General features: G+C 70.6%; 40 protein-coding genes, 1 pseudogene and 1 riboswitch. Of the genes and pseudogenes, 16 read left to right on the forward strand and 25 right to left on the reverse strand.

Annotation, left to right across the window (positions count from 1 at the left end):
- Positions 1-252 precede the first annotated feature (252 nt).
- The 4 genes and pseudogenes from LWF15_RS33670 to LWF15_RS33680 all read left to right on the forward strand — a co-directional run bounded on the left by LWF15_RS33670 (position 253) and on the right by LWF15_RS33680 (position 2,925).
- Complete coding sequence (locus LWF15_RS33670) at positions 253-615, forward strand: hypothetical protein (RefSeq protein WP_232815050.1); 363 nt, start codon at positions 253-255, stop codon at positions 613-615.
- Positions 566-1,786 (forward strand): GGDEF domain-containing protein, encoded by a 1,221-nt coding sequence (locus LWF15_RS33675; protein ID WP_232815051.1) that lies wholly within the window; start codon positions 566-568, stop codon positions 1,784-1,786. Before LWF15_RS33670 ends, LWF15_RS33675 begins: the two co-directional genes overlap by 50 nt.
- An 11-nt stretch (positions 1,787-1,797) precedes the next feature.
- Positions 1,798-2,181: pseudogene (locus tag LWF15_RS38325) on the forward strand (GNAT family N-acetyltransferase); the annotation flags it as partial.
- Between the two features lie 162 nt (positions 2,182-2,343).
- Positions 2,344-2,925, forward strand: a complete 582-nt coding sequence (locus LWF15_RS33680; RefSeq protein WP_232815052.1) for a histidine phosphatase family protein — start codon at positions 2,344-2,346, stop codon at positions 2,923-2,925.
- A gap of 12 nt (positions 2,926-2,937) precedes the next feature.
- Here LWF15_RS33680 and LWF15_RS33685 read toward each other — a convergent pair whose 3' ends face one another.
- Positions 2,938-3,192 carry a hypothetical protein gene (locus LWF15_RS33685; protein ID WP_232815053.1) on the reverse strand — a complete coding sequence of 85 codons (255 nt, stop codon included), beginning with the start codon at positions 3,190-3,192 and terminating at the stop codon, positions 2,938-2,940.
- 57 nt (positions 3,193-3,249) lie between these two features.
- Between LWF15_RS33685 and LWF15_RS33690 the strand changes: the two genes are divergently transcribed.
- Both LWF15_RS33690 and LWF15_RS33695 read left to right on the forward strand, forming a co-directional pair.
- Positions 3,250-4,701 (forward strand): DUF309 domain-containing protein, encoded by a 1,452-nt coding sequence (locus tag LWF15_RS33690; RefSeq protein WP_232815054.1) that lies wholly within the window; start codon positions 3,250-3,252, stop codon positions 4,699-4,701.
- 29 nt (positions 4,702-4,730) lie between these two features.
- Positions 4,731-5,690 carry a threonine ammonia-lyase gene (locus LWF15_RS33695; RefSeq protein WP_232815055.1) on the forward strand — a complete coding sequence of 320 codons (960 nt, stop codon included), beginning with the start codon at positions 4,731-4,733 and terminating at the stop codon, positions 5,688-5,690.
- Between the two features lie 34 nt (positions 5,691-5,724).
- On the opposite strand, the gene LWF15_RS33700 is transcribed toward LWF15_RS33695, so the two are convergent.
- Positions 5,725-6,696, reverse strand: a complete 972-nt coding sequence (locus LWF15_RS33700) for an NADPH:quinone oxidoreductase family protein (RefSeq protein WP_232815056.1) — start codon at positions 6,694-6,696, stop codon at positions 5,725-5,727.
- A 138-nt stretch (positions 6,697-6,834) separates the two neighbouring features.
- On the opposite strand from LWF15_RS33700, the gene LWF15_RS37990 reads away from it, so the two are divergent.
- Both LWF15_RS37990 and LWF15_RS33710 read left to right on the forward strand, forming a co-directional pair.
- Positions 6,835-8,076, forward strand: coding sequence for a cytochrome P450 (locus LWF15_RS37990; protein ID WP_232815057.1), 1,242 nt, complete (start codon positions 6,835-6,837; stop codon positions 8,074-8,076).
- Positions 8,073-8,501, forward strand: coding sequence for a transglycosylase SLT domain-containing protein (locus LWF15_RS33710; RefSeq protein WP_232815058.1), 429 nt, complete (start codon positions 8,073-8,075; stop codon positions 8,499-8,501). The genes LWF15_RS37990 and LWF15_RS33710 overlap by 4 nt, the downstream gene beginning before the upstream one ends.
- A 1-nt stretch (position 8,502) precedes the next feature.
- On the opposite strand, the gene LWF15_RS33715 is transcribed toward LWF15_RS33710, so the two are convergent.
- From LWF15_RS33715 to LWF15_RS33790, 16 genes are all read right to left on the reverse strand, one after another.
- Positions 8,503-9,648 (reverse strand): FAD-dependent oxidoreductase, encoded by a 1,146-nt coding sequence (locus LWF15_RS33715; RefSeq protein WP_232815059.1) that lies wholly within the window; start codon positions 9,646-9,648, stop codon positions 8,503-8,505.
- Positions 9,649-9,687: 39 nt separating this feature from the next.
- Positions 9,688-10,392, reverse strand: a complete 705-nt coding sequence (locus LWF15_RS33720; RefSeq protein WP_232815089.1) for a type II CAAX endopeptidase family protein — start codon at positions 10,390-10,392, stop codon at positions 9,688-9,690.
- A gap of 118 nt (positions 10,393-10,510) precedes the next feature.
- Complete coding sequence (locus tag LWF15_RS33725) at positions 10,511-10,774, reverse strand: hypothetical protein (RefSeq protein WP_232815060.1); 264 nt, start codon at positions 10,772-10,774, stop codon at positions 10,511-10,513.
- Between the two features lie 242 nt (positions 10,775-11,016).
- Positions 11,017-11,772 (reverse strand): META domain-containing protein, encoded by a 756-nt coding sequence (locus LWF15_RS33730; RefSeq protein ID WP_232815061.1) that lies wholly within the window; start codon positions 11,770-11,772, stop codon positions 11,017-11,019.
- A 92-nt stretch (positions 11,773-11,864) separates the two neighbouring features.
- Positions 11,865-12,695: an energy-coupling factor ABC transporter ATP-binding protein gene (locus tag LWF15_RS33735; protein WP_232815062.1), complete on the reverse strand. Its 831-nt coding sequence runs from the start codon at positions 12,693-12,695 to the stop codon at positions 11,865-11,867.
- The gene (gene cbiQ, locus LWF15_RS33740) at positions 12,692-13,438 is read right to left on the reverse strand and encodes a cobalt ECF transporter T component CbiQ (RefSeq protein WP_232815063.1); all 747 of its coding nucleotides are present in this window, start codon (positions 13,436-13,438) and stop codon (positions 12,692-12,694) included. Before cbiQ ends, LWF15_RS33735 begins: the two co-directional genes overlap by 4 nt.
- Positions 13,435-13,770, reverse strand: coding sequence for an energy-coupling factor ABC transporter substrate-binding protein (locus LWF15_RS33745; protein WP_232815064.1), 336 nt, complete (start codon positions 13,768-13,770; stop codon positions 13,435-13,437). Before LWF15_RS33745 ends, cbiQ begins: the two co-directional genes overlap by 4 nt.
- The gene (locus LWF15_RS33750; RefSeq protein WP_232815065.1) at positions 13,770-14,468 is read right to left on the reverse strand and encodes an energy-coupling factor ABC transporter permease; all 699 of its coding nucleotides are present in this window, start codon (positions 14,466-14,468) and stop codon (positions 13,770-13,772) included. Before LWF15_RS33750 ends, LWF15_RS33745 begins: the two co-directional genes overlap by 1 nt.
- Before the next feature lie 74 nt (positions 14,469-14,542).
- A riboswitch (cobalamin riboswitch) is annotated at positions 14,543-14,670 on the reverse strand.
- A 153-nt stretch (positions 14,671-14,823) separates the two neighbouring features.
- Positions 14,824-15,519, reverse strand: a complete 696-nt coding sequence (urtE, locus tag LWF15_RS33755; RefSeq protein WP_232815066.1) for an urea ABC transporter ATP-binding subunit UrtE — start codon at positions 15,517-15,519, stop codon at positions 14,824-14,826.
- A complete protein-coding gene (urtD, locus tag LWF15_RS33760) occupies positions 15,519-16,382 on the reverse strand; it encodes an urea ABC transporter ATP-binding protein UrtD (RefSeq protein ID WP_232815067.1) in 864 nt (287 codons plus the stop codon). The genes urtE and urtD overlap by 1 nt, the downstream gene beginning before the upstream one ends.
- Entirely contained in the window at positions 16,379-17,464 is a 1,086-nt protein-coding gene (gene urtC, locus LWF15_RS33765; protein ID WP_232815068.1) for an urea ABC transporter permease subunit UrtC, read from the reverse strand. The genes urtD and urtC overlap by 4 nt, the downstream gene beginning before the upstream one ends.
- Positions 17,461-18,345 (reverse strand): urea ABC transporter permease subunit UrtB, encoded by an 885-nt coding sequence (gene urtB, locus LWF15_RS33770; RefSeq protein WP_232815069.1) that lies wholly within the window; start codon positions 18,343-18,345, stop codon positions 17,461-17,463. The genes urtC and urtB overlap by 4 nt, the downstream gene beginning before the upstream one ends.
- 54 nt (positions 18,346-18,399) lie before the next feature.
- Complete coding sequence (gene urtA, locus LWF15_RS33775) at positions 18,400-19,650, reverse strand: urea ABC transporter substrate-binding protein (protein ID WP_408624576.1); 1,251 nt, start codon at positions 19,648-19,650, stop codon at positions 18,400-18,402.
- 281 nt (positions 19,651-19,931) lie between these two features.
- Positions 19,932-20,765, reverse strand: coding sequence for a cytochrome c oxidase assembly protein (locus LWF15_RS33780; RefSeq protein WP_232815071.1), 834 nt, complete (start codon positions 20,763-20,765; stop codon positions 19,932-19,934).
- A gap of 2 nt (positions 20,766-20,767) precedes the next feature.
- Complete coding sequence (locus tag LWF15_RS33785; protein ID WP_232815072.1) at positions 20,768-21,217, reverse strand: DUF2243 domain-containing protein; 450 nt, start codon at positions 21,215-21,217, stop codon at positions 20,768-20,770.
- A gap of 37 nt (positions 21,218-21,254) precedes the next feature.
- The gene (locus LWF15_RS33790) at positions 21,255-21,818 is read right to left on the reverse strand and encodes an AAA family ATPase (protein WP_232815073.1); all 564 of its coding nucleotides are present in this window, start codon (positions 21,816-21,818) and stop codon (positions 21,255-21,257) included.
- Positions 21,819-21,954: 136 nt separating this feature from the next.
- On the opposite strand from LWF15_RS33790, the gene LWF15_RS33795 reads away from it, so the two are divergent.
- Positions 21,955-23,940 carry a sensor domain-containing diguanylate cyclase gene (locus LWF15_RS33795; protein WP_232815074.1) on the forward strand — a complete coding sequence of 662 codons (1,986 nt, stop codon included), beginning with the start codon at positions 21,955-21,957 and terminating at the stop codon, positions 23,938-23,940.
- Positions 23,941-23,951: 11 nt separating this feature from the next.
- Here LWF15_RS33795 and LWF15_RS33800 read toward each other — a convergent pair whose 3' ends face one another.
- On the reverse strand, positions 23,952-25,715 hold the full coding sequence (locus tag LWF15_RS33800) for a hypothetical protein (protein ID WP_232815075.1): 1,764 nt from the start codon (positions 25,713-25,715) through the stop codon (positions 23,952-23,954).
- Between the two features lie 227 nt (positions 25,716-25,942).
- Here LWF15_RS33800 and LWF15_RS33805 point away from each other — a divergent pair, with 227 nt between their 5' ends.
- On the forward strand, positions 25,943-27,355 hold the full coding sequence (locus LWF15_RS33805; RefSeq protein WP_232815076.1) for an alpha/beta hydrolase: 1,413 nt from the start codon (positions 25,943-25,945) through the stop codon (positions 27,353-27,355).
- Positions 27,356-27,360: 5 nt separating this feature from the next.
- On the opposite strand, the gene LWF15_RS33810 is transcribed toward LWF15_RS33805, so the two are convergent.
- Complete coding sequence (locus LWF15_RS33810) at positions 27,361-27,657, reverse strand: CBU_0592 family membrane protein (RefSeq protein WP_232815077.1); 297 nt, start codon at positions 27,655-27,657, stop codon at positions 27,361-27,363.
- Positions 27,658-27,778: 121 nt separating this feature from the next.
- Here LWF15_RS33810 and LWF15_RS33815 point away from each other — a divergent pair, with 121 nt between their 5' ends.
- Together LWF15_RS33815 and LWF15_RS33820 are read left to right on the forward strand one after the other, a co-directional pair.
- Complete coding sequence (locus LWF15_RS33815) at positions 27,779-28,699, forward strand: LysR family transcriptional regulator (protein WP_232815078.1); 921 nt, start codon at positions 27,779-27,781, stop codon at positions 28,697-28,699.
- A gap of 85 nt (positions 28,700-28,784) precedes the next feature.
- Positions 28,785-30,908, forward strand: coding sequence for a HelD family protein (locus LWF15_RS33820; protein ID WP_232815079.1), 2,124 nt, complete (start codon positions 28,785-28,787; stop codon positions 30,906-30,908).
- Here LWF15_RS33820 and LWF15_RS33825 read toward each other — a convergent pair.
- On the reverse strand, positions 30,901-31,791 hold the full coding sequence (locus tag LWF15_RS33825; protein ID WP_232815080.1) for a 1-aminocyclopropane-1-carboxylate deaminase/D-cysteine desulfhydrase: 891 nt from the start codon (positions 31,789-31,791) through the stop codon (positions 30,901-30,903). The genes LWF15_RS33820 and LWF15_RS33825 overlap by 8 nt on opposite strands.
- Positions 31,792-31,950: 159 nt before the next feature.
- Between LWF15_RS33825 and hisC the strand changes: the two genes are divergently transcribed.
- Entirely contained in the window at positions 31,951-33,030 is a 1,080-nt protein-coding gene (hisC, locus tag LWF15_RS33830; RefSeq protein ID WP_232815081.1) for a histidinol-phosphate transaminase, read from the forward strand.
- A gap of 55 nt (positions 33,031-33,085) precedes the next feature.
- Here the strand turns inward: hisC and LWF15_RS33835 are convergent, their stop codons facing one another.
- Positions 33,086-34,744: a methyl-accepting chemotaxis protein gene (locus tag LWF15_RS33835; RefSeq protein ID WP_232815082.1), complete on the reverse strand. Its 1,659-nt coding sequence runs from the start codon at positions 34,742-34,744 to the stop codon at positions 33,086-33,088.
- 99 nt (positions 34,745-34,843) lie between these two features.
- The gene (locus LWF15_RS33840; RefSeq protein ID WP_232815083.1) at positions 34,844-35,407 is read right to left on the reverse strand and encodes a manganese efflux pump MntP; all 564 of its coding nucleotides are present in this window, start codon (positions 35,405-35,407) and stop codon (positions 34,844-34,846) included.
- Between the two features lie 297 nt (positions 35,408-35,704).
- On the opposite strand from LWF15_RS33840, the gene LWF15_RS37995 reads away from it, so the two are divergent.
- On the forward strand, positions 35,705-36,958 hold the full coding sequence (locus LWF15_RS37995) for a GGDEF domain-containing protein (protein ID WP_232815084.1): 1,254 nt from the start codon (positions 35,705-35,707) through the stop codon (positions 36,956-36,958).
- A gap of 23 nt (positions 36,959-36,981) precedes the next feature.
- Here the strand turns inward: LWF15_RS37995 and LWF15_RS38000 are convergent, their stop codons facing one another.
- Positions 36,982-38,529, reverse strand: coding sequence for a GGDEF domain-containing protein (locus tag LWF15_RS38000; RefSeq protein ID WP_232815085.1), 1,548 nt, complete (start codon positions 38,527-38,529; stop codon positions 36,982-36,984).
- A 37-nt stretch (positions 38,530-38,566) separates the two neighbouring features.
- Positions 38,567-39,427: an alpha/beta fold hydrolase gene (locus LWF15_RS33855; protein ID WP_232815086.1), complete on the reverse strand. Its 861-nt coding sequence runs from the start codon at positions 39,425-39,427 to the stop codon at positions 38,567-38,569.
- 142 nt (positions 39,428-39,569) lie between these two features.
- Here LWF15_RS33855 and LWF15_RS33860 point away from each other — a divergent pair, with 142 nt between their 5' ends.
- The gene (locus LWF15_RS33860) at positions 39,570-40,049 is read left to right on the forward strand and encodes a hypothetical protein (RefSeq protein WP_232815087.1); all 480 of its coding nucleotides are present in this window, start codon (positions 39,570-39,572) and stop codon (positions 40,047-40,049) included.
- A gap of 116 nt (positions 40,050-40,165) precedes the next feature.
- The gene (locus tag LWF15_RS33865; RefSeq protein ID WP_232815088.1) at positions 40,166-40,657 is read left to right on the forward strand and encodes a pyridoxamine 5'-phosphate oxidase family protein; all 492 of its coding nucleotides are present in this window, start codon (positions 40,166-40,168) and stop codon (positions 40,655-40,657) included.
- Positions 40,658-40,781: the final 124 nt, after the last annotated feature.

The raw sequence follows: 40,781 nt of genomic DNA on the forward strand, positions 1-40,781 counted from the left end.
TCGCGCTCGACGTCTTCGTCATCGGGCGCAACGTGCACGAACCCTCGATGAAGGAGTGGACGATCTGGGCCACCTGATCCTGGAACGTTGCCTGGTGGTGCGGGGTTGCGATCAGCAACCGGGGCAGTCCCGGGACGACTACCGGCGACGGTTGCGGTTCCTGCTCGACGGTCTGCGCGCCCCGGCCGCCTCCGCCCGCCGAACGGGTGGCGAGAGTTCAGTCGGGGCAGCCCCCGAGTCGAAACAACCTGGGTGAGCCGTGCCCGCGTCGATGCGCTGATCCGACTGCACCTGGCTGTCGGCGTCTCGTTGTCCGTCGTGTGCACCCTGATGCCCGCCGGGCTCTGGCACGACGTGCTCTACACGTTCATCAGTTTCGGGTGCGTGGCGATGATGGTGGTCGGCATCCGCCGGCACCGTCCGCCCGCCTCGCTCGGCTGGTGGGTGGTCACCGCCGGGATCGTGGTCTGGGCGGCGGCCGACGTGCTCTGGGCGGTCTACAACTGGATCCTGCACATCTCGCCGTTCCCCTCTCCCCGCCGATGCGCTGTACCTGATCAGCTACATGGTCATCGCCGCCGGTTTCTGGTGCTTCGTGCGGGCCCGGCGCGGTGAGGGCGACCGCGAGGGTTTCACCGACGCGGCCATCTTCACCGTCGGCTCGGTGCTGGTCAGCTGGGTGCTGCTGATGCGGCCCGGTCTGGAGTCGGCCGGCGAGTCGGCCACCGAACGGGTGCTGGCCGCCGCCTACCCGCTCGGCGACCTGCTGATGCTGGCCCTGCTGGTGCGCCTGCTCACCACCACGGGCTCACGCACCCCCGCGTTCCGCTGGCTGGTAGCGGGCAACGCGCTGCTGCTCGTCGCCGACTGCGCCTACCAGTACACGTCGATGACCGAGACCTACACCGGCGGCCTGATCACGCTGCCCTGGCTACTGAGCTACGTGTGCTTTTCCACCGCGGCCCTGCACCCCTCCATGCGTCGCCTCACCGATATCGGCAGCGGCGAGACGGACCCTCAGTTCACCCGCGGCCGCCTGCTCGCCCTGACTCTGGCAAGTCTGGTGGCCCCCGGCACCCTGCTGCTGCAACTGGCTCTGGGGTTACGGGTGGAGGCCTGGGCCGTCGGCCTGTCCTCGGTCGTCCTGTTCCTGCTGGTGGTCTGGCGCATGTCCGGCCTCCTGCGGCGCTTGGACGAGCAGGCGTCCAGGCTGGCCGACCTGGCCCGCACCGACGCCCTGACCAACCTGCCGAACCGCCGCACCAGCGACGCCGAACTGGAGCGCCTGCAGACCCGCGCCCGCGCCGAGGGCTCACCGCTGTGCGTGGCCGTGCTCGACCTCGACCGCTTCAAGTCCTTCAACGACACCTTCGGCCACCAGGCCGGGGACAGCCTGCTCGTGGCCGCCGCCGCAGCCTGGAAGGCCCACCTGGACGCCGTCGGGGCCGGCGCCGGGCCCGAGCGCTCGGTGATGCTCGGCCGCTGGGGAGGGGAGGAGTTCGTGGTGCTCCTGCTGGGCCACGACCTGCCTGCAGCGGCCGCGCTGATCGACTCCCTGCGCCCCACCACCCCCGCAGGGCAGACCTTTTCGGCCGGAGTGTCGGGCTGGGACGGCCTGGAGTCGGCCGCAGAGGTGTTCGCCCGGGCCGACGCCGCGCTGTACGCCGCCAAGGCCGGTGGACGTGACCAGGTGCGCGTGGCCGATCCACCCGGCCCCCGCTCAGGCGAGGCGCCTGCGCCGAAGGTTCAGCCGGGCGCCGCGGCGGCCACCGAACCGGTGACGTAGCGCTGGAGCTAATGCAAGGCGTCGCGAACTCGTCCTTGGTGGACTGTCGCAGTGACAGTCGAGCTGCGCGAGATCACTCCTGGCAACCGTCCCGCGGTGGAGGCGCTGCGCCTCGCGCCTGGGCAGGAGCAGTTCGTCGATGGAGTCAGGAACTCTCTGACCGAGGCTGCGGCGGAAGCCCTCGGCCAGGCCCTGGTTCCGCGCCGTCTGTGCGCAGGCCGAGCCCGTGGGGTTCGTGCTGCTCAAGGACGGCGTACCGGAAGACTCCAGGTTCCGCCCCCCGGTACAGCCCGTACTACCTGTGGCGGTTCCTGATCGATGAGCGTCACCAGCGGCGCGGGTACGGCACCGCAGCTCTCGACCTGGTCGTGGCCTACCTGCGCACCCGCCCCGGGGCCGAGATCCTTCTGACCTCGGTGGGTCCCGGGCCGGGGCTCTCCACGGGGTTTCTGTCTGCGGTACGGGTTCACGTCGATGAACGAGGTGAACGACGACGACGAGGAGTTGTTCTTCCTGCCCCTCGGCGGCGGGGGATCCGGCTCTGGGATGCTGCCCGGATGATCGTGTACGTGGTCTCCCATCCCGAGGTCCGGGTCGATCCGCTCGTTCCGGTGCCGCAGTGGCAGTTGTCGGCGGCCGGGCAGGAGCGGGTGCAGCGCCTGGTGGCCATGCCGTGGGCGCGATCGGCCGGCTTCGTGGCCTCCAGCGCGGAACGGAAGGCGCTGCAGACCGCGCAGGCGATGGCCGAGGCCAGTGGGTGTCGCGTGCACGTCGATGCCGAGCTGGGTGAGAACGACCGCAGTGCAACCGGGTTCGTGCCGCCGCAGGAGTTCGAGGCGCTGGCCGATGCTTTCTTCGCCGAACCTGAGCGTAGCGTGCTGGGGTGGGAGACAGCGCTCGACGCGCAGCAGCGCATCGTGCGGGCCGTGGACCGGGTGCTGGAGCTGGCCCGGCCGGCGGTTGGGACGCGCGACGGCGGAAGCGTGGTGCTGGCCACGCATGGCGGGGTGGGCACGCTGCTGCAGTGCGCTCTGCGCGGCGTGGCCATCTCGCGGCGCTTCGACCAGCCCGGGCAGGGCAGCTGGTACAGCTTCGACAGCGTGACCCGGCAGGTTGCGCAGGGCTGGCAGCGGTTGTGACGGGCGGTTCCTTCAGCTGACCAGCGGTCCCTCCTCGCTTCCGGTGCGCCCCGCCAGCGCCTGCACCGCCTGCGGGTCGTGAGAACTGAGGCGGTCGACTTCTTCGCCGCCGTCGCAGCGCAGCAGGGCCACGGTGACCGACCCGCTGGTGCGGGCGGCCACCTGCCACGTGCCGCCAGCCTCTTCCCAGCGGCGCAGTGCCTGCATCAGATCGGGCTGGTCGGGCTGGACGGGCTGGACGGGACTGGAAGGATCGGTTGCGGGCATGAGGCCAGCCTCAGGCCCGGGCGGTGCGGGGGCAAGCACTCAGAGGAGGACGAGCGGATGCAGACCTGGTTGACGCAGCGGTTCGGAGTCAGGGTGCCGGTGGTGTGCGCGCCCATGGCCGGGGTCGCGAGCGGGCGGCTGGCCGCGGCAGTGTCAGCGGCCGGGGCCCTGGGCATGGTCGGGGTGGGGGCCCGGCACTCGCCGGAGTGGGTCACCCGCCAGGCCGCGCAGGCGGCGACCGGGGTCTTCGGGGTTGGTCTGCAGGCTTGGGTGCTGGAGAGCCGTACGCAGCAGATGGATGCCGCGCTGGAGGCCGGGCCCGCGCTGGTGTCGGTGAGTTACGGCGACTATGCGCGCTGGGTCGAGCGGGTGCACGCGGCCGGGCTTCCGCTGGCGACCACGGTGGCCACGGCCGAAGAGGCGCGGGCGGCCCTGGCGGCCGGGGTAGACGTTCTCGTCGCCCGGGGGCGCGAAGGCGGCGGTCACGGGCGGGACGCGATGGGCACGCTGCCGCTGCTGCAAGACGTGCTGGACGTCGCCGGTGACGTGCCGGTGCTGGCGGCGGGCGCGATTGCCGGTGCGCGAGGGCTGGCCGCCGTTCTGGCGGCCGGGGCGGCCGGAGCCTGGGCGGGGACGGCGTTCCTGACCTGCGAGGAGTCCGACACCCCGGCGGCCGCCCGGGCGCGGCTGGGACAGACAGGCGGGGCCGACACCGTGTACACGCGGGTCTTCGACGTGGCGGCGCGCTCCGGCTGGCCGGCCGAGTTCGGGGAGCGCGCGCTGCGTAACGGTTTCCACGACGAGTGGGTGGGCCGGGAGGACGAACTCGCCATCAACGACGGGGTGGCCGAGCGGTACCGGCGGGCCAGTGCGGCGCTCGACTACGACGTGGCCTGTCTGGACGCCGGGCAGGGGGTAGGACTGCTGAAGGCGGAAGCATCGGCAGTCTCGGTGGTTGCCGAGTTCGCCCGTTGGGAAACGCTCCAGGAAGGCAGTGTCCGCAGGCGCGACCGTACCCCTGAGGGCCGTCCTCAGCAGAGCCGGCCGCGCGACGCTCTGGGGCGGCCGCTGCCGTACGGGCACCCCGACGGTGTGGAGCCGGTCTCGGAAGAGCCGCTGCCGCCGCCGGAAGCCCTGGCCTTTGCCCAGACCCTGCTGGGGCAGGGGCGGGCGTTCTCGGCTCACGAGGTGCTGGAGGCAGCCTGGAAGGCCGCGCCGGCGCAAGAGCGGGACCTGTGGAAGGGGCTGGCGCAGTTGTGTGTGGCGATCACGCACGCGCACCGTGGCAACCAGGCCGGTGCGACCACGCTGTTGCAGCGCGCCCAGCAGCACTTGGGCGGCTACGCGGGGAGCCCCCCGCACGCCGTGGACGTGGACGGGCTGCTGGCCTGGTGCGGCCGGATCCGCGAACCGCGCGACCTGACGGCGAGTCTGCCGCGACTTCAGGGTGAGCGCCCGAGCGAGGAGGCGCCCGGCGGCCCTGCCCGGTACCCCGAAGTAGGCGGCTGACCTGCGGAGCAGGCCCTAACCTGCTGCGGGTGCAGAAGACGCGCCTGGACACCGCCCGCATCCGCGCTGCCCGCAGGGTGATCGATCCGCTCTTCCTCAACACCCCGTTGTACCGCTGTGAGCCGCTGGAACCGGTGATGGACTGCAAGGTCAGCATCAAGCTGGAAACCGCCAATCCGGTGCGCAGCTTCAAGGGCCGCGGAGCCGAGCTGGTCACCGAGGAAGTGGTCGCGAACGGCGGCAGCGCTCTGGTGTGCGCCAGCGCGGGCAACCTGGGGCAGGCCCTGGCCTGGTCCGGGCGGCGACGGGGGCTGGACGTGAAGGTCGTGGCCCGCCGACAGGCGCCGCCGGTCAAGCTCGAGCGGATGCGTGCCCTGGGGGCCACGCTGGAACTGGTCGACGGCGACTTCGAGCAGGCTCGCGAGCGGGCCGTGGTGCTGGCCCAGCGCGACGGCGTCCGGCTGGTCGAGGACAGCCTCGACCTGAGCACCTGCGAGGGCGCGGCCACGATCGGCCTGGAACTGGCCGAGAGCACCTCGGGCTTCGACACCGTGCTGATCGCGCTGGGCGGCGGGGCCCTGGCCACCGGGATCGGGCACGTGCTGCGGACCCTGGCCCCGGGCGTCGAGGTGGTCTGCGTCCAGCCGAAAGGCGCTCCGGCCCTGACCCTCTCGTGGCGCCGGCGACAGGTGGTCAACACCGAGACCATGGAGACGATCGCCGACGGGGTGGCCGGGCGCTTCCCCATCCCCGAGGTGCTGCAGGACCTGCTGCTGGTCGCCGACGACGCGGTACTGGTGGAGGAGGAGTCGATCGTCGCGGGCATGCGGTTGCTGCTGGAGCACGCCGGGCTGGTGGTCGAGCCCTCGGCCGCACTCGGCCTGGCCGCCGTCCTGGAAGACCGCGAGCGCTTCGCCGGACGGCACGTGGTCACCATCGTCTGCGGCAGCAACGTGGAGCTGGAGGCCTACCGCGGCTGGGCCTGGTGACCGGTCCGGGAACCGGTCACCAGACGCCGGTGGATCAGGTGCGGGGCAGAACCACCGCCTTGCCCAGTACGCCGCGCTCCTCCAGCGAGGCGACGGCCGCGCCGACCTCGTTCAGGGCGTAGGTGCGGTGCACCGGCGGATCGATCCGGCCGGCCTCCAGCAGCGGCACCAGCCGGTCCCAGTCCTCCTGGAAGATCTCGGGGTGCTTGAGCAGGTAGGCGCCCCAGCCGACGCCGCGCACGTCGATGTTGTTCAGCAGCAGCCGGTTCACCTTGACGGTGGGGATGTCGCCGGCGGTGAAGCCCAGCACCAGCAGCCGGCCCAGCGGGGCCAGGCAGCGCAGCGAATCGGTGAACCGGTCACCACCGACCGGGTCGACCACCAGGTCCGCCCCCGCTCCTGACGTCAGCTCCAGCACCGCGTCCTTGAACCCCTCGGCCAGCACCACCTCGTCGGAGCCCAGGGCCTTGACGAAGTCGGCCTTCTCGGGGGTGGAGACCACCGAGATCACCCGTGCGCCCCAGGCCTGGGCCAGCTGCAGGGTGGCCGTGCCGATACCCCCGGCCGCGCCGTGCACCAGCACGGTCTCGCCCTCGCTGAGACCGCCGCGCCGGATCAGCCCGTGGGCCATGGTCAGGTAGTTCAGCGGCAGGCAGGCCCCGGCGGTGAAGGCGACCGACGCCGGCAGGTGGAGCACCCGGTCGGCCGGGGCGGCGACGGTCGGGGCGAAGGCGCCCACGGTGGTGGCCGCGACCACCCGGTCGCCCGGTGCGAAGCCGCTGCCCGGCTGCGCCTCGCGCACGGTGCCGGCCAGTTCGCCCCCCATCACGAAGGGCAGTTCGGGCTTGTACTGGTACAGGTTCCGGGACATCAGCAGGTCGGGGAAGTTGACCCCGGCGGCCTCGACGTCGATCAGGATCTCACCCGGCCCGGCCACCGGTTCGGCGATCTCGTCGATCTGCACCGACCGCGGCCCGTTTGTGCTGGTGATACGTGCTGCCCGCACTGTTCCTCCTCATCGTGAAACAGGTCTGCCCTCGCTCGAGAGGCGTGGTGCGGCCTACCGTAGGCAGATGGACCAGGCTGTGCACAGCTGTGCCCGGACGGAATCGGGGGAAGTATGAAGCGAAGTAAGGGAAGTCGGGTGAGCAGCGTGCGCGAACGGGCGTTCGTCGCCTACATCCGCGGCGCGTACCGGTACGCGGCCTATCGCCGGGAACCGTTGGCACAGCTCATTGTCCGGCGCCCGCAGCGTGACCCATACCCGTTGTACGACACGATCCGCAGCCGCGGACAAGTGGTACGCAGCACACTGGCCCCGGTTTACATCAGCGCCTCGCACGAGTTCATCTCCCAGGCGGTGCGCGCCCCGCAGTTGGGGGTGACCGATCCGCCGCGACTGAGTTCGGGCCTGGTGCGGCCGGTGGAGGACTCGTTCCTGATGCGCAATCGGCCCGACCACCCACGGCTGCGTCGCATGGTCACCCCCTGGTTCACCGCCAAGGCGCTGCAGCAGCGCCGTGAGGCCCTGCTCGGGCTGGCCCACCAGCGTCTCGACGAGCTGGCCGGCCGGCCCCGGTTCGACGTGGTGCAGGACTACTCGGTGCCGCTGGCGGTGCGGATCATCTGCCGGCTCACCGGCCTGCCTCTGGAGGACTGGCGGCGGCTGGCTGCGATGGGCGAGATCCTGCCGCTCTCCACCACTGCCGGCCTGCCCAACACACGCCGCCAACGACGTCTTCAGTCGGGGTGGGAAGACCTGAACGTCTATCTGGACGAGGCGATCTCCGATCGCCGGCGGGCCCCGGAGGGGTCGCTGCTGGCCTCGCTCTCCGAGCGGGCCGATGATCCGGGCCAGCTGAACCGGTTTGATTTCAAGGCCACCCTGGGCGTGTTGCTGATCGCCGGATTTGAGACGTCGGTTGGCCTCATGGGTCACCTGACCTCACGTTTCGTCGACCATCCGGAGCTGCGCCGGGCTGCCCTGGCCGACCGGGAGGTCCTCGGCCGGGCGATCGAGGAGATGCTGCGCTACGAGCCGCCGGTGCAGTTCACGGCGCGGCGGGTGCATCAGGACTGCGAGATCGCTGGGCAGGAACTACGGGCCGGGCACGAGGTGTTCCTGCTGCTGGCCGGGGGCTGCCGCGATCCGGAAGTGTTCGAGCAGGCCGACACTTTCCAGCTGGATCGCCCCAACAGCAAGGCCCATCTGGCGTTCTCGGGCGGTGAGCACTACTGCATCGGCGCCGGTCTGGCCCGGCTGGAGACCGAGATCGCGATCCAGGCCCTGTTCGAGCGGCGGCCGGAACTGCGCCGGGCCGGACGCCCACAGTGGCAGCCCACCCAGAACATCCGCGCCCTACGGCGGATCCCGTTGCGCTCATGAAACTCTCGGCGCGGCAGATCTTCCAGCACGCGGTCCAGGCCGGATTCACCCCCGACCAGGCGACCACCATGACGGCGATCGCCCTGGCCGAGTCCGGGGGCCGGGCGGGCGCCCACAACCCGCGCGGTGAGGACTCGCGCGGGCTCTGGCAGATCAACGTCCAGGCCCACCGGCACCTGGCCGAGCACGACCTCTATGATCCGTCGGAGAACGCCCGCGCCGCCTACGAGGTGTCCCGTCAGGGCCGCGACGTTTCGCCGTGGACGGTCACGCACCGCGGAGAATCGGCGCGCTACCGGAAATTTCGTGCCGACGCTCAGGCCGCTGCGGTCGCCGAGGGGTATCCGGAGGGGCTGGGCGTGTGGAGTGGAACCCCGGGCTACGGCCATCGCCTGTCGCCCGGGGCACCTCCAGCGCAGGAGTAGGTCAGGGCAGCGGCGTTTCCCAGTCCAGCTGCCGGGCCACGTCCTCATCACTGAACGGGGCCGGCGGCAGCTTCGGCGGCGGGCCGGAAGCACCGGTCATGGCGGCGCTGGCGGCAATGTTGTACTCCGTGCGGGGCCGCCGCAGCTGCTCGTACTCCTTGAGGGCGTCGCTCTGGTTCTCGCTGTCGCGCAACGCCTTCGCCAGCACCACCGCGTCCTCGAAGGCCATCGAAGCCCCCTGGCCGGTGGCCGGAGAAGCCGCGTGGGCCGCGTCCCCAATGATCAGAATTCGCTCGCTGTGCCATTTCTCGACCTGAGGCAGGTCGCGGGCGTTCGTGGCCAGGATGCCCCCGGTGGCGGCGACGATGTCGGCGGCGGGCGTGCGGTCCTGCCGCAGCCCTTCCGCCAACTCGGCCCGCAACTGCGGTGACGGTTCCGTGCCGACGTGCTCGAGAGCGTCCGCAGTCTGTCGTGCGAACCAGTAAGTCTGGCCCTCGGGCGAGACCGTGTAACCGAAGTTCGCCGCCCGCCCCCGCACCATCGTGATCCGGCCCGGCACGCTGGGCGGCACGAATTCCTTGGTGTAGCCGTAGAAGACCCGCTGTCCGGCATATCTGGGCCCGGCCGCGCCCGGGTCGATCATCTGGCGCACACCGGAGTTCAGCCCATCGGCCCCGACCAGCAACTGCGCCGTGACCGTGCTGCCGTCGGCCAGCTCGGCCGTCACCCCGTCCGCCTCTTCCCGCGCCGACACCAGCGCGGCCCCGTGCCGCAGCTCGATGCCCTGCGCCACCACCTCGGCCTGAAGCGCCGCCGTGAGTTCGCTCCAGCGCAGGCACCGGAACCGGGTCAGGGGATCCTCGTGCTCGCCCATCGGCCGGCTGACCAGTTCGGTGCCGTTCTCGTCGAGCGCACTCATCGAGGTCAGGTCGAACCCGGCCCGGCTCACCGCCTCGGCCGCCCCGAACTGCCCCAGCGCCCGCATCCCGTTGCTCGCCAGCGTGAGGAACGCGCCCAGGTCACCGGCGGTGCGCGGATGCGCCTCGCAGACCACGACCTCCAGGCCGGCCCGGTGCAGGGCCAGGGCGGCAGCGGTACCGGCGATACCACCGCCGGCGATCACAACTTGCGTCTTTTGTCCGGCCACGGCCCGCAGCCTACCCAGGGCGAGGGCTCTTGGCCGATCTCAGGCGGTCAGTTCGACCAGGCCGACGATGCTCATGGCGAGGAAGTTGTTCACCAGGTGCACGATCACCGCAGGCCAGATCGAGCCGGAGCGGTGGAGGAGCAGGGCGCAGACCGCGCCGATGACGAAGGCGCCGGGCAGGACGTTGTTGACGCCGTGGGCCAGGGCGAACAGGGCGGAACTGGCGATCACCGAGATCCACAGGCCGTAGCGGGCCAGGGCGTTGGCCAGGACGCCGCGCCACAGCAGTTCCTCGGCGACCGGGGTGGCCACGGCGCCGAGCAGGAGCATGAGCAGCAGGACGGGGATGCTGCTGCCGGTGGCGGTCTGCAGGCCCTCCTGGGCGTTCGTCTCGTCGCCGGTGACGGTGCGGTAGAGCACCCCGACCACGATGTTGGCCATGAAGCAGGCCAGCCCGGCGGCCACGCCGATGCCCAGCCACCGGCGCGGGACCCGGCGCACGCCGAAGACGGCCAGGTCACGGATGCGCAGGAAGTAGGCGGCGGCGAAGGGGCCCAGGCCGAGCAAGATCGACAGGGCCACGGCCACGAGGCCGAGCTGGACCGGGCGCTCGTCCGGCACGAGGCCGGCGGCGATGATGGTCAGGCCCAGGCAGGCGACGAAAGCTGCTGCTGCGACCGCGATCTCGGGCCAGCCGGGGCGGGGCTGAGTGGTGCTCGGGGCGTGGGTCCCGGGGGAGATCACGTCGGTCAACGGGGCACCCTCTCGCGCTACAGCTCAGCCGGTGGACAATCCGAAGTTAGGGGGATTGTCCACAATCGGCCACCGCGGGCGCGCAGAGTCAGAGCCGATTCAAGCCGATTCAGGGCAGGCCGGCGATGCAGGCGTCGGCCGCGGCCTCGTCGGTCGGGTACTGGATGTGGCAGGCGGAGATCTGGCTGCTCGGGTCGAGCGGGCCGTCCAGCTGGCGCCGGTCGGTGCCGGCCAGGAGCAGCATGGCCGTGACCACGCCGACGACCGTGGCGGCCATCAGGGCCAGCGTGAGGCCGAGCATGACCTTGCGGTCGCGGTCTTCCGGCAGCGGAGGACGGCGGCGCGGGGCCCAGCCTTCCAGGCTCTCGGCCAAGCGAATGCCTCCAACGATGACGCGCGGCCCCTGGTCGACGAGGTGGTCGTGGCCAACGGTCGGCTGTGCTGTGCCCCTCGGGCGGGCAGCTCCGGGGGATGTCCTCTGGGCCGGGTCGGCAGCCGCTCAGAACAGAGACATGTTGTCACCTTCGCGAGGGATGTGAAAGAGGAGTCCCGCGAACGGACGACTGCGGCGGCCTAGGTGCGTGGAGAAGCCCTGGTCGGGCGGCCGGTAACGATTCAGAAGACCGAGGCCCAGACCACCTCGTTGTCGCGGACGAACACGTTGACGCGCAGGTAGCTGAGATCGTCGGTACGGGCTCCGTGGCAGTCCCCGTCCTCGCCCAGCACCCGTACCTCGTTGCCGTGCTGCTTCAGGAACCGCCGCAGTTCGTTCAGCGACTGACCGGTCAGGTCCGGCCGGGTTCCCTTCGGATCGGCATAGAGTCGGGTGTCGTTGGCGCTGCAGGGCCAGTCCGCGAGGGCGGTCCGGGGCAGGTCGGCACCCTGGTCGGCCGGGCGTCGCTGGTCGTAGTTCGTCCAGTAATAGCGCCCGAGGGTGGTGCGTTCCGGTCCGGTTCCGCTCTCGAAGACCAGGTCACCGCCCTCGATGCGGGCCGAGTCGGCGGCTTCCAGAACCCTGAGGTTCGGCACATTGGCGCAGCCGATCCGGGTGGTGCCGCGCGGCGGGGTCCAGGTGAAGGTGCCCTCGGGATCGATGCGGTAGGTCCCGGTCGACTTGTTGCACCCGTCGCTCTCCTTCCAGGCCCCGTCGTCGGTGAACGTGATGCCGGCGTCCTGGAACGAGGAGTCGCTCCGGGTGGGGGTGAAGCCGGGGATCGCTGCTGGAGACCAGGTGCCGACGATGGCCCGTTGCATGGCCGAGGGGGTCGAAGGCGTCGGGGAGGGCGGCGGGGGTGCGGCGGCGGGTGCGTCGGCGCACGCACCGAGAACGAGAACGGCGGCGAGCGAGGGCCAGAGCCTCCTGAACGGCATGGGCAAGGGATAGCAGTTCGCGAGTCGCGCCGGGTCGGCTTGGGCGGATCCAGTGAGGTTCGGCCCCGTTCGTCCACGGGGCGAGGAGCCGATCACACCGGGCCGGAACCCTCCAGCAGGGCCAGTAGTCCAGCCTCGTCCCGGGCAGCAGTCTGCGGCCCCAACACCCCCAGCCTGCGCAGCCGCGACGTCACGGCCAGCACCCAGGGCCGCCGCAACCGGGCTCGTTCCAGCACCTCGTCGTCGTCGAGCAACTGCGCCGCCGTTCCCTGCTGAGCGGTGCCCCCGCTCAGCACCACGACCTCGTCCGACCAGGCCAGGGCCAGATCCACGTCGTGGGTGGCCATGATCAGCGTGGTGCCCTGAGCGTGCAGGCGGGCCAGGGCGTCGACGGCCTCGACACCGGCGGCGGGGTCCAGCCCGGCCGTCGGCTCATCGAGCACCAGCACGGCCGGGCGCATGGCCACCGCCCCGGCCATGGCCACGCGCTTGCGCTCGCCGAAGGACAGCTGATGGGTCGGCCGGTCGGCCAGGTGAGTGGCGGCCAGCAGGTGCAGCGCCTCGTCGCAGCGGGCCCGCACCTCGGCGTCGGGCAGGCCCTGGTTCACCGGCCCGAACGACACGTCCTCGCGCACCGAGGCGGAGAACAGCTGATCGTCCGGATCCTGGGTGATCAACTGCAGCCGGTGCCGGTGCTCGCGCAGGCCCGCCCGGGAGTGCCGCAGTTCGCTGCCGCCCACACTGATCCGCCCGGCGGTCGGCTTCAGCGCGCCGGAAAGGCAACGCAGCAGGGTGCTCTTGCCCGAACCGTTGGCGCCGAGCACGGCTGTGCGTGAGCCCGCGGCAATTTTCAGGTCCACCCCGGCCAGCACCGGCGGCCCACCGGTGTAGGCGAACTCCAGGCCGATCACTTCGGTGTTCACTGCGCCACCCCGAGCGAGACCGCCACCAGGGTCACGAGCCCGGCCAGGGTGCCACCGACGAACCAGATTGAGGACGTCTGCTGCTGGCCGACGGTTCGCATCACGCCCTCGAAACCTCTTCCGGCCAGGCCCGACTCCAGGCGCCGGGCCCGCTCGAAGGCGCGGGTCAGGGTGGCGGCGGCGAGGGTGGAGGCCGAGCGCAGAGCCGCGCGGCGGGAGGTGTACCCCAGCCGGGCGGTCTGCGCCGCACGCACCGCGCTCACCGACTCCAGCAGGACGAACAGCAGGCGGTAGATCAGGCCGGCCACATCCACCACGGCCTCCGGCACGCCCCGGCGCCGGGCCCAGGACAGCAGGTCGGTCATCGGGGTGGTGGCCGCCAGCAGCAGCACCGCGCAGGTGCCGGCCACCGCGTGGGCCAGGGTGGAGGCGGCTGCGGCCAGGGTCTCGGAGGTGACCGTGGGACCGAAACCCTCGCTGCGCCAGGTGATCGCGATGCTCAGCGTGCCCAGGACGATGAACGCGGCCGGGCCCGAGGCCGCCCGCACCAGCAGGTGCACCGGCACCCGGCCCGGCCCCAGCATCAGGCCCAGCGCTGCCGCCGTGACCAGCGCCGAGGCGGGCCAGGGCGGCAGCACCAGGGCGCTGATCACCAGTCCCAGGCTGAGCAGCACCTTGTCGCCGGGGGAGTACTGCCGCCAGGGGCTGGCCCAGGCAGCGGTGTCGATGGCCGGAGCACTCACGATTCGGAGGAGACCTCGGCCCTGCGGCGGTTGCCGGAAAGCCGGCCGATGATGAACCCGAGAGTGCCCGCGCCGACCGCCGCCTGCAGGGCGAACAGGCCGGACTCGATCTCCCCGGAGGAGGGCTCGAACAGCGGGTTGAACCAGACGTCGTAGTCCGGGTTGATCTCCTCGACCTTGGTGGTGGCCGAGGAGTCGCTGCCGGCGTACGACTCGCCCTCGGGCTGCCCCTCGGTGTTCAGCCGGAGGGCCAGTGGGATGGCGAAGATCGCGAAGACGAGCAGCAGCAGGGCCACGTCGACGGCCCAGCGGCGCGGGGTGCGGGTGGCCATCAGGCACGCTCCTCGGCGGCGACGGTGGATTCCGGCAGGGCGCGCTGCAGGCCGAGCGAGCTCAGTTCGTCCGGGGCGATCCGGGCCAGCAGGCGGAACACCAGCACGCCCAGCAGTCCTTCGGCGATCGCCAGCGGGATCTGGGTGAGCGCGAAGATGCCCAGGAACTCGCCGATCGAGCCGAGAACACCGCCGGAGGGGTCGGGGTGGGCCAGACCGAGCTGGATCGAGGTGACCACGTAGGTGGACAGGTCCGACAGCGACAGCGCGGCGAAAACGCCGACGGAGAAGGAAAGTCCCAGCGTCGAGCAGGCCCGGTAGGCCCCGTACCCGACCCACGGACCAACGATCGCCATCGAGAACGCGTTGGCCCCGAGCGTCGTTAATCCGCCGTGAGCCAGCAGCAGAGCCTGGAACAACAGCACGATGGCGCCCAGCACGGCCATCACCGGTGGCCGGAACAGCACCGCCCCCAGACCGGTCCCGGTGGGGTGACTGGAACTGCCTGTCACGGAGGGGAGTTTGATGGCGGACAGGACGAAAGTGAAGGCCCCGGCCGCACCCAGCAGCAGGCGCGACTCCGGGCGTTCGCGCACCTCGCGGACCACACAGCGGGCGCCGTGCACGACGAACGGGGCGGCGGCCACCGTCCAGGCGGCGGCGTGGAGCGGGGGCAGGTACCCCTCAGCGATGTGCATGCAGCACCTCGCCCTGGCAGACGTGTCTCATCGGATCTCCTCGGGTCCTCGCCCTGGATCGGATGCGACGGCCGAAGTCTCCTGGCTTCCCGGATCGACGCTCGCCCCGGCCTTCCGGCCCGATGGAGGGCCGTGGCACGGCATGGGGGTCTGCTTCCCGGTGACAGTGGCGGGACCGCGCCGGATTCACACCGGCTTCCTTCACTGCCGTCGCGGTGAATGTGTAGTTGTGACTGGCTCGGGCATCATGCCATGGCTCGGGGCCTGAGCAGAATGCCTGCCCGGGATCGGGGCGCAGCACAACGGGCCCCCGGTCCGCCTGAGCAGACCGGGAGCCCGATGTGCGGTGCCGCGGTCAGCCCAGTGCCATGGCCGCCCGCACGCCGGACTCGTTGGCTGCTCCGCCGGCGCCCTCGGCGCTCACCCGCCCCGACTCCAGCACGTAGTAGCGGGCGCTGGCCTCCAGGGCGAAGCCGATGTGCTGCTCGACCAGCAGCACCGAGAGCCCGGAGGCGGCCAGCTGCACGATCGCGTCCTCGATCTCCCCGACCACCGAGGGCTGGATGCCTTCGGTGGGTTCGTCCAGCAGCATGATCTTCGGCCCGACGATCAGGGCCCGGGCGATTGCCAGCTGCTGGCGCTGCCCGCCCGAGAGCAGCCCGGCCCGGCGGGTGAGCAGACCGCGCAGCGCCGGGAACAGGTCGAGCGCCTCGTTCATCCGCGAGACGCCGGCCGCGCCCTGGCCGTCGGCCACCAGCTGCAGGTTCTCCCGGGCGCTGAGCTGGCCGAACGACTGCTGCCCCTGGGGCACGTAGGCCAGGCCGAGCCGGACCCGGCGGTGCGGCCTGGCCCGGGTGACGTCTTCACCGTTGAGCCGGATGGAGCCGGCCGAGACCGGCAGCAGGCCCACCGCCGCCCTCAGCAGGGTGGTCTTGCCGGCACCGTTGTGGCCCATGACGGCCACGATCTCGCCGGCCCCCACGGTCAGGCTCACCCCGTGCACGACGTCGGTCCGCCCGTAACCGACCTTCAGCCCATCGATCTCGAGCACTATCTCGCCTCCTCGGCCATCGAACCTGCAGAACCCCGCCCGTGCGAGCGGCTTCCGAGGTAGACCTCGATCACCCGCTCGTCGGCGGTCACCTCGCCCACCGAACCCTCGGCGAGCACCTTGCCCTGATGCATGACCGTCACCGACGAGGCGTAGGTGCGCATGAACTCCATGTCGTGCTCCACCACGATCACCGTGCGCTGCTGACCGATGCGCTGCAGCAGCAGGCCGGTCTCTTCCCGCTCGGCCTGGCTCATCCCGGCCACCGGCTCGTCCAGCAGCAGCACGTGCGCGTTCTGCACCAGCAGCATGCCGATCTCCAGCCACTGCTTCTGCCCGTGTGCCAGCACCCCGGCCGGCACCTGGGCCACCCGGGTCAGGCCGATCGTCTCCAAGGCGGCCTCGACCTCGGCCGGCACCGCTGAACGCTTACGCAGCAGTGTTTTCAGGCCGCGCCCGGATCCGGCGGCGATGTCCAGGTTCTGCAGAACGGTGAGCTCCTCGAACACGCTGGCGGTCTGGAACGTGCGCCCCACCCCGGCCCGGGCGATCCGGTGCGAGCTCTTGCCCAGCAGCTCGACCCCACCGAAGCGGACCGAGCCGGTTGCCGGCGCAAGCCCGGTGACGGCGTCCACCATCGTGGTCTTGCCCGCGCCGTTCGGGCCGATCAGGAAGCGCAGGTCGCCGCTGGTGACGGTGAGGTCGACCCCGTCCACGGCGACGAATCCGTCGAACACCACCCGCAGGCCGCGGATCTCGAGGTAGTCGCGCTTGAAGTCTTCTGCCGGTGCGGCCAGGACGTTGTCGAGGGCTTCGACATCGACGTGCACGCTTTCGGACGTCTCAGGCGGGTTTTCGCTCATCGCTCACCTACCGGCACTTCCGTAGCAGGAATCAAGGAACCGGTCTGCTCCTTGCGGCGTTTTGGCAGGGACAGTGAGGCCAGGCCGTTGGGCAGGAAGGCGACCACGACGATGAAGAGGGCGCCCAGGAAGTACGTCCAGATCGACGGGAAGCGCTCGGACAGGCTGGTCTCGGCCCAGGAGACGGCGATCGAGCCGAGCACCGGGCCCAGCAGGGTGGCGCGCCCACCGATGGCCACACCGATCAGCAGTGAGATGGAGGGCACCACGCCCACGTCGGCGGGGGAGATGATGCCCACCACGGGAGTGAACAGCGCGCCGCCGACGGCTGCGAAACCGGCGGCCAGGGCGTAGGCCCCGGCCTTGACCAGGGCCGGGTCGTAGCCCAGGAAACGCACCCGGTTCTCCTGGTCGCGCACCGCCACCAGCAGTTCGCCGTAGCGGGAGTTCATCAGCAACCGCACCGCGGCGACCATGGCCAGCAGCACCCCGGCGCAGATGTAGTACAGCGTCTGCTTGTTCAGCGGGTCGGCCAGGTCGTAGCCGAAGAACGAGCGGAAACCGTTGAGCCCGTTGGTTCCTCCGGTGACCGTCTGCTGGCCGATCAGCAGCAGCGCGAAGGCCGCGGCCAGGGCCTGGGAGAGGATGGCGAAGTAGGCCCCGCGCACCCGCCGGGCGAACACGGCGTAGCCCAGCACCAGGGCCAGCCCGGCGGGCAGGACCAGGATGGCCAGCAGCGTGACCACCGGGCTGCGCATCGGCTCCCACCAGCCCGGCAGCACCCCGTCGCCGTACAGCAGCATGAAGTCGGGCACCCCGTCCGGCCCGGCGTCGGCGAGTTTCATGTGCATGGCCATGAGATAGCCGCCCAGCCCGAAGAACACGCCCTGGCCCAGCACCAGCATGCCGCCTCGGCCCCAGGCGAAGCCGATACCGACCGCAACCATGGCCAGACAGAGGAACTTCGCCAGCAGATTGAGCCGGAAGTCCGACAATGTGGCCGGAGCGAGCACGAACAGGGCGACCGCGGCCAGGGCGAAACCGCCCCAGGTCCTCAGCGCCGGGCTGATGGTAGGGCTCATGCCAGGCTCCTCGTACGCAGCGCCACCAGACCCTGGGGGCGGACCTGCAGGAAGGCGATGATCGCGACCAGCAGCAGCACCTTGGCCAGGCTGGCGGTGGTGGAGTACTCGAAGGTCGCCTGCACCACGCCCAACGAGAAGGCCGCGATGACGGCGCCTTTGAGCTGGCCTATACCACCCACGACGACCACAAGGAAGGCGTCCACAATGTAGTTCGTGCCCAGCGTCGGGCCGATCGAGCCGAGCAGCGACAGTGCAACCCCGGCGATCCCGGCCAGCCCCGAACCCAGGAAGAACGTGATGCGGTCGGCCGAACCGGTGTTCACTCCGGAGGCCTCGGCCAGGTCGCGGTTCTGCACCGTGGCCCGGATCCGCCGGCCCAGCGGGGTCATCCGCAGCGCCAGGGCGAGCAGGGCCACCGAGACCACGGCCAGCACCAGGATGAACAGGCGGGTCTTGGGCAGGTCGGTACCGAACACCGAGACCGCGCCCTGCAGCCAGGAGGGCGCGCGAACGTCCACGTTGGGCGCGCCGAACACGTCGCGGGCCAGTTGCTGCAGCACCAGCGCCACGCCGAACGTGACCAGCAGGGTGTCCAAAGGACGACTGTGCATGCGCCGCAGCAGAGTTGCCTCCAGCAGCAGACCGAGCAGACCGCCGACCAGGAAGCCCAGCGGCAGGGCGATCAGCAGCGAGAGCCCGGCGTTCGAGACGACGTGCTGGACCACGAAGGCGGTGTAGGCGCCGGCCATCATGAACTCGCCGTGAGCCATGTTGATCACGCCCATCTGCCCGAAGGTCAGGGCCAGGCCGAGCGCGACCAGCAGCAGCACCGAGCCCAGGCTGACCCCGGCGAAGAGCTGGGAGAACAGAGCGTCCATGACTGCCTTTCCGGGTAGGGGCCCGGCCGGGGAAACCCGGCCGGGCGGCACGTCTCAGGAAAGGCCGGCGGCCCAGTCGTAGCCCTTCAGGTAGGGGTCGGGCTCGATCGCCCCGTCCGACTCCCAGACCGGGTAGATCAGGCCGTCCTGGTCGATCCGGCCGATGTAGGCGGTCTTGGCGATGTGGTGGTTCTCGCCGTTCACCGTGACCGTGCCCTCGGGCGCCTCGAAGGTGACGCCGTCGGCGGCCTTCTGCACGGCTGCCACGTCGAACGACTTCGCCTTCTCGACCATCGCCTTCCACAGGTACAGCGAGGTGTAGGCGGCCTCCATCGGGTCGGAGGTGGGGCGGTCGGCGCCGTACTCGGTCTTGAACGCCTCGACGAACGTCTCGTTCTCGGCGGACTCGACGGTCTGGTAGTAGTTCCAGGCGGTGAGCTGGCCCTCGATGTTCTCCACCCCGATCCCGCCGACCTCCTCCTCGGCGATCGACACCGAGACCACGGGAGTACTGGCCGCCTTCAGGCCGACGTTGCGGTACTCCTTGAAAAAGGCCACGTTCGAGTCGCCGTTGAGGGTGTTGAACACCGCGTCGGCGCCTGAGGCCCTGAGTTTGTTGACGATGGTGGAGAAGTCGGTGTGCCCCAGCGGTGCGTACTCCTCGCCGACGATCTCGATGTCGTTGGCCCCGGCGTAGGCGTTGATGATCTTGTTGGCGGTGCGGGGGAAGACGTAGTCGGAGCCGACCAGGAAGACCTTCTTCTTGCCCTCCTCCTTCAGGTAGTCCATGCCCGGGATGATCTGCTGGTTGGTGGTGGCCCCGGTGTAGAAGATGTTCTTCGAGGCCTCCAGCCCCTCGTACTGCACCGGGTAGAACAGCAGCGAGTCACGCGACTCGAACACCGGCAGCATCGCCTTGCGGGAAGACGAGGTCCAGCCCCCGAAAACCGCTGCCACACAGTCGGACGAGATCAGCTTCTCGGCCTTCTCGGCGAACACGGTCGGCTCGGACGCCCCGTCCTCGGCGACGATCTGCAGCTGCTTGCCCAGCACCCCGCCGTCGGCGTTGATCTCCTTCGCGGCCAGGTCGAGGGAGTCGCGCACGGTCTGCTCCGAGATCGCCATCGTGCCCGACAGCGAGTTCAGGAAGCCGATCTTCACCGCGCTGCCGGAGGTGTCGACGCAGCTCTCCACCGCGGCCGCGGACCCGGCCCCCTCCTCCCCGGCCTTCGCCCCGCAGGCGCTGAGGGCGAGGGCGGTGGCCAGCGCGATCGTGACCGCGCGCCGGGGTGACGACTTCAGAATATGCGGCAAGGGCGTGCCTTTCGTGGGAACTGGCTGGTGACCGGGGCAGTACGGGCCTGGATCCAGACAGGAACCTACGAGCGCACCATTTCACCCAGAGCGTCCAAATGGTGCCGGTAAGTTACGGGGAAGGAGGGATTGTTGCTCTCAGATTTCCGGAAATGACCGGTCGATGGTGGCCAATGCATCGCCGGTCGCGTGCTCGTGTCGCATGGGTCGAAGATTTGCCGTAGATGTGGCCGCCCCCGGTTATATTTGCCGGTCTTCAGTCACATGTGCGGTCAGATTTGCGGCGGCTCGAAATCATTGGCCGGCCGCAGATGCTCGCTCAGGCGCTGGCCTGAGGGCGGCTGGGGTGCCCGTGGCCGGGTGGCGGCGTACCAGCCAGCGAACAGCAGCACGATCAGCGTCACGTCGACCGCGTCGCCGGCGTAGTACATGAGCTGGGCCCCGGCCCGGGCGTCGGCGGCCGTCACTTCCTCGGGCGGGAAAGCGTAGAGCTGTTTGGCCAGGATCGAGTGGGCGGCCATGAAGGCGACCAGAGCTGCCGAGCGCACACCAATGGACGATCGGTGAGGGTTCGGGTCCCGGCCCACCAGGGCGGCGGTGAACAGGTAGCCGGCCAGCAGCAGGTGCAGGTGCACCAGGCCGTAGAACAGTTCTGAGCGGTGCATGAGGGAGTAGAGCTCGGTGCCGTACAGCAGCCACAGGCCGCCGCCGTTGAGGGCGGCCGCGGTCACCGGGTGGAGGAGCAGGCGCAGGGGAGAGGTCTGCAGGAGGTGCGACAGGCTGCGGGCGGGGCGCAGGGGTAGGGCGCGCAGGAGCAGGGTGATGGGCCGGGCGAGAACCAGCAGCAGCGGGGCGAGGATGCCCAGCAGCAGGTGGGTGAGCATGTGCCGGGTGAAGGTGTGGTCGGCCGGGCCGAGCACGGTGGCGGCACAGCAGGCCAGGCCGGCGTACCAGAGCGCGGTGCGGTGCAGGGGCCAGGAGCCGCGGTGGCGGGAGAACCAGAGTGCTTCGGCGTAGCCCACGGCCAGCACCAGCAGCAGGGCGATGGCCAGGATCTCGTACCAACCACCTGCCCCGGCCTGGATCTGCTGGCCCTGGTGGTGCACCGTCAGTCGGCCCGGGCGGTGCGGCGCAGCAGGAACAGGCCGGCCAGCAGGGCGATCACGGCGCCGCCGATCCAGGCCACGTCGTAGGGCAGAAGGTCCACGCCGTAACGGATCTCGTGAATACCCAGGATCTTGTGGTTGACCACACCGTCGAGCAGCTGGAAGAAGCCCAGGCCGGTGAGCACGGCGGCGGCCCAGCGCGGCCAGCGCACCTCGGCCCGGCGGCGCACGTCGGCCAGCAGGAACAGGCCCCACACGGTGATGAACCAGGCGAACGCGTGGAAGAACCCGTCGGTGGTGATCGCCACCCGCGGGGTGGACAGGTCGTAGAAGTGGTGCCACTGAAGGCCCAGGTGAAAGATGAAGAGGTCGATCACGGCGGCCGCGATGCCGCAGCCGAAGAGGAACCCCGACAGCACCTCCCGACGTCGTAGGTTCTCCCGTTCGCTCACCCTCGCACCGTATGGGCACCTCCTCGCGCCCGCCCGGTCACTTGCCCCCGACGTCCCCGATCGCTTCCAGCAGACGCTGGTAGGTCTGCTCGATCTCGCCCTCGACGGTAAGCACCTGCCGGGTGGCGGGCCGGGCCGCGACCACCGTCAGCAGCCGTTCGTACATCGGGCGCAGCTCGTCGGTGCCGCCCGAACGCTCCAGCAGGGCAGCCGCGTCCCGGTGTTCCTGAGTCTCGGGCGCCTTGGCGCGCCGGGAGTATCGGGCGAGTACATCGTCCATAGTCGAAATCAAGGCGACCTCGACGAAAGGGAAGCCGACCTCCTGAGCCAGAGCCTCCAACTGCAGGACGAAGTCGATGCGCCCGAGGAACTGCGGCACCAGCACGTCGTGCCCGTCTTGCAGGTGCACCCGGGCCATGGCCAGGGCCAGCTTCCGGGCGGCCAGCCCGGACTCGTGCGGTTGCTCCAGCCAGGCGCCGAGCAGGCCGCGTACGGTGTCGATGTCCAGGGCCAGCGTGAGCGGATGCCGCTGGGCGAAGATCTTGGCGAGGGTGGACTTCCCGCTGCCGGGAGCGCCGTTGAGCAGGATCAGCCGGGGCACCCCGACAGGCTAGTACGGCCGGCTGCGCCGCACGGGTGAACCCGCCCGGTCAGCCGGGCCGAAGGTCAATCGGACCAGGCTTCGGCCGATACCCCGTTTGCGCCAGGTGGGCGTGAGCGGCGGGAGGTCGAGGGGTGTGAGCGCACTGCGGCAGTGGTTCTCACCCGCCGCCCTTCTGCGCAGTCTGGCGTTCGCGGGCGTCTACGCCTTCGCCGTGTTCCTGGGGCGTCTGACCGTGCTGGAAGGCACCAGCATCAGCCTGGTCTGGCCGGCCGCGGGAGTGGCCGCGCTGTGGCTGGCCGCCCAGCGGGGCACCGGGACCTGGCCCCTGGATCACGCCCTGGTGGGTGCGCTGACGTTCGTCGTCACCACGGCCATGGGTGCGCCGGCGCTGCTGGCCCTGTGCTTCGGGGTGGCCAACGTGGTGCAGGTCGCCGTGTTGCAGTACCTGTTGCACCGATGGCATCCCAACCTCTGGGGTGCCGGTGGTGACCAGCCGCTGACCGGGACCCAGCAACTCACGGGGGTCCTGCTGGCCACAGTGCTGGCGACGGCGGCCGGGGCCGCGCTGGGGCCGCTCGCGGTGGGGGTCGTCACCGGCCAGTGGTCACCGGTGAGCGTGGTGGTGTGGATGGTCCGCAACACCGCCTGCGTCCTGCTGATCCTCGGGCTCGGCCTGCGGGTGGGATATCTGCTCACCCGGCCGCGCCAAGGCAAGGAGGAGGCGGGCCTCGGGCAGCCCCGCCCGGCCGTCCTGCTGCCCCTCATGCGCCTGGACGGCCCGCGCCGGGTCGAGCTGGCGGCCCTCGTGGTGGTCTCGGTCACCGCCTATCTGCTGGTGTTCGTGCTGCTGCCCCAGCTGCCGGTGGCCTACCCCCTGATCGCCCTGACGGTCTGGGCAGCCCTGCGGTTCGACACGACGATCGTGGTCATGCACGACTTCCTGGCCGGGACTGCTGCGGTGGCGTTCACCCTGACCGGGCACGGCCCCTTCACCTCGGTGGACGACGTCGGCACCCGGGCCCTGATCGTGCAGGCGTTCGTGGCTCTGGTGGCCCTGGTCGGGATGGCCCTGGCGCTGGGCCGCGACGAGCGCGAGGTGCTGCTGGGGGAGGTGCGCCGCCGCGCCCAGGAGGCGGCCGAACGGGCTGAGCAGGTGGAGATCCTGGCCCGCCTGGCCCGGCAGCTGTACACCTCCGACGACGTGCGGACCGACATCTGTGTAGCGGCCCGGCAGATCACCGGCGCGGACATGGCCTACCTGCTGGAGCCGACCGGCGCGGGTGACCTGGCCTCCACCGCGGCCTCCTCGGCAGCCCTGGGCGCCCAGGTTCCCCCGGTGGGTTTCAGCCTGACCAACGGCGAGCCTTCCCTGACGGTCAAGGCCTTCCACGGGCGGGAACTGGTGTTCATCGGCGACATGGGCGCGCGTTCGGACGCCTCCCTGCGGGTGGTCGAAGGGCTGCGGGTGGGAGCCGCGGCCTGGCAGCCCGTGCACACCCACGCCGAACAGGCCATCGCCGTCCTGGCCCTGGCCTGGCACCACCCGGTGCGCTCGCTGCCCGCGCAGGTCTCGCCGATGCTGCAGACGCTGGCCGGGGAGGCGGCGATCGCGATCGAGCGGGGTGACCTGCTGGTCCGGCTGGCCACCGCGGCCAAGCAGGACGCCCTGACCGGCCTGCCCAACCGGCTGCGCTGGGACGAGGCCGCCACCGAGGAGGTCGCCCGCGCCGAGCGTCACGGGCTGCCCCTGACGTTCGCCCTGATCGACCTGGACCACTTCAAGCGCTACAACGACAGCCGGGGGCATCTGGCCGGCGACGCGCTGCTGCGTGACTTCGCCGAGGCCGCCCGCCAGCACATGCGCGTGGTGGACACGCTGGCCCGCTGGGGCGGGGAGGAGTTCGCCATGGCTCTGCCCGGCTGCACCGCGCAGGAGGCGGCGGTAGTGGCTGACCGGGTGCGGGCCTCGGTGCCCCGGGCCCAGACCTGCACGATCGGGATCGCCCAGTGGCAGCCCGGCCAGAATGCCCAGGACGTGCTGAACGCCGCCGACGCGGCCCTGTACCGGGGCAAGCGGGCCGGGCGGAACACCACGGTGCTCGGCTCTCTTTCAGGCTGAAAGCTGTTGTCTCAGCGCAGGTCCCAGACGGCGACGCCGCCCTGCTGGGTGGGTGGCCGGCCCAGCAGGTAGGTCACCACCTGCTTGAGGGCCTCGTGGTTGTTGTCCGGGCCGAGCACGATGAGTTCGCTCTGCCAGGCCTGCAGGTCCTTCTGGGCCTGGGCCCGGGCGGCCTCGTCGAGCGCCGGGATCTGGCCGGAGCGCTGCACTTCGAGCAGCATCCGGCCGGTGGGTAGCGGCTGGGCGCCGCTGATGCGCGCTTCGCCCCGTTCGTTGGGGCCGAGGAAGTAGCCGCCGGGCATCTGGAAGCGGTAGTCGGCGGCCGACTGCCAGTACATGGTCTGCGCGGCCCCGGCCCACGGGTAAGGCAACAAAAGGACGTTTGTGCCCTTGGGTAGCTGGGTGGCGGCGGTGGTGAAGTACTCCGGCACCTGCGGGGCCTCGACCGTGGTGACCTTGGCCGGCAACAGCGGCAGCAGGCACAGCACCGCGGCCGTGATCGCGGCGAAGGGGTAGCCGACCCGGCGGAGTTCGTGCACGGCCAGCGCCAGCAGGGCCGCGGCGAAGAGCACCGTCAGCAGGCCGAACCGGCTGGCCAGGGAGGCCTCGGTGACCGGCAGCTTCTGCAGTATCCAGTACGGCCCGCGGACATCGGTCTGCAGACCGTCGACCCAGATCCTGGCCCCCAACGAGAGCACCCCCGAGACCAGCAGCCCCACCGCCGCGCAGCAGATGGCCAGGTTGCGGCGGCCCAGCACCAGCGCTGCCGCCCCGGTGATGATCAGCGGCCAGCCCAGGAAGGCCAGGTGCTCCTCGATGCCCCCGGGGAACTTGGACGACTGCTCGGCGGCCGCCTCCGAATGCAGCAGCAGGCCGCTGGTCTGGGTGGTGAACCCGAGCAGGTCGGCGGCGTAGTAGTCGAGCAGGAACGGGCTGCCGTGATGCTTCATCGGGCCCAGGAACTGCAGGTACAGCGGGTAGGCGGCGACCGGCAGGAACACCGCGAAGGCCACCCCCAGGTTGCGCAGCAGGCGCCCGAAACCGGCCCGCGCCTCGCGCGGCCGGCCCACGGCGGCCACCAGAGCCACCAGCAGCGCCCCGAACCCGGCCTGGAAGAGCACCTCTTCACCGGTGAAGACCTGCAGCAGCGCCACCAGCCCGAGCCACACCCCGGGCCGGGAGACGGTCGGCTCGGCCCGCCAGGCCTGCACGCTGAGCCCGATCAGCACCGGCAGGGTGGCCGCCAGCGACATGGTGATGTGCCCGACCAGCGAGTTCACGACGGCCGGGCTGATCGCGAAGCAGACCGCCCCGATCGCCGCCGGCCCGGCGGGCAGCCCCAGGGCCCGGCGCAGCGCCCAGTAACCGCCGGCGAAGCACAGCGGCACGGCCAGCAGGTTCAGCAGGTTCAGGGTGACCAGCGGCCCGGCCAGCCAGGTGACCGGGAACAGCAGCACCGCCGGCAGCAGCAGGGTGGTGTTGTTCATCGCGCTGACCCCGGTGGGCCAGTTCATGTCCCGGGTGAAGAACGGGCTCTCGCCCTGGCTGATCGCGTGCGGCGTGTGCCCGAGCCACCAGGTGTAGTGGAAGGCGTCGGCGGTGTTGGGGGCGATGATCCGCCCGCCGGGCGCCTCCCACAGCCCGGACGTGGCCCGCACCCCGAACGCGAGCGCGACCAGGGCCAGCGTCACGAGCAGCGCGTTGACGGCGTCGGGCAGCGCCTGATCGCTGCCGGACTCAGGGCCGGTGCGGCGGGCGGTCGGTACAGCGATCAAGACGGCTTCCGTTCGCGGAGGGCAGGTCGGACCGTACGGGCAACCGGCCGCCTTGTCAGGTAGGAGACACGCGTTGTCAGTGCGAGCCATCCAGTATGGGTGAAATGGCCTGTTCGCCGCAGGAGTTGTCACGCTCTCCTCCCTGAGTACTCCTCCCTGGCGACGATGTGCCCGCCCGGCCCGCCGCAGCACGATCGCAGGGTGGATCTCTGCCGAAGGAGCACCTGATGATCGTGCGAAGTCTGACCACGCTCGCGCTGGCCGCCGGCCTGGTGCTGGCGGCCGGCCCGGCCACGGCCGCAACGAGCCAGGAGTACGCGATCGACTGGAAGCCGTGTGTCGAGGACAAGAACGCCGAGTGCGGCACGCTGGAACTACCGGTGAACTGGAAAAAGCCCAACGGCGAGAAGTTCTCGCTGGCGGTGGCCCGCCGCAGCGCCACCGACCCGCAGCAGCGTGTGGGCACGCTGGTGTTCGGCCCGGGTGGGCCGGGGGATTCCGGGGTGGAGCGGGTCGTCACCGGCATGAGCCGGTTCAGCACCGAACTGCAGAAGCGTTTCGACATCGTGAGTTTCGACCCGCGCGGGGTGGGCGGCAGCAGCCCGGTGCGCTGCTCCACCAGCCTGCTCGGGCAGCAGCCGTCGCCGGTGATACGCAGCAAGGCCGACTTCCGGGCCACGATCAGCTTCAACCGCAAACTGGCGGCGGACTGCCGGGAGCACACCGGCCCGGTCTACGAGCACCTGGACACCCTGAGCACCGTGCACGACCTGGACGCGCTGCGGAAGGCACTGGGTGAGGCGAAGCTGACCTTCCACGGCAGCTCCTACGGCACGTTGCTGGGGCAGCAGTACGCCGAGCAGTACCCGCGGCGGGTGCGGGCCCTGGTGCTGGAGAGCGTGGTCGACCACAGCCTCGGCACCAGCGCGTTCATGCAGGCCCAGGCCGTCACCGAGCAGGAGGCGTTCGAGCAGTTCGTGGCCTGGTGCGGCCGCACCGCGAGCTGCGCCCTGCACGGGCAGGACGTGAAGGCGTTGTGGGAGCGGCTGCTGGCCCGGGCGGATGCGGGGGAGCTGCCGGGGCTGAACGCCTTCACCCTCACCGTGCGCGCCCAGAAGGCTTTCTACGATCCGGACTGGGCCGAGTTCGCCGAGTTCCTGGCCCAGCTACCGACAGTCGCCGCTTCGAAGCAGTCGCAGCAGACCACTTCGGCCTACCCGATGGCGGCGTTCTGCGACGACTGGTCGTTGCCGGTGCGCAACTACGCCGCCTACGAAGAGCTGCAGCGGCGCATCACCGAGCTGGCACCCCAGATGCGTTACCCGCGTTCGCTGCTGGCCATCTCCACCTGCCTGGGATCACCGCAGAAGGTCAGCAACCCGCAGCACGTCCCGCAGATTCACGGCGCCCCGACCATCCTGCTCACCAACGCCCGCTACGACCCGGCCAGCGGCTACAACTGGGCCACGAACGTCGCCCGGCAGCTGGGAAAGCAGGCTGTGCTGCTGACCTACGACGGCTGGGGCCACGGCACGTACAACAGCAGCCCGTGCGCGCAGCAGGCGATCGACGACTACCTGATCAACCTCGTTGTGCCCGCACCGGACACGCACTGCCCAGCTCTGGAACCGGCCGGCTAGGCGAGTCAGGAGGCAGGCACGAAGTCGGCCGCGTGGCAGTTCAGCTGCTGCGCGGCCGCGCGGGTGCGGCGGCGCTCGAGCAGTTCCACGGCCACCGCGTGCAGGCCGATCGCCGCCCAGGCGAGGTTGGACGCGGCGCTGGGCCAGGCGCCGTACAGGCCGCTGCCGATCGCGCCGGCCACACCGCCCAGGCCGTTCAGGAGGGAGTACCGCAGAGACGTGGAGCTCCAACGCCCCCGGCTCAGGAGGACGTAGGCGCCGATCGTGCCGATCGTGCCCAGCCAGCCGAGCAATGCCGCCATTTCAGCAGCCCTTTCACACGTGGGGGAGAGACCGGACCGCCGGCCCCGCGGATGACTATGAGGCACGGCGGACTTCAGCACAATTGCAATTCACTGCATCGGCCGTTTAGCGTTTCTGAACATGCGGATCGATCCCCGGCGCCTGCGTTTCCTGCTCGCCATCGCCCGGGAGGGCGGGGTGCTGGCGGCCGCCGACGAGTTGGGCGTTACGCCGTCGGCCGTTTCCCAGCAGTTGGCCCGGCTTGAGTCCGAAACCGGTTGTGCTCTGGTGACGCGCACCACTCACGGGGTGGTGCTGACCGAGGCCGGGCAGGCCCTGGTCGAGGCCGCCGAGGAGATCGAGCGGGCGCTGAACCTGGTGCGGGTCAAGCTGATGGCCGACGAGATCGACCCGGTCGGAACGGTACGGATCGGCATCTTCCAGACCTTCCTGCGCGTGGTCCTGGCCCCGCACCTGCCCGAGTGGAAGCGCCGCCACCCCCGGCTGCGGTTCGAGGTCTACGAGGACGACCAGGAGGAACTGCTGCGGATGCTCCGCTCGGGTGACCTGGACATGGTCACCCTGGAGTTCGACGCCCAGCAGGCCTCGCCCCGCCTGCCCCGGAACATGACCGAGATCCCGCTGCTGGACGAACCCTGGCGCCTGGTCGTCCCGGCCAGCGCGGCCCAGGTGGACGCCTTCGACCACGCCCGCCAGCACCTGCCCTGGCTGGGCCTGGTCTCCGGGGCGGCCGGGTTCGAGGCCACCCACCGGGTCCGCCGCGCCCTGAACATCACCACCCCCACGGTGCACACCTACCAGGACATCCAGACCGCGCTCGCCCTGGTCGGGGCGGGGGAGGGAATGGCCCTGGTGCCCTCGCTGGCGCTGATCGACGCCACCTACCCGAACATCAGCCCGCTGGAGGTGCCCGGCCTGGGCACCCGCCGGATCGTGCTGCGCCGCTACGAGGGCCGCGGGGTGCCCGAGGCGGTCGACGTCGCCGCGTCCCTGGTCCGCGAGGCGGCCGCCGAGGTCAGCCTGGGCGAGGCCGTGGGCTGAGACGTGGGCTGCGACACGACTGAGCCGTATCTCGCACCTTGCCGATCGTCGCGGAATCTCAGCCGACCTGTGGTACCTCCGGAGTATGCCTTCCGAGCCCTCCTCCGATGTCGTCGCCGATGCTGTGGCTGATGCTGCAGCCGGTGCTGTGGCCGAGGAACAGCACGTCCTCGACACCGCCCTGGCCCGACAGGCCGAGATCCTCCAGCAGATCAGGGCCGAGATCGCGGGCGCGGCCCAGGACCGTACGGAGGCCGTCCGGGTCCGAGCCCTTCAGCAGCGCCACCGGGAGATCGAACGGGCTCACGACGGCCTGATCTTCGGACGTCTGGACGCCCTGGACGGCACCGCCCGGCACATCGGCCGGCTGGGCGTGCGGGAGGTCGACGAGGACGCCGAGCCGTTGGTGCTGGACTGGCGGGCTCCGGCGGCCCGGCCGTTCTACACCGCCACCCCGCTCGATCCGCAGGGGCAGGCCCGGCGCCGGCATGTACGCACCTCCGGCACAACGGTTCTGGACGTGAACGACGAGCCGCTGCACGGCGGCGCGCAGACCGATCTGGTCGGGGAGGGCGCGCTGCTGGCTGCCTTGGACCAGCGCCGCACCGGGCAGATGACCACCGCGATCGCCACCCTGCAGCGCGAGCAGGACGACATCATCCGCGCCGACGCCGCCGGCCCGCTGATCGTTCAGGGCGGCCCGGGCACCGGCAAGACGGTCGTGGCACTGCACCGGGTGGCCTACCTGCTGTTCACCCACGCCCAGATGAGTGAACAGGCGGTGCTGGTGCTCGGCCCGTCGCCGCGCTTCCTCGACTACATCGCCCAGGTGCTGCCCGCACTGGGAGAGACGGCCGTGGTCTCGGCGACCTGCGACACCCTGATTCCGGGGGTGTCGGTCACCCGCACGGAGTCACGGGTGGTCTCAGAAATCAAAGGACGAGGGGTGTGGCAGTCGGCGCTGGAAGCGCGCGTTGCGTCGTTGCAGCCTTCAGAGCGGGAACTGACGATCCGTTGGGAAGGCGAGGACTACCAGCTCAGTCCGGCCCAGATCGCCCAGGCGCTGCGGGCTTCGGCGCCGGGCCGCTCGTATCACGCCGGCCGGGCAGTGTTCACCGAGCACGTGCACCGGCTGCTGACCGACGCCGTGGTGGAACGGCGCGAGGCGATCATGGCCGGGATGGAAGAGGGTTTCGAGGACATCCTGGCCGGAGTGGACAAGAAGAGCGGCGCCGAGCAGGACGTCGGCCCGGTCACCCGGTCCTCCAGCCAGGACGTGGACGGCATGCTGTCGGAGGAGGAGGTCGAGGATCTGCGCGACCGGATCTCGGCCAGCCCGCTCGTGGCCGCCGCGGTCACCGGCTGGTGGCCCTCGCTCGATCCCGGTCAGGTACTGCAAGAACTGCTTGAAGACGCTTCTGGGCTCGCGTTTCTGTCGGATCAGGAGGCCGAGCTGGTCGCCGGGGAACCCCGGGGGTGGGCCTCCAGCGACATCCCTCTGCTCGACGCCGTGGCCGATCTGCTCGGCGAGATCCAGATCAGCCAGATCGAGGGCGAGTTCGTGGCCGACCGCGCGCGCCGGCACCGCGGCTGGGTCTACGGGCACGTGGTGGTCGACGAGGCCCAGGAACTGTCCGAGATGCAGTGGCAGATGGTGGTGCGCCGGTGCCCCACCCGCTCGATCACCGCGGTCGGCGACATCGACCAGGCCGAGGCCTCACACCGGCACACCACCTGGGCCCAGGCCGTGCACGGCGCCTTCGGCGACCGCTGGACCGCGGCCGAGCTGACCATCTGCTACCGGACTCCGCGCGAGGTCATGGAACTTACGGCGCCGATCCTGCGTAAGGCGGGCAGCCACAACGACCCGCCCCGCGCCGTCCGTTCCTCCGGCGTCGCTCCCTGGCAGCAAACTGTCGACGCCGAAAACCTGCCCGCTGCCGTCAAGACCGCTGTGCTGGAGCTGCAAGGCCGCTGGGCCGGCGGCACCGTAGGTGTCGTAGCCCCCACCAACCGCCTCGGCGAGCTCGCCGCCGCAGGCTTGGAAAACGTCCCCTGTTTGAGTGCGCCGCAGGCAAAAGGCCTGGAGTGGGACGCTGCGCTGGTGGTCGACCCCGACGGTATCGCCGCCGAACCGCGGGGCTGGAACGGGCTGTACGTGGCGCTGACCCGGTGCACCCAGGAGCTCGGTCAGCTGGTGGTCAGCTGATCTCCGGATGACCGAAAAGCCCGGGCAGGCCGCCACTGTGCAGCAACACCACCCGCTGCCCGGGTTGAATGCTTCCGTCGGTCACGGCCGCGATCAGCCCGGCCGCCGCCCGCCCGGTGTACACCGGATCCAGCACCACCCCTTCGGTTCGGGCCGCCAGTGACAGGGCTTCGCGCGCGGCCGGGGTGAAAGACGGATAGCCCGAACCGATCTGGTCGCCGCGAATCTGCAGGGTGGCCGGCTCCGGCAGCATCGACTGGACCGCGGTCTCGAGGTCGGGCAAGGCGCCCACATCGATCCCGAGCACCCGCTGCGCGCCCAGCGCCTGCACCAGACCGGCCATCGTCCCGCCCGAACCGGCCGCCGTGACAACCAGATCCAGGTCCGGCAGCTGCTGCAGCAGTTCCTCACCGGCGCTGACATAGCCCTGCGCGCCAATGGTGTTGGAACCTCCCAAAGGGATCACCATCGCCCGCGGACCCCGCTGCTCGGCCTCAGCGGCCACCCGCTCGTTCAGGTCGCCGTCTCCGGACCAGACGATCTCGGCGCCGAAAAGCTCGTCGAGGATGAGGTTCCCGGTCGAGTGCTCGGGTTCGTGGCCGCGCAGCACCAGCACCGCGCTCAGCCCGGCCCGGGCCGCCGCAGCCGCCGTCAGCCGGGCGTGGTTGCTCTGCGCGGCCCCGCTGGTGATCACCGTGTCCGCGCCCCGTTCGAGGGCCTCGCCGATCAGGTGCTCCAGCTTGCGCACCTTGTTCCCGCCGCCACCCAGACCGCTCAGGTCGTCGCGCTTGAGCCACAGGTCGTCGGCCCCGAGCCCGAGGGCCGCGGCCAGGCGCGGCATGGGCTCCAGGGGAGTGGGCCACTGGCCCAGGCTGAACCTCATACCGGCCAGCCTGCCAGATCCTGGCCGACCGGCATTTCCCCGGCCCCGCCGGTCGGCTGCCTGAGCATTCTGCGGCCGGGCGGGTCTGTCTCGCGTCAGAATGCTCAACCGCAAGATCAGATGTTGCCCGAACGGGAACGGGGCCGGATTCTTCGAATCATGACAACCGTTGCTGCCGCCCCAGCCCGCCCGGCCCTGCGCTCGGTGCTGTCCGCAGTGCCGGCCTACCGCCCGGGCCGCCGGGCCCAGTCGGAGCGCACCGCGCCGCTGGCCGCCAACGAAAGTCACTTCTCCCCGCTGCCTTCGGTGCAGGAGGCCATCGTCCGCGCGGCCTCGGCAGCCAATCGCTACCCGGATGCGGCCAGCACCGAGCTGCGCCACGTGATCGCCGGGCACCTGGCCGCCTCACCCGAGCAGATCGCGGTCAGTCCCGGCAGCGTCGGGGCGATCCAGCAGCTCATGGCCACCTTCTGCGACGCCGGCGACGAGGTGGTCTTCGCCTGGCGCTCCTTCGAGGCCTACCCCTTGCTGACCCGCCTGGCCGGCGCCCGCCCGGTCCCGGTGCCGCTCACCACCGGTCTCGACCACGACCTGCCGGCCATGCTCGCCGCGATCACCGAGCAGACCCGCATGGTGCTGCTGTGCACGCCGAACAACCCCACCGGCAACGCCCTCGACGAAGCCGCCCTGGAAGCGTTCCTCGACCAGGTACCGCCCACCGTCCTCGTGGTCGTCGACGAGGCCTACGCCGAGTACGGCCGCGACGTGAACCCCCTCGACCGGATCCAGCAGCGCAGCAACGTCTGCGTGCTGCGTACCTTCTCCAAAGCCTACGGCCTGGCCGGCCTGCGCGTGGGCTACGCCGTCACCTCCGAAGAACTGGCCCACGGCCTTCGCCAGACCGCCCTGCCCTTCGGCGTGAGCACCATCGCGCAGGAAGCCGCCATCGCCTCCCTCGGCGCCGCCGACGAACTGGCCCAGCGCGTCGCCGCCGTCACCACCGAGCGCACCCGCGTCACGGCCGAACTGCGGGCGCTGGGCTGGCCCATCCCCACCAGCGGAGCCAACTTCGTCTGGCTGCCCACCGGCCCGGCCCTCACCGGCCCCCTTCTGGAAACCTTTGACCAGGCGGACATTCTGGTGCGGCCGTTCGCCGACGAAGGGCTGCGGATCACTCTGGCCGACGCGGCGACCAACGACCGGGTGCTCGAGGTTCTTCAGGGGTTCCAGGCGATCTGATCACCACGGACCCCGGTGCACCGATTCAGCGCACCGGTTCGGTGCACCGGCACCGTCACAACCGGAAGCGCCCGACCGCGGTCCTCAGCTCGGCAGCCACCTGGTCCAGTTGCTGCACCGCCGTGTCGGCCTCGGTCAGAGTGGCGGTCGTGGTGCGGGTGGCCTCGGCGACCGAGGCGATGTTGCCGGCGATCCCGGTGGCGCCCTGAGCCGCGTCACCCACGCTGCGGCTCATCGTCGTGGTGGTGGCGCTCTGTTCCTCGACCGCCGCCGCGATGGTGGTCTGGAAGTCGTTGATCTGGGCGATCACGGTACCGATCTCGCTGATCGCGCTGACCGCGTCACCGGTGTCGGCCTGGATGGCCTCGACGCGGTGGGCGATGTCCTCGGTCGCCCGGGCGGTCTCCTGGGCCAGCTGCTTGACCTCCTCGGCCACCACCGCGAACCCCTTGCCCGCGTCCCCGGCCCGCGCCGCCTCGATCGTCGCGTTCAGGGCCAGGAGGTTGGTCTGCTCCGCGATCTGGGTGATCGCCTTCACCACGTTGCCGATCTCGGCCGACGACTCGCCCAGCTTGCTGATGGTCGCGTTCGTGCTCTCGGCCCGGGCCACGGCGGTACCCGCCACGTCGGCGGCCAGTTGCGCGTTGCGGGCGATCTCCCCGATCGAGGCCCCCATCTCCTCGGCGCCGGCGGCCAGGGTCTGCACGTTCGACGACACGTCCTCGGACGCGGAACTGACCACTGCGGCCCGCTCGTTCGCCAGCCGCGCGCCCGCTCCGATCCGGCCGGTCACCTCGTTCAGGCGCAGGGCACTGCTGGAGACCGTCTCGGCCTGGCCGACCAGAGTGGTCAGCATGCTGCGGAAGGCGCGGACCGCCTCGTTCGCCATCGCGGCCATCCGCCCCAGCTCGTCCTGCGAGGTGACCTCGGCCTCCTGGGTCAGGTCACCTTCGGCCAGCCGGGCCAGCGACCCGGACAGGGCGCGCACCTGACGCAGCAGCATCCGCAGCACGGTCACGGCCAGGGCGGCCGCCAGGGCGAGCCCGAGCACCAGAGAGACCAGGACGGTGGTCCGAGCACTGGCGAAATCGGCGTCGGCCTGTGCGGTGGCCGCCTGCGAGGCCTGGATCTCCAGCTCGGCCAGGGCCACCACGCCCTCGTTCAGCTGGGTCTCCGCGTCGCCGAAGGCCTTGCCCAGGTCGCTGGGCATCTCGAACCCGCTGGGCGGGGCCTCGCCGAAGATGATCACGTCGCGCAGCGTCCGGTAAGTCTCCGCGGCGGTGGTGACCTGTTCGATCTGGGCACCTCGTCCGTCGCCGGTGCCGGCGACCTTCTGGTACTGCGCGAGAGCGTCGTCCATGGCGGTGTCGGCGGTCTCGGCCGCCGGGAGCCAGGTGGCCTTGGCCGCCTCGTCACCGTCGCCGGGCTTCGTCACCAGGTACAGGAACTGGGCGCGGAACATCTGGCTGAGCTGGTGATTGAGGTCGTTCAGCTGTTGCACGCCGGCCAGGCGCTGTTCCTGCAGCGTGTGGATCCGGTTGTTCATCGAGCTCATCTGCTGGAGCGAGACGGCGCCGACGCCGACCGCGACGAGCGACATGACCAGGATCGGCGCGACGATCTTGGTCTTGACGCTGAGAGCGCCCAGCCGGCCGGCCCGGGCAGCCGGAGCGGGTGGTGCGGGACGGGCAGCGACGCTCGGCGCAGGCGACACCGGAACTCCTTGTGGTCGGGATCTTTCCCTTCGACGGTTCTGCCGGCCATTGAAGGAGCGGCGGCCCGGTGTGACTCAGGTCATCAACCGATGGGCGCCTCAGATGATGTCCAGGTGGTCGAGCAGGATGCGGGTGCCGATCAGGATCAGGATGACGCCGCCGGCGATCTCGGCGGGGCGGCCGATACGCCCGCCCGCTCTTCGTCCGATGATCACCCCGACCAGGGTCAGGACGGCGGTGGTCACGCCGATGAGGGCCACGGCGGGAAGGATCGAGACGCTGAGGAAGGCGAAGCTGATGCCCACGGCCAGGGCGTCCAGGCTGGTGGCGACCGAGAGCAGGAGCAGTTCGCGCAGGCTGATCCCGTCGGAGTCGTCCTCCTCGTCCGGCGGTGAGACCGCTTCCCAGATCATCTTCAGCCCGATCAGGCCGAGCAGGAAGAACGCGATCCAGTGGTCGATCTCGGTGATGTAGCTGGAGAAGCTGCGGCCCAGCAGCCAGCCCACCAGGGGCATGAGGGCCTGGAAGAAGCCGAAGCCCAGCGCCAGGGAGGCGGCGTCCCGGGCGGTGACCCGCCGCAGGTGCAGGCCTTTGGCGACGGCCACGGCGAAGGCGTCGGCCGACACCCCGACCGCGATGATCAGCAACGTGAAGAAGGACATGGACAGCGAGGTGCCTTTCGGTATCCGCGGGACCGGCGGTCCCGAGCTCAGGTATCGGCGCCGGAGTTGTCGAAGTTTCGCCGTTCGCAGGACCGGGTGCCAGCAGGGTTGATATCTGGCATCGCGCTGCCGATAGTGAGGCCGTGACGGGCAGACTGCGGCCGGGCCTGCTGCGTTCGCTGAGCCTGGCCACGGCGGTCCTGCTCAGCGTGCTCGCCGTGGCCGGGGCCGGCGTGTACGTCAGCCACACCACGTCGACGGCCCGCGACAAGGCCCTGGCCGACTTCGACGCGCGGGGTGCGGTCGCGGCCGGTCTGCTCGGGGGGCACCCTGGCCGGCAGCGACGCTCAGACGCGGGCCAGCGCCGAGCAGGAGTTCTCCGGTACGCAGGCGCAGCTGCAGGAACAACAGGGCAAGGTCGATCTGGACACGGCCTGGTACGCCGTGCTCAGCGCCGACGGCAGCCTGCTGCTGGCCGACCCACCGGCAGACGTACCGGCAACGTCGGTCCTGACGTCGGACCCGGGCTTCGCGCTGGTCGAACAGACCCACCGCCTCTCCTTCGGTGACGTCGTCGCCGGCGAGAGCCCCAACGTGCGGGCCTACCAGTGGTTCAACACCCCCGAAGGGGCGCGGATCATGGTGATTCCGGCATCCCTGGCCCAGCTGGAGCCGCTGTTCACCGGGGCCATCAACGTGACCAGCGGCGTCTCGTACGTGCTGGACGGCCAGGAAAGGATCATCACCTCTACCTCGTCAGCGCCCGGGATCGAGCCCGGTGACGCGCTGGGCAACCCCGCGCTCCAGGCAGCCCTGCGCACCGAGACCCACGGCACGGTCGACGGCACCTACTTCTCCGCGCACCCGGTGGCCGGCAGCCACTGGCAGGTCCTGATGACCGAGCCGCGCTCGACGCTGCTGGGGCCGGTGACCGCGACCGGGCGGGTGGCCTGGCAGATGTTCGCGGCCCTGGCCGCCGCCATCCTCCTGATCCTCGTCATCGGCGTCTCGCTGTCGACCAGTGCCAGCCGTCTGGCCCGGGCCCGGCTGCACGACACCCTGACCGGTCTGCCCAGCCGGGCCCTGTTCATGGAGGAGGCCGAAGCAGCGATCACCGAGTGGCGGCGAAAACAGCAGACCGGCGCGGAGGGTAGCGTCGCGGCTCTGTTCCTGGACCTCGACGGGTTCAAGCCGGTCAACGACACCTACGGCCACGCCGCCGGCGACGCTCTGCTGCGGGAGGTCGCCGTGCGCCTGGCCGACGCGGTGCGGCCCGACGACTTCGTGAGCCGTTTCGGCGGGGACGAGTTCCTGGTGCTGTGTCGCAACGTCCGGCACATCGACGACGCCAACGCCGTCGCCGACCGGATCCGTACCGATCTCAGCGAGCCCTTCACGGTGGACGGCCACACCGTCACCATCGGGGTCTCGATCGGGATCGCCGTCCTCGACGAGGGGCAGGAGGCGGCCCTACTGATCCACAACGCCGACACGGCGCTGTACCGGGCCAAGCAGAACGGGCGCGGCCGGGTGGAGGTCTTCACCGCCTGACCGAAGGCCAGAGGTCAGACGGTTCAGGCGACGGCCCAGTCGTTCAGGGACTCGGCAGCGCACACCTGGGCACGGCCGGCGGTCTTGGCGGCGTACAGGGCCTGGTCCGCGCGGGCGAACACGTCGGTTGCCGACTCCAGCCCGTCCCAGCGGGCCACACCCGCCGAGAAGCTCTGTCCGGCAGGCGTGGCCGGGGCCAGCGCCTCGACCAGCCTCACCGCGTCCTGCTGGTCATGGCCCATGAGCAGCAGGACGAACTCCTCGCCGCCCCAGCGTCCCAGCAGGGCCTGGTGGCCCGGGCCCGCGGTGGCCTGGGCCTGGCCGAGGCGTTCCTGCCAGGCAGTTGCGGTGGCCATCAGCAGGTTGTCGCCGGCCTGGTGGCCGAAGGTGTCGTTGAACTTCTTGAAGTGGTCCAGGTCCAGGACGGCCACGCACAGGGGGATCCCCTCGCTGCGGGCGCGGTTCTGCATCCGGGCCAGTTCGGCATCGCTGGTGCGCCGGTTGGGCAGGCCGGTCAGGGCGTCGGTGCGGGCCAGATCGGCCAGCTGGGACGCCTGCGCGTCCAGGTGGCGCAGCAGCCCGGACATGCGCCAGACCACCAGAAGGAACAGCACCACCGAGGACAGCCCCACCGCCCAGGCCTCCAGCGGAAGGTCCAGGGCCAGCTGCAGCAGCAGCGTGCCGGGCGCCACCAGGCTGGCCACGGTGAGGGCCAGGAGCCGTCCGCGGGTGAACCGGGTGTCGAAGTCACCGCTCTTGCTGTCGGTGAGCTGACGCATCGACGGGTGCAGGGCCGCCGCGGCGAAGCACACGTACCCCAGCAGCCAGGCGAGGCTGACGTACTGGCTGTAGGCCGTTTCCCGCATCGCCGTGTACTGGTAGGCGCTGTCGGCGAGCAGCAGCAGGGCGTTGGCGGCGACGAGCCAGCCGAAGGCCGGGGTCCGGGCGCCCTGGCTGGTCAGCAGGCACACCAGCAGGGCCAGCAGGAGCAGGTCGCCCAGCGGGTAGGCGGTCGCCAGGACCTGGGCGCCCATCGAGGCCTCGGCCGCTTCCAGCCCGGGGCGCATCAGCACCACCCAGCTGATCAGGATCGAGCCGACCGTGAAGATGGCCGCGTCGATCAGGCCTTCCCGGTCGCTGTCCTGGCGCCGGGCCTGCACGAACGACCAGAAGCCGGCGGCGATGACGACGTAGCTGGCCAGGTAGAAGACGTCGGCCACGGAGAAGGCCGGCGCGATGTCCAGGACCCAGGTGTAGACCGCCCAGAGAACGTCGCCCACGGCCCAGATCCCGATGCCGGCGGCGACGAGCCACCAGCCGCGACTGTGCGCCGGCTTGTGACGCCGGATCCCCACCACCATCATCGCCACGCAGCCGTAACTGATCACCGTGTAGAGGACATCGCGGCCGACGCTGGTGGGCAGCAGGGTGCAGATGATCGACAGCAGCACCCCTACCGCCAGGTGGATGCGGAAAAAGGCGTCAGGACGGGTAGGGGTCACTCCTGGCGGGTCGACACGCCGGACCTCGTTGTGAGGCAGGGCCACCCGTTCGGCCGAAGCAGCGGTCACGGGGCGTCACCGCAGTTTCGAAGCGAAGACCGAAGTCTCAGGTGGGCAGGAACGAGGTCAGCGCCCGTACGAGGTCGTCCGGGTTCTCCTCGGCCACGTGATGCCCCGACTCGATCGAGTGCCCCCGCAGGTCGCCGGCCCAGGAACGCCAGATGTCGAGCGGGTCGCCGTACAGGTCTTCCATGTCGTCGCGGCTGGACCACAGCACCAGCGTCGGGCAGGCCACGGTCCGGCCCGCCCGGCGGTCGGCCTCCTCGTGCTCGCGGTCGATGCCGAGCCCGGCCCGGTAGTCCTCGAGCATCGCCCGCACCGTCTGCGGATCGTGGATCGCCGCCCGGAACTCCGCATGGTTCTGCGCACCCATGCTCTGCGGATCGGCCTCGTACCAGGCGTCCGGGTCGGCGTTGATCGCCCGCTCGGGCCGCTCCGGCTGGGCGAAGAAGAACCAGTGGTACCAGTCGTGGGCGAACTTGGCGTCGCAGCGGGCCAGCGCCTCACTGATCGGCACGCCGTCGAGAACGGCCAGGTGGCTGACCGAACCAGGATGGTCCAGGGCCAGGCGCAGGGCCACGTAGCTGCCGCGGTCGTGGCCGACCACGGCGAACTGCTCGTGCCCCAGGGCTTTCATCAGCCGGGCGAGATCGTGGGCCACCGCCCGCTTGGACTGCTGCGAGTGGTCCGCGCGCACCTCGGCCTTGCCGGAGCTGCCGTAGCCGCGCATGTCTGGGCAGACCACGGTGAAGCCCCGCTGCACCAACTGCGGTGCCACGCGGTGCCAGGTGGCACCGGTGCGGGGATGACCGTGGATGAGCAGGACGGGCCGACCACGACCGGCGTGACGGACCCGCAGCCGCACCTCACCCACGTCGATCTGCTCGTCCACGAACCCGTCGAACATGGCGCCCCTCCCGACGACGGCAGGCCGATCCTGCATCACGAGCACGAAACCGCCAACCAGAGGACGTCCGTGGGCAGGTATCGCGTTCGCCGCTCGGTATGCGGGACGCACGGGGCTGAGTGATCATGGGCCGGTGGGCGGCATGGAGGCGAAGAGCCGGAAACGGTACACGGTCACCGTCGAAGGCATCGACCTGGTGGTGGAGAACGCCGAGAACCGTGAGCAGGCAAGGTTCTTCCAGGACGGGGAGCAGCTGCCGCGGGACCGCTGGGGCAACACCCTTCTGGTCGGCGCCGACGGTGTGCGGCACCGCATCGAGGTCAGCTACAGCATGCGCCAGCTCAGTCCCACCGTGCAGGTCGACGACCGGCCCGAGGGCATCCCCCTGGTCACGTTCAGCACCTGGGGCCGGCGGATCTGGCTCGTCATGGTCGTGCTGGGAGCGTTCGGTCTGCTGTTCCAGGCCCCCGTACTGGGCTTCGGTGTCATGGGGGCCGGGGGACTGCTGCGGCATTCGGCGCGCGACCGCAACGATTTCGTCAAAGCCGTTGCACTAGCGGTGGTTGCCGGAGTGCTGCAGGCGTTGTGGTGGGTGTTCGTCCGTAACCCGTTCAGTTCCTGACCTCGCACCCCACGCCGGCTGGCCCCCTGGATCTCGGCAGGCGCCGGGCCACCTCGCCTGATACCGATGGGCAGGTACCGCAGCAACGGGCCAGACGGCGAAAGAGACGAGGGATCATGACGAGCGACGAGAACCAGGCCGGACGGGCCAAGGTGGCCGAGATTGTCAAAGATGTTCAGATCGCCATGCTGACCACGATCGACGACGACGGGCACCTGGTCAGCCGGCCGATGGCGGTGCAGCAGGTCGAGTTCGACGGCGACCTGTGGTTCGTCTCCGACGGGGACGCCCGCAAGGTGAACCAGATCCGCCACGGTGCCCGCACGAACGTGTCCTTCTCCAGCAACGGGGCCTGGCTGTCGATTGCCGGAGACGCACAGGTGCTGAACGATCGCCAGAAGCTGGACGAACTGTGGAACCCGGCTCTGTCGGCCTGGTTCCCCGACGGGCCGGACACGCCCGGCATCGCCCTGGTGAAGATCCACGCCGACACGGCCGAGTACTGGGACGCCCCCGGCAGCAAGGTCACCACGCTGATCAGCTACGTGAAGGCCAAGGTCAAGGGGGAGCGGGCCGAGGTGGGGGAGAACAAGGTCGTCGACCTGTAGCACTCGAACTTCGGGCTGCGCCGGAATCCGGTGGCCAGCCCGACACGCGACCCGAACGCGAAACCAGGAGGACGTCGGTGGGTGCCCACCGACGTCCCCAGTTTCTGTTTGTCAGGCAGTTCGG

This window comes from Kineosporia rhizophila (genome assembly GCF_021277265.1).
Lineage (GTDB): Bacteria > Actinomycetota > Actinomycetes > Actinomycetales > Kineosporiaceae > Kineosporia > Kineosporia rhizophila.

What these genes read in the sequence shown, in the direction of transcription:
- LWF15_RS33675 (WP_232815051.1), top strand. Translation starts at nt 566, where the DNA reads ATGGTCATCGCCGCCGGTTTCTGGTGCTTCGTGCGGGCCCGGCGCGGT.
- LWF15_RS33680 (WP_232815052.1), top strand. Translation starts at nt 2,344, where the DNA reads ATGATCGTGTACGTGGTCTCCCATCCCGAGGTCCGGGTCGATCCGCTC.
- LWF15_RS33685 (WP_232815053.1), bottom strand. Translation starts at nt 3,192, where the DNA reads ATGCCCGCAACCGATCCTTCCAGTCCCGTCCAGCCCGTCCAGCCCGAC.
- LWF15_RS33690 (WP_232815054.1), top strand. Translation starts at nt 3,250, where the DNA reads ATGCAGACCTGGTTGACGCAGCGGTTCGGAGTCAGGGTGCCGGTGGTG.
- LWF15_RS33710 (WP_232815058.1), top strand. Translation starts at nt 8,073, where the DNA reads ATGAAACTCTCGGCGCGGCAGATCTTCCAGCACGCGGTCCAGGCCGGA.
- LWF15_RS33730 (WP_232815061.1), bottom strand. Translation starts at nt 11,772, where the DNA reads ATGCCGTTCAGGAGGCTCTGGCCCTCGCTCGCCGCCGTTCTCGTTCTC.
- LWF15_RS33745 (WP_232815064.1), bottom strand. Translation starts at nt 13,770, where the DNA reads ATGGCCACCCGCACCCCGCGCCGCTGGGCCGTCGACGTGGCCCTGCTG.
- LWF15_RS33750 (WP_232815065.1), bottom strand. Translation starts at nt 14,468, where the DNA reads ATGCACATCGCTGAGGGGTACCTGCCCCCGCTCCACGCCGCCGCCTGG.
- urtD (WP_232815067.1), bottom strand. Translation starts at nt 16,382, where the DNA reads ATGAGCGAAAACCCGCCTGAGACGTCCGAAAGCGTGCACGTCGATGTC.
- urtC (WP_232815068.1), bottom strand. Translation starts at nt 17,464, where the DNA reads ATGAGCCCTACCATCAGCCCGGCGCTGAGGACCTGGGGCGGTTTCGCC.
- urtB (WP_232815069.1), bottom strand. Translation starts at nt 18,345, where the DNA reads ATGGACGCTCTGTTCTCCCAGCTCTTCGCCGGGGTCAGCCTGGGCTCG.
- LWF15_RS33805 (WP_232815076.1), top strand. Translation starts at nt 25,943, where the DNA reads ATGATCGTGCGAAGTCTGACCACGCTCGCGCTGGCCGCCGGCCTGGTG.
- LWF15_RS33810 (WP_232815077.1), bottom strand. Translation starts at nt 27,657, where the DNA reads ATGGCGGCATTGCTCGGCTGGCTGGGCACGATCGGCACGATCGGCGCC.
- LWF15_RS33815 (WP_232815078.1), top strand. Translation starts at nt 27,779, where the DNA reads ATGCGGATCGATCCCCGGCGCCTGCGTTTCCTGCTCGCCATCGCCCGG.
- LWF15_RS33820 (WP_232815079.1), top strand. Translation starts at nt 28,785, where the DNA reads ATGCCTTCCGAGCCCTCCTCCGATGTCGTCGCCGATGCTGTGGCTGAT.
- LWF15_RS33825 (WP_232815080.1), bottom strand. Translation starts at nt 31,791, where the DNA reads ATGAGGTTCAGCCTGGGCCAGTGGCCCACTCCCCTGGAGCCCATGCCG.
- hisC (WP_232815081.1), top strand. Translation starts at nt 31,951, where the DNA reads ATGACAACCGTTGCTGCCGCCCCAGCCCGCCCGGCCCTGCGCTCGGTG.
- LWF15_RS33840 (WP_232815083.1), bottom strand. Translation starts at nt 35,407, where the DNA reads ATGTCCTTCTTCACGTTGCTGATCATCGCGGTCGGGGTGTCGGCCGAC.
- LWF15_RS33855 (WP_232815086.1), bottom strand. Translation starts at nt 39,427, where the DNA reads ATGTTCGACGGGTTCGTGGACGAGCAGATCGACGTGGGTGAGGTGCGG.
- LWF15_RS33860 (WP_232815087.1), top strand. Translation starts at nt 39,570, where the DNA reads ATGGAGGCGAAGAGCCGGAAACGGTACACGGTCACCGTCGAAGGCATC.
- LWF15_RS33865 (WP_232815088.1), top strand. Translation starts at nt 40,166, where the DNA reads ATGACGAGCGACGAGAACCAGGCCGGACGGGCCAAGGTGGCCGAGATT.